Origin of the sequence: Kordia algicida OT-1 (assembly GCF_000154725.1) — a bacterium.
Classification (GTDB): Bacteria; Bacteroidota; Bacteroidia; order Flavobacteriales; family Flavobacteriaceae; genus Kordia; species Kordia algicida.
In genome coordinates this window covers 1,812,345-1,870,015 of sequence record NZ_DS544873.1, presented here as the reverse complement: position 1 = coordinate 1,870,015, position 57,671 = coordinate 1,812,345, and the positions used below count along the sequence as shown (strand labels likewise).

The 57,671-nt window shown below is 33.5% G+C and carries 58 protein-coding genes (2 of these 58 cut by a window edge); 32 read left to right on the top strand and 26 right to left on the bottom strand.

The annotated features are described in order from the left end of the window. The 4 genes from KAOT1_RS07955 to KAOT1_RS07940 all read left to right on the top strand — a co-directional run. Nucleotides 1-471: the 3' portion of a DUF2279 domain-containing protein gene (locus KAOT1_RS07955; RefSeq protein ID WP_007094255.1), read on the top strand. Its footprint begins 438 nt before the window's first position; 471 of the gene's 909 nt are visible here — the last part of the coding sequence; the start codon falls outside the window, past its left edge; the stop codon is at nt 469-471. 109 nt (nt 472-580) lie between these two features. Continuing rightward, nucleotides 581-1,222 carry a hypothetical protein gene (locus tag KAOT1_RS07950; RefSeq protein WP_007094254.1) on the top strand — a complete coding sequence of 214 codons (642 nt, stop codon included), beginning with the start codon at nt 581-583 and terminating at the stop codon, nt 1,220-1,222. Between the two features lie 129 nt (nt 1,223-1,351). Further along, a complete protein-coding gene (locus tag KAOT1_RS23405) occupies nt 1,352-1,738 on the top strand; it encodes a helix-turn-helix domain-containing protein (RefSeq protein WP_007092873.1) in 387 nt (128 codons plus the stop codon). Between the two features lie 5 nt (nt 1,739-1,743). Continuing rightward, nucleotides 1,744-2,643, top strand: a complete 900-nt coding sequence (locus KAOT1_RS07940; protein ID WP_007092993.1) for an IS3 family transposase — start codon at nt 1,744-1,746, stop codon at nt 2,641-2,643. Between the two features lie 169 nt (nt 2,644-2,812). Here KAOT1_RS07940 and KAOT1_RS07935 read toward each other — a convergent pair whose 3' ends face one another. The 4 genes from KAOT1_RS07935 to dnaA all read right to left on the bottom strand — a co-directional run bounded on the left by KAOT1_RS07935 (nt 2,813) and on the right by dnaA (nt 6,911). Then, on the bottom strand, nt 2,813-3,526 hold the full coding sequence (locus KAOT1_RS07935; protein WP_007094253.1) for an SAM-dependent methyltransferase: 714 nt from the start codon (nt 3,524-3,526) through the stop codon (nt 2,813-2,815). A 27-nt stretch (nt 3,527-3,553) separates the two neighbouring features. After that, a complete protein-coding gene (locus tag KAOT1_RS07930; protein ID WP_007094252.1) occupies nt 3,554-4,954 on the bottom strand; it encodes a PQQ-dependent sugar dehydrogenase in 1,401 nt (466 codons plus the stop codon). 63 nt (nt 4,955-5,017) lie between these two features. Further along, nucleotides 5,018-5,473: a low molecular weight protein-tyrosine-phosphatase gene (locus KAOT1_RS07925; protein WP_007094251.1), complete on the bottom strand. Its 456-nt coding sequence runs from the start codon at nt 5,471-5,473 to the stop codon at nt 5,018-5,020. A 10-nt stretch (nt 5,474-5,483) separates the two neighbouring features. After that, nucleotides 5,484-6,911: a chromosomal replication initiator protein DnaA gene (gene dnaA, locus KAOT1_RS07920; RefSeq protein ID WP_007094250.1), complete on the bottom strand. Its 1,428-nt coding sequence runs from the start codon at nt 6,909-6,911 to the stop codon at nt 5,484-5,486. A gap of 204 nt (nt 6,912-7,115) precedes the next feature. On the opposite strand from dnaA, the gene KAOT1_RS07915 reads away from it, so the two are divergent. The 6 genes from KAOT1_RS07915 (at nt 7,116) to KAOT1_RS07890 (ending at nt 11,035) form a co-directional block, all read left to right on the top strand. After that, nucleotides 7,116-7,523 (top strand): acyl-CoA thioesterase, encoded by a 408-nt coding sequence (locus KAOT1_RS07915; RefSeq protein ID WP_007094249.1) that lies wholly within the window; start codon nt 7,116-7,118, stop codon nt 7,521-7,523. Between the two features lie 52 nt (nt 7,524-7,575). After that, on the top strand, nt 7,576-8,067 hold the full coding sequence (locus KAOT1_RS07910) for a glycine-rich domain-containing protein (protein WP_007094248.1): 492 nt from the start codon (nt 7,576-7,578) through the stop codon (nt 8,065-8,067). Next, entirely contained in the window at nt 8,067-8,915 is an 849-nt protein-coding gene (locus tag KAOT1_RS07905) for a hypothetical protein (protein WP_007094247.1), read from the top strand. The genes KAOT1_RS07910 and KAOT1_RS07905 overlap by 1 nt, the downstream gene beginning before the upstream one ends. Before the next feature lie 89 nt (nt 8,916-9,004). Beyond that, nucleotides 9,005-9,472 carry a hypothetical protein gene (locus tag KAOT1_RS07900; RefSeq protein WP_007094246.1) on the top strand — a complete coding sequence of 156 codons (468 nt, stop codon included), beginning with the start codon at nt 9,005-9,007 and terminating at the stop codon, nt 9,470-9,472. Continuing rightward, nucleotides 9,465-10,001 carry a hypothetical protein gene (locus KAOT1_RS07895; protein ID WP_007094245.1) on the top strand — a complete coding sequence of 179 codons (537 nt, stop codon included), beginning with the start codon at nt 9,465-9,467 and terminating at the stop codon, nt 9,999-10,001. The genes KAOT1_RS07900 and KAOT1_RS07895 overlap by 8 nt, the downstream gene beginning before the upstream one ends. A 95-nt stretch (nt 10,002-10,096) precedes the next feature. Next, nucleotides 10,097-11,035, top strand: coding sequence for a hypothetical protein (locus KAOT1_RS07890; protein ID WP_007094244.1), 939 nt, complete (start codon nt 10,097-10,099; stop codon nt 11,033-11,035). A gap of 192 nt (nt 11,036-11,227) precedes the next feature. Here the strand turns inward: KAOT1_RS07890 and KAOT1_RS07885 are convergent, their stop codons facing one another. Genes KAOT1_RS07885 through KAOT1_RS07865 form a run of 5 tightly spaced genes read right to left on the bottom strand, consistent with a single transcriptional unit; the run spans nt 11,228 to nt 14,833 of the window. Then, nucleotides 11,228-11,842: an IMPACT family protein gene (locus tag KAOT1_RS07885; RefSeq protein WP_007094243.1), complete on the bottom strand. Its 615-nt coding sequence runs from the start codon at nt 11,840-11,842 to the stop codon at nt 11,228-11,230. Nucleotides 11,843-11,861: 19 nt separating this feature from the next. Beyond that, on the bottom strand, nt 11,862-12,722 hold the full coding sequence (locus KAOT1_RS07880; RefSeq protein ID WP_007094242.1) for a DMT family transporter: 861 nt from the start codon (nt 12,720-12,722) through the stop codon (nt 11,862-11,864). Continuing rightward, complete coding sequence (locus KAOT1_RS07875; RefSeq protein WP_007094241.1) at nt 12,719-13,333, bottom strand: HAD family hydrolase; 615 nt, start codon at nt 13,331-13,333, stop codon at nt 12,719-12,721. Before KAOT1_RS07875 ends, KAOT1_RS07880 begins: the two co-directional genes overlap by 4 nt. After that, a complete protein-coding gene (gene ribD, locus KAOT1_RS07870; RefSeq protein WP_262494782.1) occupies nt 13,326-14,375 on the bottom strand; it encodes a bifunctional diaminohydroxyphosphoribosylaminopyrimidine deaminase/5-amino-6-(5-phosphoribosylamino)uracil reductase RibD in 1,050 nt (349 codons plus the stop codon). The genes KAOT1_RS07875 and ribD overlap by 8 nt, the downstream gene beginning before the upstream one ends. Further along, nucleotides 14,372-14,833, bottom strand: a complete 462-nt coding sequence (locus KAOT1_RS07865; protein ID WP_007094239.1) for an LEA type 2 family protein — start codon at nt 14,831-14,833, stop codon at nt 14,372-14,374. The genes ribD and KAOT1_RS07865 overlap by 4 nt, the downstream gene beginning before the upstream one ends. A gap of 165 nt (nt 14,834-14,998) precedes the next feature. Here KAOT1_RS07865 and KAOT1_RS07860 point away from each other — a divergent pair, with 165 nt between their 5' ends. The 4 genes from KAOT1_RS07860 to KAOT1_RS07845 all read left to right on the top strand — a co-directional run bounded on the left by KAOT1_RS07860 (nt 14,999) and on the right by KAOT1_RS07845 (nt 18,090). Beyond that, entirely contained in the window at nt 14,999-15,571 is a 573-nt protein-coding gene (locus KAOT1_RS07860; protein WP_007094238.1) for a pentapeptide repeat-containing protein, read from the top strand. Nucleotides 15,572-15,628: 57 nt separating this feature from the next. After that, nucleotides 15,629-16,108: a GNAT family N-acetyltransferase gene (locus tag KAOT1_RS07855; RefSeq protein WP_007094237.1), complete on the top strand. Its 480-nt coding sequence runs from the start codon at nt 15,629-15,631 to the stop codon at nt 16,106-16,108. A gap of 220 nt (nt 16,109-16,328) precedes the next feature. After that, nucleotides 16,329-17,198 carry a peptide chain release factor N(5)-glutamine methyltransferase gene (gene prmC / locus KAOT1_RS07850; protein WP_007094235.1) on the top strand — a complete coding sequence of 290 codons (870 nt, stop codon included), beginning with the start codon at nt 16,329-16,331 and terminating at the stop codon, nt 17,196-17,198. A 319-nt stretch (nt 17,199-17,517) separates the two neighbouring features. Further along, a complete protein-coding gene (locus KAOT1_RS07845; protein ID WP_007094234.1) occupies nt 17,518-18,090 on the top strand; it encodes an LOG family protein in 573 nt (190 codons plus the stop codon). On the opposite strand, the gene KAOT1_RS07840 is transcribed toward KAOT1_RS07845, so the two are convergent. From KAOT1_RS07840 to KAOT1_RS07820, 5 genes are read right to left on the bottom strand one after another with little or no spacing between them, the layout of a single operon-like run. After that, a complete protein-coding gene (locus KAOT1_RS07840; protein WP_007094233.1) occupies nt 18,087-18,596 on the bottom strand; it encodes a hypothetical protein in 510 nt (169 codons plus the stop codon). The genes KAOT1_RS07845 and KAOT1_RS07840 overlap by 4 nt on opposite strands. 60 nt (nt 18,597-18,656) lie before the next feature. After that, entirely contained in the window at nt 18,657-19,172 is a 516-nt protein-coding gene (locus KAOT1_RS07835) for a hypothetical protein (protein ID WP_007094232.1), read from the bottom strand. Nucleotides 19,173-19,178: 6 nt separating this feature from the next. After that, the gene (locus tag KAOT1_RS07830; protein WP_007094231.1) at nt 19,179-19,679 is read right to left on the bottom strand and encodes a hypothetical protein; all 501 of its coding nucleotides are present in this window, start codon (nt 19,677-19,679) and stop codon (nt 19,179-19,181) included. 2 nt (nt 19,680-19,681) lie between these two features. After that, nucleotides 19,682-22,216 (bottom strand): beta-mannosidase, encoded by a 2,535-nt coding sequence (locus tag KAOT1_RS07825; RefSeq protein ID WP_007094230.1) that lies wholly within the window; start codon nt 22,214-22,216, stop codon nt 19,682-19,684. Then, entirely contained in the window at nt 22,213-22,938 is a 726-nt protein-coding gene (locus KAOT1_RS07820; protein WP_007094229.1) for a copper homeostasis protein CutC, read from the bottom strand. The genes KAOT1_RS07825 and KAOT1_RS07820 overlap by 4 nt, the downstream gene beginning before the upstream one ends. 1,174 nt (nt 22,939-24,112) lie before the next feature. On the opposite strand from KAOT1_RS07820, the gene KAOT1_RS07815 reads away from it, so the two are divergent. Next, complete coding sequence (locus KAOT1_RS07815; protein ID WP_007094228.1) at nt 24,113-24,823, top strand: DUF6261 family protein; 711 nt, start codon at nt 24,113-24,115, stop codon at nt 24,821-24,823. Between the two features lie 10 nt (nt 24,824-24,833). Here KAOT1_RS07815 and KAOT1_RS07810 read toward each other — a convergent pair whose 3' ends face one another. The 8 genes from KAOT1_RS07810 to KAOT1_RS07775 form a co-directional block, all read right to left on the bottom strand. Then, on the bottom strand, nt 24,834-25,889 hold the full coding sequence (locus KAOT1_RS07810) for a bifunctional transcriptional activator/DNA repair enzyme AdaA (protein ID WP_007094227.1): 1,056 nt from the start codon (nt 25,887-25,889) through the stop codon (nt 24,834-24,836). A 1-nt stretch (nt 25,890) separates the two neighbouring features. Continuing rightward, nucleotides 25,891-26,646, bottom strand: a complete 756-nt coding sequence (locus tag KAOT1_RS07805; RefSeq protein WP_007094226.1) for an isocitrate lyase/PEP mutase family protein — start codon at nt 26,644-26,646, stop codon at nt 25,891-25,893. Nucleotides 26,647-26,791: 145 nt separating this feature from the next. Beyond that, nucleotides 26,792-28,219 carry an SLC13 family permease gene (locus KAOT1_RS07800; RefSeq protein ID WP_007094225.1) on the bottom strand — a complete coding sequence of 476 codons (1,428 nt, stop codon included), beginning with the start codon at nt 28,217-28,219 and terminating at the stop codon, nt 26,792-26,794. A gap of 173 nt (nt 28,220-28,392) precedes the next feature. Continuing rightward, nucleotides 28,393-29,226 carry a hypothetical protein gene (locus KAOT1_RS07795; protein ID WP_007094224.1) on the bottom strand — a complete coding sequence of 278 codons (834 nt, stop codon included), beginning with the start codon at nt 29,224-29,226 and terminating at the stop codon, nt 28,393-28,395. Between the two features lie 30 nt (nt 29,227-29,256). Further along, entirely contained in the window at nt 29,257-29,814 is a 558-nt protein-coding gene (locus KAOT1_RS07790) for a carboxymuconolactone decarboxylase family protein (RefSeq protein ID WP_007094223.1), read from the bottom strand. A gap of 60 nt (nt 29,815-29,874) precedes the next feature. After that, nucleotides 29,875-30,438, bottom strand: coding sequence for a TetR/AcrR family transcriptional regulator (locus KAOT1_RS07785; protein WP_007094222.1), 564 nt, complete (start codon nt 30,436-30,438; stop codon nt 29,875-29,877). Nucleotides 30,439-30,573: 135 nt separating this feature from the next. Continuing rightward, nucleotides 30,574-31,011, bottom strand: coding sequence for a hypothetical protein (locus KAOT1_RS07780; protein WP_007094221.1), 438 nt, complete (start codon nt 31,009-31,011; stop codon nt 30,574-30,576). A gap of 493 nt (nt 31,012-31,504) precedes the next feature. Then, nucleotides 31,505-32,014: a VOC family protein gene (locus KAOT1_RS07775; RefSeq protein WP_007094219.1), complete on the bottom strand. Its 510-nt coding sequence runs from the start codon at nt 32,012-32,014 to the stop codon at nt 31,505-31,507. Nucleotides 32,015-32,128: 114 nt separating this feature from the next. Here KAOT1_RS07775 and KAOT1_RS07770 point away from each other — a divergent pair, with 114 nt between their 5' ends. Then, nucleotides 32,129-32,455 carry a winged helix-turn-helix transcriptional regulator gene (locus KAOT1_RS07770; protein ID WP_007094218.1) on the top strand — a complete coding sequence of 109 codons (327 nt, stop codon included), beginning with the start codon at nt 32,129-32,131 and terminating at the stop codon, nt 32,453-32,455. Between the two features lie 660 nt (nt 32,456-33,115). Here KAOT1_RS07770 and KAOT1_RS07765 read toward each other — a convergent pair. Then, nucleotides 33,116-35,416, bottom strand: coding sequence for a beta-N-acetylhexosaminidase (locus KAOT1_RS07765; protein WP_007094217.1), 2,301 nt, complete (start codon nt 35,414-35,416; stop codon nt 33,116-33,118). A gap of 40 nt (nt 35,417-35,456) precedes the next feature. Between KAOT1_RS07765 and KAOT1_RS07760 the strand changes: the two genes are divergently transcribed. Together KAOT1_RS07760 and KAOT1_RS07755 are read left to right on the top strand one after the other, a co-directional pair. Further along, nucleotides 35,457-38,429: a GH92 family glycosyl hydrolase gene (locus KAOT1_RS07760; RefSeq protein WP_007094216.1), complete on the top strand. Its 2,973-nt coding sequence runs from the start codon at nt 35,457-35,459 to the stop codon at nt 38,427-38,429. Between the two features lie 97 nt (nt 38,430-38,526). Next, complete coding sequence (locus KAOT1_RS07755) at nt 38,527-39,975, top strand: sigma 54-interacting transcriptional regulator (protein WP_040559952.1); 1,449 nt, start codon at nt 38,527-38,529, stop codon at nt 39,973-39,975. A gap of 106 nt (nt 39,976-40,081) precedes the next feature. Here KAOT1_RS07755 and KAOT1_RS07750 read toward each other — a convergent pair whose 3' ends face one another. Beyond that, nucleotides 40,082-41,365 (bottom strand): lipase family protein, encoded by a 1,284-nt coding sequence (locus KAOT1_RS07750; RefSeq protein ID WP_007094214.1) that lies wholly within the window; start codon nt 41,363-41,365, stop codon nt 40,082-40,084. 200 nt (nt 41,366-41,565) lie between these two features. On the opposite strand from KAOT1_RS07750, the gene KAOT1_RS07745 reads away from it, so the two are divergent. Together KAOT1_RS07745 and KAOT1_RS07740 are read left to right on the top strand one after the other, a co-directional pair. Then, nucleotides 41,566-41,895 (top strand): T9SS type A sorting domain-containing protein, encoded by a 330-nt coding sequence (locus KAOT1_RS07745; protein ID WP_007094213.1) that lies wholly within the window; start codon nt 41,566-41,568, stop codon nt 41,893-41,895. 636 nt (nt 41,896-42,531) lie between these two features. Continuing rightward, nucleotides 42,532-43,287 carry a HesA/MoeB/ThiF family protein gene (locus tag KAOT1_RS07740; protein WP_007094212.1) on the top strand — a complete coding sequence of 252 codons (756 nt, stop codon included), beginning with the start codon at nt 42,532-42,534 and terminating at the stop codon, nt 43,285-43,287. A gap of 74 nt (nt 43,288-43,361) precedes the next feature. Here KAOT1_RS07740 and KAOT1_RS07735 read toward each other — a convergent pair whose 3' ends face one another. After that, nucleotides 43,362-44,120, bottom strand: coding sequence for a response regulator transcription factor (locus KAOT1_RS07735; protein ID WP_007094211.1), 759 nt, complete (start codon nt 44,118-44,120; stop codon nt 43,362-43,364). Nucleotides 44,121-44,276: 156 nt separating this feature from the next. Between KAOT1_RS07735 and KAOT1_RS07730 the strand changes: the two genes are divergently transcribed. The 11 genes from KAOT1_RS07730 to KAOT1_RS07690 all read left to right on the top strand — a co-directional run bounded on the left by KAOT1_RS07730 (nt 44,277) and on the right by KAOT1_RS07690 (nt 56,087). Continuing rightward, entirely contained in the window at nt 44,277-44,963 is a 687-nt protein-coding gene (locus tag KAOT1_RS07730) for a hypothetical protein (protein WP_007094210.1), read from the top strand. Between the two features lie 49 nt (nt 44,964-45,012). Then, complete coding sequence (locus KAOT1_RS07725; protein WP_007094209.1) at nt 45,013-47,403, top strand: TonB-dependent receptor domain-containing protein; 2,391 nt, start codon at nt 45,013-45,015, stop codon at nt 47,401-47,403. A 42-nt stretch (nt 47,404-47,445) separates the two neighbouring features. Next, entirely contained in the window at nt 47,446-48,816 is a 1,371-nt protein-coding gene (locus tag KAOT1_RS07720; RefSeq protein WP_007094208.1) for a DUF6734 family protein, read from the top strand. Nucleotides 48,817-49,087: 271 nt separating this feature from the next. After that, on the top strand, nt 49,088-49,243 hold the full coding sequence (locus KAOT1_RS22835; RefSeq protein ID WP_157560083.1) for a hypothetical protein: 156 nt from the start codon (nt 49,088-49,090) through the stop codon (nt 49,241-49,243). 265 nt (nt 49,244-49,508) lie between these two features. Then, the gene (gwsG, locus tag KAOT1_RS07715; RefSeq protein WP_007094206.1) at nt 49,509-50,516 is read left to right on the top strand and encodes a grasp-with-spasm system ATP-grasp peptide maturase; all 1,008 of its coding nucleotides are present in this window, start codon (nt 49,509-49,511) and stop codon (nt 50,514-50,516) included. After that, a complete protein-coding gene (locus KAOT1_RS07710) occupies nt 50,500-50,727 on the top strand; it encodes a hypothetical protein (RefSeq protein ID WP_007094205.1) in 228 nt (75 codons plus the stop codon). Before gwsG ends, KAOT1_RS07710 begins: the two co-directional genes overlap by 17 nt. Then, complete coding sequence (gwsS, locus tag KAOT1_RS07705) at nt 50,708-51,802, top strand: grasp-with-spasm system SPASM domain peptide maturase (protein ID WP_007094204.1); 1,095 nt, start codon at nt 50,708-50,710, stop codon at nt 51,800-51,802. The genes KAOT1_RS07710 and gwsS overlap by 20 nt, the downstream gene beginning before the upstream one ends. A 1-nt stretch (nt 51,803) precedes the next feature. Further along, nucleotides 51,804-54,035, top strand: a complete 2,232-nt coding sequence (locus KAOT1_RS07700; RefSeq protein WP_007094203.1) for a peptidase domain-containing ABC transporter — start codon at nt 51,804-51,806, stop codon at nt 54,033-54,035. Between the two features lie 2 nt (nt 54,036-54,037). Next, nucleotides 54,038-54,205 (top strand): hypothetical protein, encoded by a 168-nt coding sequence (locus KAOT1_RS22830; RefSeq protein ID WP_157560082.1) that lies wholly within the window; start codon nt 54,038-54,040, stop codon nt 54,203-54,205. A gap of 11 nt (nt 54,206-54,216) precedes the next feature. Further along, complete coding sequence (locus KAOT1_RS07695; RefSeq protein WP_007094202.1) at nt 54,217-55,269, top strand: glycosyltransferase; 1,053 nt, start codon at nt 54,217-54,219, stop codon at nt 55,267-55,269. Continuing rightward, nucleotides 55,263-56,087 (top strand): hypothetical protein, encoded by an 825-nt coding sequence (locus tag KAOT1_RS07690; protein ID WP_007094201.1) that lies wholly within the window; start codon nt 55,263-55,265, stop codon nt 56,085-56,087. Before KAOT1_RS07695 ends, KAOT1_RS07690 begins: the two co-directional genes overlap by 7 nt. 313 nt (nt 56,088-56,400) lie before the next feature. Here KAOT1_RS07690 and KAOT1_RS07685 read toward each other — a convergent pair whose 3' ends face one another. Then, nucleotides 56,401-56,958: an acyl-CoA thioesterase gene (locus KAOT1_RS07685; protein WP_007094200.1), complete on the bottom strand. Its 558-nt coding sequence runs from the start codon at nt 56,956-56,958 to the stop codon at nt 56,401-56,403. Nucleotides 56,959-57,172: 214 nt separating this feature from the next. On the opposite strand from KAOT1_RS07685, the gene KAOT1_RS07680 reads away from it, so the two are divergent. After that, nucleotides 57,173-57,671, top strand: the 5' portion of a protein-coding gene (locus KAOT1_RS07680) for a VIT and vWA domain-containing protein (RefSeq protein WP_007094199.1). Its footprint extends 1,658 nt past the window's final position; only the first 499 of its 2,157 coding nucleotides appear in the window; it begins with the start codon at nt 57,173-57,175; the stop codon falls past the right edge of the window.

The window sequence follows — 57,671 nt, the reverse complement described above, 5'->3', positions numbered from 1 at the left end:
GGACTAGGAACAGGTTTGTATGTCGGACAAGAATTATTGTGGGAAGAACAACGTATCAAATTAAAGTATTCGTTTCATCGAACACGCTTTGCAGCTGTAAGACCAAGTAAATTGGGTGATGGTTTCTTGGAAGAAACGTTAAAAGACTATAACGGTCAAACCTATTGGCTAAGTGCCAATGTGCATTCATTCTTCAAACAAAGCAAAATTCCAAAATGGTTCAATGTTGCTGTAGGCTACGGAGCCGAAGGATTGATAGCTGGAACTCCGCAAACACAACGCGAAATTTCCCCAGAGCTAAAGCGTTTTCGGCAGTTTTATTTAAGTTTTGATATTGATTTAACAAAAATTCAAACAAATTCGAAGTTTCTTAAGAGTCTTTTTAGTGTTGTGAATTTTGTTAAAATTCCTGCTCCAACTTTGGAAATCAATAGTTTAGGTAAAGTGAAGTTTCACCCGATCTACTTTTAAGAAAATTTTAACACTAAAATTTGATTATTGAAAAATATTGCGTATATTTGCACGCTGAAATTTTAAGCTTAATTCATCGAATTAGTCAGTCTTAAAGAAATTAAATTTTATGGGAAAAAGAGCAATAAAATTTTCAATTTTAATAGCTGTTTTAACATTCGTAAGTTTAGGTTTCACTTCAAAAAAAGAAGCCAACGTTCTTAAAAATAACATTGAAATACATAACACGTCATCTAAAGTAGTTACAGTGCTACCTAAAGATGAGATACAGTTAAATTTAGAAGCGCCAATTCCGTTTACAGGAAAAAAATATTTGGGTTTCAAAGAAGCTGTAGCATTTAAAGAATCTCAAGGAAATTATTTTGTGGTAAATACCTTAGGTTATCTTGGAAAATATCAATTTGGAAAAGGAACGCTAGAAATGATCGGAATTTACAATCCGCAAGCATTCTTAAAAAATCCAAAACTACAAGAAAAAGCCTTTGAAGCAAATGCCTCAAGAAATAAGTGGATTCTTAGGAGAGACATTAAACGCTCAGTTGGTAAAAAAATCAACGGTGTGCTAATTACAGAGTCAGGAATTTTGGCTGCTGCGCATTTAGCCGGACCAGGAAGCGTAAAGAAGTATTTAAGAAGTGGCGGAAAACAAGGATTTTCTGACGCTTACGGCTCAACAGTGAGATATTATATGAAGCGATTTGCAGGATATGATGTTTCGTCCATCAAAGCCGACAAAAAAGCAAGAGTATAACGTAATCGTTTGTACTCAAAAGATTTGGTTAACATTATTTTAAAAAGCCTCAGTATAGTAATATGCTGAGGTTTTTTTTTGTATTTATTGTCTCGTCCTGAAATAGCGTTACACTAAATTTTAAGCGTAATGAAAACAAATTATGTAAAACGTACTCAAAAAGATTATTCATTATCTTTTAAACTCCAAGTAGTTCAAGAGATTGAACAGGGCAAACTGACACGCTCACAAGTCTTATCAAAGTATGGTATACAATCTGGATCTACCATCAGAACTTGGTTAAAAAAATATGGTAACTTTGATTGGCATAATCAAACTCCACTTTCTATGACAAAGACTCCAGAACAAAAGATTTTAGAATTAGAAGAAAAAATCAAACTGTTAGAAAAGCAGAAGGCTCGTGCAGAACATCTGGCGGAGCGTGCTGACAAGAAAGCTATTTTGTTTGATATGATGATTGATTTAGCAGAAAAAGAGTTTAATATTCCTATCAGAAAAAACTCCAAACCCAAGTAATCGATATGTTTAGAATACATTACAGAGAAAGTATCTCATCTACTTGTGAGTTACTTGGGGTAAGCAGGCAAGTATATTACCGAGCGATACGTTCAAAAGAGAAACGACAGTGTATTGCTAGTGATGTGATAGAGCTGGTTCAATCTGTTAGAATAGAGCAACCACGCATTGGCACAAGGAAGTTATATCATATTCTACAAGAGTCTTTACGTAGTTTAGGTGTCGGCAGAGATCGTTTATTTGCTATTTTAAAGGCAAATCATATGTTGATTAAACCCAAGCGGAGCTATCATATCACTACTAACTCTCATCATCGGTTTAGAAAACATAACAATGTAATAGAGAATTTAGATGTAAACAGACCAGAACAAGTTTGGGTAGCAGATATTACCTATGTAGGTAATCGAGCTAATCCCATGTATTTATCGCTTATTACAGATGCATATTCTAAGATGATCGTTGGGTATTATCTATCCAATACCTTAGCAGTAGATAGTTCTATAAAAGCATTAAAGCAAGCTGTTAAAAACAGAAAATATCCCAAGGAAAGGCTAATACATCATTCTGATAGAGGTTTACAATATTGTAGTAATCAATATCAAAGAATATTAACTAAGAGTCATATTAAATGTAGTATGACAGAATCCTATGATCCATATCAAAATGCAGTAGCAGAGCGAATCAACGGAATCTTGAAACAAGAGTTTTTAATGGGCACCTCTAAAATAGACATCAAACTAATGAAGAAAATAGTACAACAGAGTATTAAAGTTTATAATACCAAAAGACCGCATTTATCATGTCAAATGCTAACTCCAGAACAGATGCACAAACAAAATAAAGTCAACATAAAAACCTATAAAAGAAAAAACACAGATAAGACAGCTGTCTTATCTGTGTTTTAACTATTTTTAATCCTAAATAACTGTAACGGTTTTTTAGGACGGGTCATATGATTGAAAGATTGAATAATTGAAAGACTAAAAGATTTTTTTCAAACAACAAACAACCCGCACTAGAACAAGTCTAAAAGCAAAGCGTTCTAACAGCGAAGCGGTCTAATATCTAACAGCATTAGCGGTCTATCACAAACATCGTTGGTCGTTTATGTAAATTAACGGACGTCTTTTTCCATTCGTTAATGGTCATTGTTCGAATGTATTCTGTAGAAAGCGTAATATCACACGCAACACACAATCGAGTATTTCCAGAAAGTGTCGAAATCAAATCGGCTAATAACTTATCATTTCGATACGGAGTTTCAATAAATGCTTGCGATTGGTTTAAATCTCCAGCACGTTTCTCCAGTTGTTTAATCGCGCGTTTGCGTTCGTGACTGTCAATCGGTAAATAACCGTTAAAAGCAAAATTCTGTCCGTTCATTCCAGAAGCCATCATTGCCATTAAAATTGATGAAGGACCAACGAGCGGAACAACACGAATTCCTTTTTCATGTGCAATTTTTACAATTTCAGCTCCAGGATCGGCAACGCCAGGACAACCAGCTTCTGAGAGCAATCCAACGTTTTTTCCTTGAAAACTTGCTTCTAAAAATGCAGGTAATTCCTGATCTTGTGTATACTTATTCAACACATACAATTGCAAAGATGGTTGCGACTTTTTTGGCGTAATTTTTTTAATAAAACGGCGCGCAGTCTTTTCATTCTCTACAATAAAATGATTTGTCGTTTCTATAATTTTCTTAACAGATAATGGCAACACCTCTAAAGGTTCATTATCGCCCAAAGTAGTAGGAATTAAATATAAAATTCCGTTTGATGCATGCATAGGTCAGGAGTTTGATTACAAATAAAACTAATTTTTAATTAATTTATGATATGAAATTGCGTCATTATTTGAAGTTACTTGCACAATATAAATTCCTTGTGGCAACTGATTTGTGCTAATTTTTTGATTTTCAGTAGTAATATTCGTTATTGAGATTAATTTTCCACTGAATGAAAAAATGACAACTTCTTTTATTTGTAAAACTTCATTTTGATTGCTAATCTGAAAACTATCTTTTGTTGGGTTTGGATATAATTGATAGTTTGTTGCAAGTGAATTTTCATCAACACTCAAAGTTGTATCAAAAATTTTATAAATAATTCCGTCAGAAACACCTGCAATGTATAATTCTCCATTTGAATCTTCACCAAAAGTTGAGAAATTTCCAAAAGTTCCAGAAAAAGGTCCGTTAAAAGTCATCGTCCATGAACCGCCAGAAGGTGTCAATGTGCCAATCTCGCTAGTGCAATAATCAGCAAAAAAGTACCATCCTTGAAAATTTGGGTACATGGAACCTCTGTAACGATAACCGCCTGTTATGGAGCATTTAAAAGGACTTCCACCATGATTGTATTCGCCAACAGGAAATGTAAGTGTTGATATTGCAGGACATCCTCCAGAAGTGTCAAACGTACTATTTCCTTCGTAGCATCTCCAACCAAAATTATAGCCAGCATCTACGATAGGAACGTTGTTAATTTCTTCGACAATATTTTGTCCAACATCACCAATCCATAATTCGCCATTGTCGCTATCAAAAGACATTTTCCATGGATTTCGAAGTCCGTACGACCAAATTTCGTCCAAACCCACGGGATTTCCAACAAACGGATTTGTGGCAGGAACTGTATAACCTGTGGCGCCACTGACATCAATTCGGAGTATTTTACCCAAGTACGATTGTAAATTTTGTGCATTATTTTGTGTATCTCCAGCGCCTCCGCCATCGCCCAAAGCAATGTATAAATAATTGTCATTTCCAAATGCTAAAGAACCGCCATTGTGATTGCTCGCAGGTTGTAAAATTGTTAGTAAAATTTCTTCCGAGCTAGCATCAGCAATGTCTGGGTTTGATGAAGTTGTAAATCGAGCAATTACAGTATTTCCGCTATTGTTGATGTAGTTTACGTAAAATCGATTGTTAGTTGCATAATTTGGATCAAATGCTAAACCGAGCAAGCCTTGTTCGTTACCACTAGATTGTACACGTGCATCAATATCTAAAAAAGGGATTGCATTTGTGTTTCCTTGATTATCTAGAATTTTTATCACGCCATCTTTTTCCACAACAAATAAGCGAGAATCATTGGCATGTTTGATGTCTACAGGTTCTGAAAATCCTGTGGCAAATTGTTGTATGTCGATATTTTGTGAGCATAATAAAAAAGGAAATAGGAGTGCTAAAAGTAGGTAATTTGAAGTTTTCATAAGTAGGTAGCTTTTTTTAGAAAGATACAAAAAATAGCGAATACCTTTCTAGAAACTAATACTTTAAGAAATTCTCTCAGCAAAAATGCTACAAGCTTTATCTAACATTTGGTACACGTTTTCAAAACCTTGATCGCCTCCATAATACGGATCCGGAACTTCGGCATTGGAGTTTGGAGAAATTTGGTTTAAAATTAAGTGAACTTTCGCACGATCTTCTGCTGTTTCCGCCAAAGCGAGAATATTATCATAATTTGATTTATCCATTGCAAAAATGTAATCAAACGTTTGAAAATCGTTTTTAGTGAATTTTCTCGATCGTTGGTAGCTAATGTCAAGTCCGTGTTGTTTTGCCGTCGCAATAGATCTTCTGTCTGGAAGCTCACCAACATGATAACCTGCAGTTCCTGCGGAATCGACTTCAAATTTTGTGGGATCGAGTTTGGATGCTAAAATTCCTTCCGCTAAAGGAGAACGACAAATATTTCCTAAGCAAACCATTAAAATTTTAGTCTTCATGTGAAAAAAATTACAACGAGAGTTTCTTTGTTAAATCTTCAACGTATTTGCGGAATTGTTTATCTGTAGATGATAAATTATCAACTGTTTTGCAAGCGTGTAATACCGTTGCGTGATCGCGTTTTCCAATTTGTGAACCAATACTTGCTAAAGAAGCTTTGGTAAATTTTTTCGCAAAAAACATCGCTAACTGTCTTGCTTGCACAATGTGACGTTTTCGTGTTTTTGATTGTAGCGTAGAAACGTCCATCTGAAAATAGTCTGAAACTACTTTTTGGATATAATCGATGGAAACTTCGCGTTTGGTATTCTTTACAAATTTTTCAACAACTTGTTTTGCTAGCTCAATCGTAACTTCTTTTTTATTGAAAGATGATTGTGCGATTAGCGAAATAATAGCACCTTCCAGTTCACGCACATTCGATTTGATATTTTTCGCAACATATTCTACAATATCATTTGGCATTTCAACACCATCACGATATAATTTATTTTTTACGATAGAAACACGTGTTTCAAAATCGGGTGTTTGCAATTCGGCAGAAAGTCCCCATTTAAAACGAGATAACAAGCGTTGCTCAATATCTTGCATGTCTACAGGCGCTTTGTCTGACGTTAAAATAACTTGCTTTCCGTTTTGGTGTAAGTGATTGAAAATATGGAAGAATACATCTTGTGTTCCTGATTTTCCAGAGAAGAATTGTACGTCGTCAATAATTAACACATCAATTAGCTGATAAAAGTGTATAAAATCGTTACGAGTATTCTTCTTTACAGATTCGATATATTGCTGTGTAAATTTTTCAGCAGAAATATACAACACTGTTTTTTCAGGATATTTATCTTTAATTTCCACACCAATTGCGTGTGCAATGTGTGTTTTTCCCAATCCAACACCACCAAAAATTAATAGAGGGTTAAAAGACGTTCCTCCAGGTTTGTTGGCAACAGCCATTCCTGCAGATCGTGCCAAACGATTTGAATCACCTTCAAGGAAATTATCGAAATTATAATTTGGATTTAACTGCGATTCTATCTTTACATTTCTAATACCTGGAATGATAAACGGATTCTTCAGTTCGGGACTTTTATTTTTGATGGGAACATCAATTTCTTGCGCTTTTACATTACTGCGGTTGGCACTTGGAATTTTTTCCGTAAATGGCTTTTTATTTCCATACGTATTTTCCATTTTGATGATGTATACTAAACGAGCAGTATTTCCTAACTCTTTTACTAGAGCAACCTTTAATAACTTTACGTAATGTTCTTCCAACCATTCATAAAAAAACTTACTTGGAACTTGAATGCTTAACGCTTTATTTGTTAACTTTACAGGCTTTATAGGCTCAAACCAAGTCTTATATGCTTGTGGTTGAATGTTGTCCTTTATGAAAGACAGACAATTATCCCATACTGATTGCGCAGTTACACTCATTTATTACTGTTAAATTGTTATTTTTTAGGTTAGGAAAAAAAGAAAATTCGGGGTTTTCTCCTTTTATTTTTTAGCGTGAACAAATATGTGAAAAAAAAAGGGAAAAAAAAATTTGAACGCTATTGAATTTGTTAAATTTTTTTCGCATGCTTGGAAACAATTTCTTTACAATTCGGTAACATAAATAAATATATAAAAAATACTTTGAGAAGTCACGAAATAAAAACAAGAATTCGCTATGCCGAAACCGACCAAATGGGTGTTGTATATCACGGCAATTACGTACAGTTTATAGAAATGGGGCGTACTGAGTGGTTACGCGCTTTGGGAATTTCCTATAAAGAAATGGAAGCAATGGGCGTGATGTTGCCTGTAATTTCTATTCAAATTAATTATAAAAAATCGGCATATTATGATGATGTGCTGACAGTTAAAACAACCCTAAAAAAATTACCTTCTGTTAAGATTGAATTTGAGTATGAAATTTTGAACGAAAGTAAGGAAATTATTACACAAGGAAACACGGTTTTAGCATTCATTAATATGGAGACCAAAAGACCTATGAAATGTCCTGCGCATTTGATCGAAAAATTATCGGTGATTGACTTTTAATTTGTAACATTTTTCAAAAGATTCACTCATATAATTGTGATAAATTTGATGCATGACTGAAACTCAAAAACGCTTATGGGATAAAATTAGAAGTTTTGAAATAGATGATGCACATTCTTCTTTTACATTTACAGATAGACTTGCTAGAGAAAATAATTGGACTTTAGCTTATACTTTAAGAGCAGTTTTAGAATACAAGAAGTTTCTCTTTTTGATTGCAATTTCAGATGTTCCACAAACGCCATCCGATCAAATAGATCAGGTTTGGCATCTTCATTTATTATATACACAATCGTATTGGATAGATTTTTGTCAAAATACAATCAATAAACAAATTCATCACGGACCGACTAAAGGTTCTGAAGAAAAACAATTGTTTAAAGAACAATACACTAAAACATTAGAACTTTACGAATCAGTGTTTTTAAAAAAACCACCAAAAGATATTTGGGTTGATGTTGATACTAGATTTAAAGAAATACACTTTACGCGTGTCAACAGACATCGAAACTGGATTATTCCAAAATTTTTATTTAAAAAATAATGAAACTACTCTCTACAATAGCGCCCGCAGAAACAATTTTGATACAGCAAGGAAGTGCTGCACAACTCAAAAACTTGCTGAAATTTACTTTTATGGATTTACTTCTAAAAAAAGTATTAAAAATTGTAGAAGTAGAGAAGCAGCCACATCCAAGAGATGAAGTTCGTGTATATACATATGTTGAAACTGGTAAAAATTTTGAAAAGTATACAGCAAAAAATCACGAACTCATCTTTCTAAGACCTTTCAAGGAAGAAGCATCTATTCAAATACTATTCAAACATTACGTGAAAATTATTTACGAAGCTTCAAACGGTAAAAAAGGGTATAGAGAAAGCATTAGAAGTAGTAAGGAATTGCAACCTTATTTCAGTCAGACATTTTTTATCTCGTTATTTCGAGTTATTAAATTGACTAATGAAGGAAAAAATGTTCAACAAGAAGTCGTCAGTTATTTACAGGAAGTTAATTTACAGATCAATGATTTATTGGAAAACAATCAGAAGAAAGCCTTAGAACTTTTAATCGCTATTGGTGGAAATATATTTTTATTACAGAATTTAGATTTTGATCTTCTCAGAAAAATTGACAAGGAACTTATCAAACAACAAAAAACATTACATGCTAACGTTGATTCTTATGATGACAGTTGGATATTTTATGTAGATTTTTATGATGACAACTATTTATTTGACTATAGTTTTGATGAAAATAATTCTTTCGACACTTTCTTCAATGATACTATGGATTCGTTCGATTCTGAATTTGATGCATCAAGCTGTTCTTCTTGGGATAGTGGCTGTAATAGCGGATGCAGTAGTTGTGGTGGTTGTGGCGGATGTGATTAATACAAGTTTTTATCTGGCAAAACTTTACAAAATTGTAAACTATTTTAAAATGAATTACAAAATTCGGAAACAAATTTGTATCTTTAAACATGATAATCATTGAAAAGGCAACAGGAAATTCACATCCAATAGAAATAGTTCCTGTTGAAATTACTGATTATAAACATTTAACTAAAAAGCGGTATTTCTTTCATTGGAAAGATGAGAAAAAATTTGAAGTATATAAACTCAGGATCATCAATTCAACAGATATTTTGGGATTGATTTCTTTAGAGCGAATTCCAAATGAATGGCGTGTGCACATACGATTACTTACGGTTTCTGTTGAAAATAAAGGAACACATAAAACCTTTGACAACATTGCGGGAAACTTAATAACTTTTGCCGCAAAAATTGCCATCTTGGAATATGCAGAAATGGCATGTGTTTCGCTTCGACCCAAAACAGAAATTGCCAAACATTACATTGAAAAGTACCAAATGACAGCTACAGGAATTACGCTGAGTATTGAAATGCCAGAAATTTTACATTTAATAAATCGATTTGACCATGACTAAAGATAAAAATATAGCTCCCGAATTTGGTGTAGATAGTAGATATACTTCAAAAAAAGAATATCAATCGGAAGCAACAGCTTTGATGGAAGCGCGTTTGCAACGTATGAAAGGCGTATCAAAAGATGATATCATTCGAGCAAAACTTTTACAATTAAAGTTGCAAATGCAGGAATTTATCAAACAAACTACACATCAAAAGAAACATTATTTTTCGGAGTTTTTACAACAATATATAGATAGTATTTACTCAAAAAGAGCTGTTTTTGCCAAAGATATTGGCATTACGCCTGTACAATTGAGTCAAATAATAAACAATCATCGTGCGCCACAAGATGATTTTATGCTAAAGCTCATGATTCATTCTGAAATGATTTACAAAAACGTTTGTACGTTTCAAAAAGAACTTTGGTATCAAGTCTATTTTCATGAAAAGTTATGCAATACGATGGCTACACAACAAGAATGGCAATCTAAGCTTGAAAAAGATGTTGTTGTGAGTGAGCCTATTTTGAAGTATGGGAAGAAATAGGGGGTAACTTTGCTGAATTTGCAATGAAATGCTTTAAGCTTTTGCTTGAAAAAGCATCGTCAATTTACTCTTAAATTTAAAATAAAATTATAGTTATGAATAAATTTTCACATGGATTTTATCGCTTCATTAATAAAAAAAAAGAAAGTGAATTTGAACCAATATTTAAGGAATTCAAAGATCAAATTAATATCTATCAAAGACAATTAGATTTGACTCTCAAATCGTACGTAGATGAATGGAATGAAGAAATAAATAAGAATGATGAAAATTATAAAGCTTTGATGGATGGAGCAGAAAAGATTTATAATGATATAATTAAAGGTAGCGATTCGGATGAAAATTCTCATAGCTATGCTTCACATGCAGCTGGATTCGATAGTATAGAATACGAGCATAGTACTGTAAAAGAAGATATTGACAAAGAATATATAGGTTTTTTAGATTTGTATAGTAAATCTGTATTAATCGCTCTTTATTCGCTAAATGAAAGTAAATTGAATCAAATCATTGAGTCTTCTTCAGTAATTTTTGATAAAAAAATAAAACCGTCACATTTAGATAGTAGAGATTATCTTAATTCTTCTATCATTTATTTAAATCTTGTGTTAGATATTGAAACTAAAACCATTGAGAGTTATTTAACTAAATTGAAAGATATTCAGTTTTTAAGAAATAGTATTATTCATAATAATTCGATTTTTATTGAAAAAGAAAAAGTTACATATATTATCGATAAACATAAGGGTGAACTGAAACTTGATGATAATGGATTTTTAATGATTATAAGAGGAAGCTTTATTCGAGAGTTTTTTTTAATACTTAAAAGTTTTTACGAAGAATTATTTTGGCTTATTGATATTAAACAAGAATTAAAAACAATAAAAAATGGATTAGTTTTTTGGTTAGGAATAATTGATAAAAAAATACAAATAGAGAAACTTAATTTAGAAAAAAAGACTGATAAAGAAAAAAAATATATTTTAAAGTTGTCTTCGAAGATAAGAGTATTAAAGATTTTGAATGCAAAATAATATTAAAAAAATCAGAAAACGATAAGTTTGAATATACCAATCAAATAAGTAATGAAAAAATAACTGATCTTTTGGAATATGAAAAAACAGTTAGTGGTTACCATCTTAAAAATGTATTTGAGCCTTTTAATATAACTTCAAGTCCTTATGACATGAAAATTATAGTTTACTAATTTTTTAACTAAGGATAATTTACTCCACTTCCGCAATCGAAATCTCATACAAATTTTCAAACAACTCAAAAATCTGTTGTGCATCTTTCTGACGAACAGAAATGGTAATACGACAATCCATTTCTAGTTTCTGTGTGATAATATTGAGGTTTCGTTCTTTGATAACACGCATCACTTTGTTCATATTCTTATAATCAAACACGAGTAAATAATCAACATTAATTGTTTTTTCAAGGATTTCAGAAGCTTCTAGCGCTAGTTGTGCGCCTGTACGATATGCGTTAATCAATCCGCCAACTCCTAATTTCGTTCCTCCAAAATAACGTACCACGACAATCAGAATATTTGTGACATCAAACGACTGAATCTGTCCATAAATCGGCATTCCTGCACTGTTAGAAGGTTCGCCATCGTCATTGGCACGAAAGCGAAACGGTTCACTTTTGCCCAATTGCCAAGCATAACACCAATGTCGAGCCGAATGATGACTTTTTTTTAAAGCTTCCAAATGTTGCTTAATATCGTCTTCATTCATCACAGGAAATGCGTAGCCAAAAAACTTACTATTTCGATCTTTAAACAATACTTCTTCCGAAGGTGTATCAATGGTTTTATACGTGTCTTTTGTTTCCAAATATAAAGTTATTTAATATTTACGCCGAAACCGCAATCATTGCAATACTCACAATTGCAATGGCAATTCCAATCCAGTTTTTTGTGATTAATTTTTCTTTAAACAAGATAATTCCAAAGATAGTGGATAACATTACAATCGCTACATTATTAATAGGGAAAACCGTTGAACTATCACCCAAATTCTCAGGACGCAACGCTTTTAATAAAAAGACAATAGAGTAGAAGTTGGGAATTCCAAGTGCGATTCCACCCAAAATCGTTTTTCCTGTAATTTTTAAATCACCACGAATAATCGCAACAACCAAACCAATAATAAAAGCACAAGCAAAAATCGCAGCCGAAAATACAGGTGTTTCTCCATCTGCAACATATTTGGTTTCCATATATTTTATAGTCGTATCAATAACTCCTGATCCTAAAAATAGCAACACAGGAAAAAGTAATTTTTTACGATCAAACGAACCGCCATCTTTTTTCACTGTCGTTAAATACACTGCCAATAACGCTAAAATGATTCCAGCAACTTTTAGTAAACTCAACTGTTCTTTATAGACAACAACCGCAAAAATTACGGGAATTACGACCGACATTTTACTAGCCACAGAAGCCACTGAAAGTCCGTTGCGTTGCGCTGTTGTTGCCATCACCATAAAAATTGCAATAAATAAAAAACCCAAAGCAACTGCGCCAATCATAAACGGACGTTGTACAATTTCGGGAATAGTGATTCCGTTTCCATAAAAGAAAAACCCGCAACTAAAAGCTGTCAAATAATTGATAACAATCGCTTGGAATGTATTTACTTGAAACTTGTCAAACAGTTTAAAAATGACAAATAAAAAGCTAGAAACTAAGACACTTAAGATGAGATAAATCAAAATAATTCCTTTTTATGAGTGAACAAATCTACGACATCTTCTTTGCCTGGCATCAAATTCCATACATGAATCCCAAGTGTTTTTGCAGCATCTGTGTTTTCGGCAGTATCATCAATAAATAAAGTTTCAGCAGCTTTTAAATTGTTTTCTTGCAAGACAAATTCATAAATATTGGTATCAGGTTTTCGCATGTGAATTTCATGCGATAAATAAAATTGTTCAAAATTTACTTTAAAATCGTCATACAATTCCATTCCCCAATCTTTCTGAATCCACGAAATATGCAAATCATTGGTATTGCTCAACAAAAACAAACGATATTTTTTGTCTTTTGCAAGTTGTTTGATGAAGTCTAATCGATGTTTCGGACAATCTAATAGAATAGCATTCCAAGCGTCAATCAAAGCTTTTTTTGTCGTATTTGGAAATTCTTGATGGTAAAAATCAACAAAGCTTTCTGTCGAAATTAATCCTTTTTCATACGCTTGATTTTTTGCGACCATTTCAGGTGTAAAATCGTCAATACCCAACTTGTGCAATTCGCGCGCAGTCGCTGGTTTATCTAAGTTGATAAAAATATCGCCGTAATCGAAAATGATGTTTTTAATCATTATAAAAAATGTGTAATGAATTGTCTAAAATAATTTTTTCTGATGAAGAATTTCCTGTGAGTTTTGGCGCTTTAATTCCTTGTTGAAACAATATATTTCCTTTAAAAACGCGCGCTTCATCCCAAAGATTAGCATCCATAAAGGTCTGTAAAGTTTGTTTTCCACCTTCAATAATAACCGATTGTAATTCGTGTTGAAACAAAACGTTACAAATTTGTTGTGCTAAATTCTCTGAGAAATCAATCGTTTCAAAGATGAGGTTTTCCGTAGAAGCTTTCTCAACTTCTGTCAATACAATCGTTTTAATCGTTTGATCGAAAAGTGAATAATTTTCTGGAATTCGCAAACTTCTATCCAACACAATTCGCACAGGATTTTTTCCGTGCCAATCGCGTGTATTCAATTTCGGATTGTCTGTAATTGCCGTATTCGTTCCGACTAAAATTGCAGTTTCTTCACTGCGCCATTTATGAACGAGTTGTCGTGAAAATTTATTCGTAATCCAATTGGGTTGCACAGGATCATTTTCTTGACGAATTTTATCAATAAAACCATCTTGCGTCTCTGCCCATTTCAAAATCACATACGGGCGTTTGTGCTGATGAAAGGTAAAAAATCGTTTGTTGGAAGCGATACATTCGTCTTTCAATACATTCAAAATGACTTCACAACCGGCATTTTGAAGTTTTTCAATACCTTTTCCAGCCACTTTTGCAAATGGATCAATCGTTCCAATAACCACTTTTGGAATCTGATGTTTGATGATTAAATCGCTACACGGCGGCGTTTTTCCAAAATGACTACACGGTTCTAAAGAAACATACATAGTAGCTTCTTTTAACAACGATTTGTCTTTTACAGAATGAACCGCGTTCACTTCCGCGTGATTTCCGCCATAAGCGCTCGTATAACCTTCGCCAATAATCATGTCATTATGCACAATTATAGCGCCAACCGACGGATTTGGCATCGCAGTTGGCAAACCATTTGCAGCCAATTGCAAACAGCGTTTCATGTATATTTCGTGTGTGTCTGACACTATATTTTTATTTTAACTTCTTGGGTTCTATCGACTTCGTAATCGTATGAAAAACCAAATTTTGTATACGTAATCGTACCTTTATATTGAACGTTCATTTTTTTATTCACCAAACTATTCAGAATTCCGCCAAGCAATCCGCCTTTATTCTTTTCAAAAACTTCTTTTGTCGGAACAACGACTTTTAGCGGAATCGTAAATTCATCGCGAGCGGGAACGTCAAACACTTTCGAGCTCATTTTTGCGACAGGAATTCCATCAATAATCACATCAATATTTTTACTTTCCAAGCTTCCACCAACATCATTCTGATTTAAAAAATAAGCATCTGCCGTAAGCACAATACTGTCCAAACTTGATGAAACTACTTGCATATTATCAACCTTTACAAACAATGGTTTTTCTTTAACAACACAGCTTACAAGAAGCAATAGCAAGGGAATGATGATGAGTTTTTTCATTTTAAATATTAGATTTTATCCTATGGTGATGAAAAACTAAATAAAGTTTCGTTTAGCGAAATTTGTTTTTATAAAAACGATCAACACAACGCGCAACAACCAACCAAATTTAGTATCTTCACAGTCTCGCAAAACTACATAAATTCTATTTGAAGCAGACACAAAATGAGTCAAGAATTCTATCACGATCAAACTTTTACACAAATTGATTACACAAAAGAAACTTTCCCGAAAGGCGAATATGACAATTGTACGTTTGTCAACTGTAAGTTTGAAGACGTTTATTTGGCAACCGTAACGTTTATGGAATGTACGTTTGATACGTGCGATATGACGAATGCAAAAGTGAAAAGTACGTCGTTTAACGAAGTCAATTTTATAAATTGTAAGTTGTTAGGAATCGATTTTAGTTTGTGCAATGATTTTATGTTTTCAGTCAATTTTCAAGATTGTAATTTGGAATTGACCGCTTTCGCGGAATTGACAATGAAACAAACAATTTTTAAAACGTCTAACTTACAAAAAGCAGATTTCACAGGGACAAATTTAGAAAGTGCCGTATTTGATGATTGCGATTTAAAAAATGCTATTTTTGAACAGACAAATTTAGAAAAAGCAGATGTACGTTTTGCCAGAAACTACACAATTGATCCAACACAAAATCGGTTGAAAAAGGCAAAATTCTCACGATCGGAAATTCATGGTTTGTTGCGCAATTATGATATTGATATAAGTTAGAACTTTGCGATGGATGCGTAAAATTTTTAAATCTTTGAATCATTCAATAATAAAAAAATGACAATAAGAAAAATACAACCACATGACAATGCAGCGATAGCAGCGTGCATTCGGTTGGCAATTCCTGAGTTTGGAATGCCAAAAGTTGGTACAGCGTATGAAGATGCTGAAACAGATGCAATGTTTGAAGCCTACCAAGGCGAACGCGAAGTGTATTATGTAATTGAGGAAGATGGCGAAGTTGTTGGTGGTGCAGGAATCAAAGGATTGCGTGACAATACTACGAATGTTTGTGAACTGCAAAAAATGTATTTTTTAAAGAAAACTCGTGGAAAAGGCTACGGAAAGTTGCTATTTGAAAAGTGTTTACAAACCGCAAAAGAATTTGGATATGCGCAATGTTACTTAGAATCATCCCCAAAATTTAAAGCAGCCATTCATATTTACGAACTGTTCGGATTCAAACATTTAGACAAACCTTTGGGAAAAACAGGTCATTATTCTTGTGATGTTTGGATGTTGAAGGAATTGGAGTAGGATTTGAAATTGCTTTGCTTTCTAGGTATTAATTAGGGAATAGGAATTTGGTATTAGGGATTAGTGTTGTTTCAAATGTCATATTGAACATAGTCGAGATAGCTTTGAAATCAAAACAGATTAGAATTAATATAGTTTAAATGCTAAATGTTGAATTTTTAATTACTTTCGAAGCGAAATTGTACTTCCTTGAAATCAAAAAAAAAAAACCTGAAACCCCTTGAAATTAAAAGACATACAACACATATTTCATCAAGAATTAGATGATACATTCGGAAAGAACGAAGTAGATAGTTTCTTCTTTATGCTTACAGAAGCATATTTTAATTTGGAACGTTTTACCTTGGCGTTAGATCCTGAGTTTACGATTTCGAAAGAACAAGAAACACCAATGTTTCAAGCGTTAAGCGAATTAAAACTCGAAAAACCAATTCAGCATATTCTTGGGAAAGCACATTTTTTTGGTTTAGATTTTATTGTGAACGAACACACTTTAATTCCACGACCTGAAACAGAGGAATTGGTAGCGTTAATTTTAGAAAATATAAAGTATAGTTCCAAAAGTAAAAATCTCCGAATTTTAGATATTGGTACGGGAAGCGGCTGCATTCCAATTGCATTGAAAAAAAATCTTCCTGATGCTAACATTTTTGCTATTGATATTTCTGCGGAAGCGTTAAAAGTTGCACGTAAAAACGCAGAAAACAATGATGTTTCTGTCGAATTTGTAAAGGCTGATGTATTGTCTTTGGAAGATTTAAATATATTTAGCGAGAAAAAATATTTTGACATTATTGTGTCCAATCCGCCGTATGTGCGAAATTTAGAAAAAGCAGCGATGCGTAAAAATGTTTTAGACTACGAACCTGAAACTGCATTATTTGTCGAAGATAAAAATCCGTTGATTTTTTATGATAAAATTGCCGATCTTGCAAAAGCACATTTGGTGAAAAACGGAAGTCTGTATTTTGAAATCAATCAATATTTAGGAAAGGAAATGATGGAATTAATGGAAGAAAAAGATTTCTCAACTATCGAATTACATGGAGATACTTTTGGTGTTGACCGAATGATTGCGTGTATGTTGTAGTAGTTTTGAGATATTAGTTTTGAGGTATTAGTATTGAGTATTGAGAAGTTTCGAAGTATATTTTGAGTTAATTTAATGTAAAGTGTAAACAGATTAACTTTAAAGAATATCAGAAACGTCACTACGAGGAGTTTACGACGTGGTAGTCTGTTTATCATAGTAAATAATTTCTATTTGAAGCCAAAGATTGCCACGATTTTATCTCGCAAAGACAAATCATAGTGTTTATTAAAAAGTAAGTAGTTTTACAAACAAAAAACAAAAAAAACTGTCCCATCGAGCGCAGTCGAGATGAAAACACAAAACACAACCAAACAAAATGAAAACCATCGCCGTATATTGTGGAAGTAGTTTAGGAAACGATCCGAAAATCGTTAAAGATGCTTTTGAGCTTGGAAAGGCTTTCGCAGCTCAAAACATAACCTTAGTTTATGGCGGATCGCAAATAGGAATTATGGGAACGGTTGCAAATGCAGTATTGGAACATGGCGGAAACGTCATTGGCGTGATTCCGCAGTTTTTAAAACGAAAAGAAATTGAACATACAGGACTTACAAAGTTGTATACCACGCAAACCATGGTGGAACGTAAGATGAAAATGATTGAACTCTCAGAAGGTTTTATTGCACTTCCTGGCGGATTCGGCACTTTAGAAGAACTTTTTGAAGTGACTACCGCTTTACAATTGGCACAAATAGCACATCCTGTAGCAATTTTAAACAGCAACGGTTATTACGATGAACTCATTGCTATGATGCAAACCATGATGCAAAAAGGACTGCTCAAAGAACAAAATTTCGAACTGTTGATTATTGAAAAAGACATTCAAAAGTTGTTGGAACGCATGCGAAATTTTGTTCCAAAAACAACGCCAAAATGGATTACAAATTAGTTCTCTCGAAATCCGCTCATTCCGATAAGTTTGTAACTTTTGTCTTTCATAATTAGGGCAGATAATCTAATCGTATACGGTTTGTCGTCATGTTTGAAGCTTAATGTACCTCTCGTACCTTTAATATTGTCTTGCTCACGTTCTTCAAAAGTGTAATCTTCATAAGTAATATCTTTCCAAACAATCCCATATTTATCAGCAGATTCTTTTAGTTTATTAAAAGTTCTTTCCATGTTAGCATTGTATTTTTCTGGAGTTAAATCTTCAATTTCTTTTAATCCTCTTTCACTGATTTTATCGGCATTTTCTTTTCCAAACGCTTTTACATCTTCAAGCGTAAAAAGTGCTTTTATATATTCTTCTTTAGATAGTTTGTCCATTTTTTTTAAAATGGTCATGGCATGTTTTCCGACATCTTCAGGTTTTTTAATAGTAGTCGAATTTTCACAGGAAATAAATAATACAGAAACAATTAAAAGAGTAAAGATGTGATGTGCTTTTTTCATGGATTTGGTTTTGATAAGTGCTTAAAGATATAACAATTCACGAAAGAATCGGTACGGGATTCACTCAAATGTTCGTTCTTCTTCACGTTTGAGTCTTCCCAAACCTAATAAACCAAACGCATCATCAAATTCCATCGAATAGACTTTTATTCTGTATGTTTGATTGTTTGCTTTAAAATATAAAGTTCCTGTATATCCAATCATGGAATTATTTTGAGTGGCTTTGTATTCGTAATCAAGGTATTCAATTTGACTTAAATGCACATAATTATCAATCGCTTCTTGTGTAATATCATGGTAAATTCTGTCAATATCCTTGTTGTATGTATCAACGTCCATTGTTGAAGCTTTATCTCTAAATTCATCACTAACTGCTACTTCTTCAAGCACATTTTTAATTTCATCCAAGGTTATAAAATGTGTGCGAAATGCTTCTTTATCAAGCGTATCTAACGTCGTTAGAATGTCGAATACATGTTTGCCAACGTATTTTTGTGGAATGTTTTTAGGCGACTCGCAAGCACTGAAGGAAAACCACAAGATGAAAGCAATAAGTAAGAAGCTGATTTTTTTCATGTTGATTTACTTTCTAACAGGTTCAAAATTTGCCAAACTATACAAGCGTTGTTTATCATTAACTGCAAACGAAATTATTTTTGCCACATACTCTTTTTCGTTATTTACAAAAACCACATAACCATCATGAAACAGAATGCCGCTGTCGGCGCGTGTTTGATACACATATTCTTTAAATGTGATTGTTTTCCAATCAATAGTATGACGCTCGCCCGATTCTTTAATCATTTCATAGGCTTGTTGTAATTTTTTATCGTGTGTTTCTTGAGAAACTTTTGTGACAGCATTTCGAAACGTTTCTTTGATTGCAGTATCTTTTGCAAACACGCGCAATTCTTCAAGCGAAATAAAGTGTTTATTAAAATCGGCTTGTGAAATGGTTTGCATTTTTTGTAGCAATTCAAACGTATGTTTTCCAACTAGTTCTGCTGGTTTTGGTTGCGAAGAAGTACAACTAATGATTGTTGAAACCACAACGAAAGCTAGAATATAGATTGATTTTTTCATGTTTATAAAGATAGTTTTTCTTGAATTCCATTCAGCGTTTTTATTGCTAAATCATCAATAGCAGATGCTTCGGTTTTAAAAGTAATGGTAATCGTTTGATTTGGCAAAATATCAAAGAAATTATCTGAAAAATGTCCTTTGGCTTTTGTGTAAAGGAAAACGTCTTTTTGCAAGGTTTTGGCAGAAAGTTCAATGGTAAATCCTGTTTCGGTTTTTGTCACTTCCGTGGAAACGTCTTGCGGCGATAATTTTAAATCTTTTGGTCGAGTCACATAGAATAGGGAAGAAGTTGTGTTTGAAATTGAATCTGAACTTGAACTTGAATTTGACGTGAATGTTCCGCGCATCACATAGGCACTTGGAGCTATTTTGATGTGTGCTACAGGAGTTCGCGCTACCAATTGACTCGTATTTGGCGCAATGGTTAATCGTTGTTGTACATTGTGAATGTTTTTTCCGTTAAAATCTACAAAGTCCAAAAAGAAATCACCTTTTAATGGCGCTAGTTTATCAGAAACGATATAGGTTTTTATGGTATCATTTTCCACTACAGAAGAAATCAAGACATCTTCAAAAGATTTTTTAGCTTTATAATGCAAGGCTTTCCAATTTCCTATAAAATCTATGCTCGACCATGAAACAACAGGCCAGCAATCGTTCAACTGCCAATACAAACTTCCCATACAATACGGCATGGCGCGGCGTTGTGCTTCCATTCCTAAAGTCATTCCTTTGGCTTGCGTTAATTGACTCATATATACATAATCGTCTCCCGAAGTCGGCACAGGATAATCACGTTCCATATATTCCCGAATCAGCTTGAAACCTCTCGGATGTTTTTGATGTGTTATGTAACTATCGTGATTGATACTGATACTATCTTCTTGTGTAAACATGCGAATAGCTTCATACGATGGAAATGACTGAAAACCGAATTCGCTCATAAAACGCGGTACTTTTTCTTCAAAACGTTCAAATGGATATGCATCGTGCCAAACGCCCCAATCGTGTGCATCACCTTCAAATTGAAATCTTTTGTCTCCACGTCCGTAGCTCGGCGAACTTTCCCAATAATCAATCTCAGGATTTAGTTTTGCCACAGTTTTTGGCAAAATACGATCAAAAACCGCCAAATAACTATTCCAGATTTCTTCTTTTTGTGCTTCCGTTTTATCCGCTTGCCAGCCCCAACGATGCCAAGCTTCATTGTTTTCATTGTTTCCGCACCACAACGCAATTGAAGCATGATTGCGAAGTCGTTTTACTTGATCGATTGCTTCTTGCTCTATGTTTTTTAAAAATGCCTTGTCTCCAGGATACATCGCGCAAGCAAACATAAAATCTTGCCACACCAATATTCCTTTTTCATCACATAATTCGTAAAAAATATCGTTTTCATAAATACCGCCGCCCCAAACGCGCAACATGTTCATATTGGCGTCTACAACATCGTTTAAGAGCTTTTCGTAATGCGCATCTGTTACTTTGTCTTGCATGCTGTGTTGCGGAATGTAATTGGCACCTTTCATAAACACAGGAATGCCATTGAGTTTAAAATAGAATGTTTCTCCTTTTTCGTCTTTTTCTCGAATGAGTTTGATGGTTCGCAATCCAATTTTTGCTGTTTGCTGTGCTTTTAAATGTTTTCCTTCTTTTAATGTAATGTCAAAATTATACAAATACGGTTCGCCCAAATTATGTGTCCACCAGCGTTGCGGATTTTTTATTTGAAGATTGGTCGCATACGTATGTGTTCCTTTTTTAACAGGCGATTTTACCGTATGTGTGGTATTGTCATATTTTATTTCAAAGCTTGTTTCTTCTACTGCTTCATCTGACGAAATCGTATATAAAACGCTGAGTTGAGCGAGCGAATCTGTAAGTGTTTCTTGTTTAAAATGCACATCTTGCAATCGCATATTGTTCCATGAAGTAATTTTGATTGGTTTCCAAATTCCTGAGGTATTAATAATTGGTCCCCAATCCCAACCGTATTGAAATTGTGCTTTTCTAGTAAAAACTCGTGCGCCAGGTGGCAATACATAATCGAGTTTAGCCGCTTCTTTTTCTTCGTGAGTACTGGTTTTTTGGAATTCAATTCGCAATGAATTGTTGGCTTTTGCTAGGTTTTTAATGTTAAATTTCCAAGTTCGGAAGGCATTGTCTGTTTTTCCTAGTAATGAATCGTTGAGGTAAATGGTTGCGTAGGTATCCAAACCTTCAAACGTAAGTTCGATATGTGATTTTTCTAAAGTTTTTTCATCAAGATTTAATGTAGTTTGGTATTCCCAATTTTTCGTAGGAACCCATTGTACATTGAGTTCGTTTGAACCTATAAACGGATCTGGAATTTTATTATGAGCTAATAAATCAGAGTATACATTCCCGGGAACGGTTGCTGAATTCCAAGTTGTATCGGTTTGTTGTTTAAATTCCCAGCCTTGATGAATGTTTACTACCGTTGGTCGGTCGTCTTTTGCGCAACTATTAAAGAGTATGGCGATTGCCAGAAGTATGTAAAAGTGTTTTAGGTTCATGAATTGATGCGTTCTAAAATTTGTTGAATTTTTTCTTTGTTGGAAGTCGCAATACGCGTTTCATTAAACAGTTTGGTACTGTTCATGCTAATTTTTGGAATGTTGATGGATTGATGAATGCTTGTTGCAGAAGCGTGAATTTCCTGAAAACCACTTTCTTTAAAGAGATAGGCATTGCTCGGATTGATTCCGCCACCAGGCATAATAATGAATTCATTTTCAGTGAGTTCTTGTAATTCTTGTAAAAGTAAAATACCTTTTTCGGCACTTTCTGCTTGTCCAGAAGTCAACACGCGATCTACGCCCAAAACTGCCAATTCTAATATCGCTTCTAGCGGATTTGGAACCCAATCAAAACCACGATGAAAGGTGAATGTCATCGGTTTGGCAAGTTCCATAAGTTCTTTTGTACGTTCCGTATCAATCGTTTGGTCTTGTTGTAAAATTCCTGAAACGATTCCGGCGCAGCCTAATTCTTTACACAAGAGAATATTCTCCTTCATAATGTCAAATTCACTACGAGAATAGGTAAAATCGCCACTTCTTGGGCGAATTAATACATGCACAGGAATTTTTACATCGCTCATTACTTTTTTGAGCAATCCGTAAGAAGGTGTAATGCCGCCAACTGCCAATTCGGAACACAATTCAATGCGATGTGCGCCCGCTTTTTGGGCATTGATAGCAGATTCATAAGAGTTAGCGCAGATTTCTAGGAGCATGTTTTTTTTAATTAAGAATTATGAATTAAGAATTATGAATTAAGAGTTATGAGTTATGAATTATGAATTATGATGGTTGATTTCGACAAGCTTTTTGTAAACAGCTTTGGTTTTGTATACTGAACTTGCTAAAGTATCAAATATATCATTTAAAAATGTTTTTTGTTTAGTGTAATATATCATTTGTTGATACGAAATTGATTCAATGTAGCTATTCGTATTTATGAATGGTAGTGTACAAGTAAATTTGTAAGTACTGTTTTGTTTTTTGAATAAAACCTTTTTAGATTAGAATTCGCTTGTTTGGGAAATCACAATACTTATGATACAACTAAAGTGATTGAAAATTATAGACAAAAAAAACGCCATCATACTCATGGCGCTTAAAAAATAATTGCTTAAATCTAAATTACCCCCATAATCTAGTCAAACTAATTTTTATTGTATATACTTTCTATTTTTTTGAATCGTTTCTGTATCCTATTTTGGGTTATTGATTGTAGGTTTTACTTTTAATTTTAGTACAGCTATCAAACTGAGTATTATTGAGATTATGGTAAACTTTTAAAATGTGCTCAAAGTAACGAGGACTAATTTTAATTCATTTTATGCTTCCATGAATTAATTATTATTCATTTGTTAAGTCCGTTTGTGGTTGTTTTTTGAATTGGATTGCTGCTAAAATTTGAAGAATTTCTATATCGCACTAATGTATTTGGATATTTTGAGCGGTGGCATTTTAGAAAATTTAAAAAGAGGGTTCAAAATACTTGCAAATGATAATACAATTAAAAATAATTATTTTATAAACTTAGAAGCTTGGAATTTACAGTAAGGTTTCAGGTGAGTTTCCTAAATTGTGGGAAGTTTGCTGCATTCTTACTTAATGATTTCCTATCTTCGGGGAAGTTAAAAACATTGCTGTAAAATATTTCCCCGACGTAGGGGAAACTAAAAACATTGCTGTAAAATGTTTCCCCGCTGTAGGGGAAACTAAAAACATTAATGTAAAATGTTTCCCTGTTGTAGGGGAATTAAAAAACATTGATGTAAAATGTTTCCCGCATATAGGGGAATTAAAAAACATTGATGTAAATTTATTCCCGTGTCATATTTATTGATAAAAATGTAATGAAATGACAGAATATGATTAAAAAAATGATAAATATGTAATATGGATACAATTAAGCAACCTATGTTTAGATACTATCGTAATAGTGAGTTTTTGCAATACATGAAAGATGTACTGGCAATAGTAAACAGCGTTGACGTGTTATCGTTGCAACTTACCGAGCAAGTACAATTGTTGACGATGCATACCAATAAATTATTGGAAGTATTTGAACAGGAGAAGCAACAAAAAATCACAGAAGCTTTGCTGGTATTGGATGCCAAACGTGATAGTTTGTTTATAGGAATAAAGCGTTTGTTGGAAGGAAATACACATCATTTTGATTTTATAAAACAAGCAGCCGCCAAGCGATTGTTGTCACATTTGGAGAGTTATGGAAAGGATATTACTCGAATGAGTTACCAAGCAGAAACAGCCGTGATTGATAGTATGTTATCAGAATGGCATGCGGAAGCCAATTTGCAGGAAGCTATTGTTTTACTTGAACTTACTGAATGGACGGAAGCGCTACAAGACAGCAATACACAATTTGGAGAACTTTATGTAACTAGAATTGCGGAAACTGCCGCTACTAAAAAACCTAGTTTTTCTAGCTTGCGTACGGATGCAAAAAAGGCATACCGTGCATTTATACATCGTATAGAAGCCTTTGTTGTACTAAATATAAATGAAGCATATACACAGTTGCAACGTGAGATTTATGAGTTGACAAAACAATATAATCAACTGGTAAAGGCACGTAAGAATACTTGAACATGAAAAGTTACGTATTGTTATTTTCTTCATGCTGAATTAGCCATTTTTTTCGCTCAATTCCGCCGCCATAGCCAATCATTTTTCCATCTTTTCCAATGACTCTGTGACAAGGTATGATGATGGAAATTCTGTTATGACCATTTGCGGAAGCTACTGCTCTTATTGCTTTTGGATTATTTATTTTTTCAGCTTGTTTTTGATAGGTTGTAGTTGTTCCATATGCGATGTCTTGCAAACAGTTCCAAACGGAGTTTTGAAAAGCTGTACCTGGAGTATCAAGTGTTACTTGAAATGTTTTTCTGGCTCCTTTAAAGTATTCTTCAATCTCTTTTTTAGCTTGTTTGATGTGTTCATTTTCGCCCGAAATGATGTTTGCTTTTAATAGTTTTTGTAAGTCTTTAAATTCTGTTTCAAGCTTTCTTCTGTCTACAAATTCTAGCAAACAGATTCCGTTATCAGTTGCGCAAACAAACATGGGACCTAATGGAGTTGTGAGTCGGTTGATAAGAATTATATTTTTGTTTTTGCTGTGTTTGGGAGATTTGCCCACAAGTTTTTTAAAGGTATACCCAAAACCGCTCAAGGATTCGTAGCCTGTATCAAAAGCAGTGTGTGTAGCGTTTTTCCCTTTTTTTAATTCTTGAAAGGCATTGTTTATTCGATACATTCTTTGGTAAGCTTGAAACGTTATGCCGTAATTTTTTTTAAACCATCTGCGCACAACTTCTGGACTGATTCCTTTTTGTCTTAGTTGAACGTCTGTGAGTTTCTCTTTTGGATTTTCTTTGACTAATGTGATGGCATTTTCTACTTGTTCAGGAGCTTGATTTGCATTTTCAGTAGGTTTACAAATTTTACAAGGTCGGTATCCGTTGTCTAAAGCTTCTTTGAATGAAGTGTAAAATACTACGTTTTTTAGTTTTGGTTTTCTTGCTCTACATGTTGCAATGCAAAATACACCAGTTGTTTTTACACCTACAAAAAAAATCCCCACAAAGCGTTGTTCTCTGTCTAATAGTGCTTGATAATACGTTTCTATTTTGTCGTGGTCAGTAATGAGCATTTTAGAAGATTGTTTTAAATGCGTGTTGGTTTAAAATTGTTTGTACTGTTTCTTCAAATGTACCATACATTTTATCGAAAAGAAAATTCCCCATACTGATACGTTTTACTCCTAGTTTTGTTAATGTTTCAAAGTCTGGAAGATTGGGCATACACATTACATTAATGGGCAAATGAGTAGCTGCAACAATAGTTTTAATGTCATCTTCTTTTTCAATACAAGGAGTAAAAATTGCATCTGCTCCAGCATTTTGATATAGTTGAATTCTTTTTTTTGTTTCTTCAATGATGTTTTCTTTGAGCAGTATAAAGGTATCTGTCCGAACGTTTATAAAAATATCAATTGCTTCTTTTTGTAGTTGTTCTTTTATGGTTTTAAGTGTTTTTGCAAAGTCATGTGCGGGCACTAAAGTTCGCGTTTCAGTTACCACACTATCTTCAATATTGATTCCGACGACGCCTAATGCTGCGAGTCTTTTGATATGATTGATAATTTGTGTTGGATTGCGACTGTAACCAGATTCCAAATCAACAGATAGTGGTAGCGTTGTGTGAAGTGCAATTCGCTTAATAATATATTCTAACTCAGAAAACTCCATTTCTTCTCCATCATTATACCCTAAAAGACTAGCAATTGCAGCACTAGAAGTCCCAATTGCTTGAAAGTTTAGTTTTTCGGCAGTTTTTGCGCTTGGTACATCCCAAACATTTGCAATGAGTAACGGTTTTTCTTGTTGGTGTAAATTTTTAAATTCCATTTGTTAACTTTTGATGCAAAGTACGTATGACGAAATTTGGTAGGCAACCGAAAATTGGACATGTATTTTTTATGTATGAGTTTATAAAATTTTACTGCTCAATGTTGAAGATATAGCGAAAAGTGTTTTACTGTAGTTGAATTCGCTATTGAAAACTAAATACTAACGGAATGATAAACTGAAAAAATAATATTAAGAATGCAATCGAAATGATATTAAGTAAAAATCCTGCGCGTGCCATTTGTGCTACTTTTACATGACCGCTTGCAAATACAATAGCGTTTGGCGGTGTAGACATTGGCAGCATGAAGGCGCAACTAGACGCCATTGTTACAGGAATGAGAATGTGTAAGAGATCAATTTTTAATCCGATAGCCACACCAGCTACCATAGGCGCAAAAATAGCGATCAACGCAACATTACTCATCAATTCTGTCATAAATAGCATGACAGCGATTAGAATACTGCAAATGACTAAGATGCTTAGCGTGGTATTGTTGCTTACCGCAGTTCCGATCAAATCAATGATTCCGACGTTTGAGAGACTGCTTGCTAGTGCCAATCCGCCGCCGAATAAGAGGAGAATTCCCCAAGGAAGTCGTTGGGTATCTTCCCAAGCTAGAATGTTCTTGTGTTGGTGTGTTGCTGTAAAACAAGCAAACGCGGCAACAAGACTGATGGTGGTGTCTGATAATGCTAAGTTTGGAAATAGACTGTTGAGGTAGTTTTTTCCAATCCAAAATATGATAGCAGTGATAAAAATAACCATTACGATGATTTCTGAACGGCTAATTTTTCCGAGCTTTTCCATTTCACGATCAATGATTTCTTTTGATGCTTCAAAGGAAGCTAACTTGTTCGGATACATTACTTTTGTCAGTACATAATAGATGAAAAATAGCATGATAATCGCAAACGGAATGCCTATTAGCATCCACTTTACAAAGGAAATGCTGTAACCGTATTCACTTTCCATAAAACCTGCCAAGACAATGTTTGGTGGTGTTCCAATTAAGGTAGCAATACCGCCAACATTGGCTGCATAGGCAATTCCCAACATGATACTCAGCGCGAAGTTTCTATCTTTTTTGGTGAAACCATCTGCATCATTAATTAATAATTCGATCACAGAATAGGCGATAGGAAGCATGACTACGGTAGTTGCCGTGTTGCTAATCCACATGCTTAGAAAAGCAGTTGCCAACATAAAGCCTAAGATGATTTTGTTTGGACTCGTGCCTGTAAGTTTGATAATTCCCAAAGCGACACGTCGGTGCAGATTTACTTTTTCTAACGCAAGTGCCAAGACAAATCCGCCAAAGAATAGGAAAATAATTGGATGTCCGTAGTTGACCGCAACTTCTTTGATCGGCATAATGCCCAAAAGTGGATAAAATGTAAGCGGAATTAATGCGGTGATGGAAATAGAAACTGTTTCGGTAATCCACCATAAAATCATCCACAATGCAACGCCAATTACTTTGTCTGCTTCCGGGCTGATAAGTTCAAAAGGTGCAAAAAAGAACAGTAAACATAATGCGGGACCTAAAAAGAGAATTATTTTTTTCTTCATGAGTGTGTTGAAAATATTGCTATTCTTTCGGAATGATTATAGTTGCAAAATATGAAATAAATTTTATGTCTATACTTTTTACTTTGAAATACTCTTATAATGAGTAATATATAGAAAAAGAGCCATACATTTTCGTATGGCTCTTTTTTGATGTTCTCTGAAGTTTATTTTAATTATTTTAGAAACTCTTTTTTAGTTAAATTGTTGTCAAATTTAATATCAGACCAATTAACTGTAATCCAAGGAGCATCAGTGACATCGGCTTGCCAAGTAGATTTTTTGTATTTACGTTTGGTAGGTATTAAGAAACCATCTATTTTTTCATAATCTATCTGCATAAGTAATGGCTCTTTGACGACACCAAAATCGACAACCGTAAATAAGAATTGATCTACCAAACCTGTTTCTTTGTTGATGTATAGTTGATAGATATCAGTTGGGATATCATTTTTAGACTCGAAAGATACTTTTACGATATCATATTTCTTCGAATCGATTTCTTTTTCGCCAATATATTCGTAGTTCAATCCTGGATCTAATAGTTTTTGGAACATAGTAAACCAATAAAAGTTGGTTGGTCTGTTAAACATTACTCTTTTTAGCGCAGTTGTATCGTTTATAAGTTTTTTATCAACCTTTAGCCAATATTCTTTGCCGTCATACCCTTGTTCTAAGGTACCTTTTAGTTGTGGTAATGTACGCTCATGTTGTATGTATTTACCATAAGATAGTTCATTTTCAAAGATGTATTTTTCGGTTGACTTATCAGATTTACCGTCTGGAGTAGTGTAGGTGTAAGTATATACTACATCTTTTTTAGCTCTTAGTGTTTCATAGTTTCCAACTTTTTGAACTAGCTTATAAATTAGTTCGTGTCCTTTGTTCTGAAAATCAATACTTACGTTTTCTTTTATAGCGATCTTTGTTTCTTCTTTTTTAGAAGTTTCTTTACAGCTTACAGCAATTATGAGTGTGGCGTATAGTATTGCAATTGTTTTTAAATTCATTTTGTTGATTTAGTATAAGTTATAACTAGGTTAAAGTGTTTTAGCTTCCCAAGCAAATTTTTGAAAAGGAGTATCTATAGGTGTATTTGCAATATGATTGGTATAGTTGCTGATTGTTTTTTGTGCAAGTCCTAAAATAATTTCTAACACTTGTTGTTCTCCATAACCAGCCTCATAGAATGCTTGTAAATCTTGTGCTGTAACATGACCTCGATTGTGAAGAATTTTTAAGGTCATTTCTTGTAATGCTTGTAATTTTGAATTATTAAGTTTAGAACCATTCCTTAATGCTTCAGTCAATTCAGGATCTACTTTCATCATGTTAGCAATAGCTGTATGTGCAGGAACACAGTAGTGGCATTTATTTTCTACATTAATCGTTTGCCATACTACGGTAAGTTCTTCAGCGTTAAAAGATGTATTAGAAAATAAGCTATGTAAATTTTTATATGCTTCAAGTGTTTCTGGAGACGATGCTAAAACACCGTGCAAGCCAGGAAGCATTCCGAAGCTTTTTACAGATGCTTCTAGTTGTTCTTTACTACCTTCGGGAGCAGTTTCGATTGTGTGTACTTTTAATGTTGTCATAGTTTTTTTGTTTTATTATTTAATAACTAAACGATCATTTAGTATTGGTGAAAAAAAATATTATATATTTTGAAAAATCATTTCAATGTAGTCTGTTATTTCATCTTGTGTGTTTACTTTAGATGCGGCAGCCAAACCATGTTTAGCAAGAAGTAAGAAATTGGCTTGTTTCAATATAAGATCGGCATTTTTAGTTTTATCCATCTTTAATTTTTCAATGAATAATTCTTTAAGATTGTCCATAAATGAATTCATCTGTTTTTGAATGAACTCATCATTACTTTTAGCAAATTCGTTGTATGTATTTGTCACAAAACAGCCTTTTTCATTTCCTTCAACGTTGCATATATTGACAGAATCATAGAAAAAAGTTTTTATGTCTGAGATCCCATTATTGGAATTTTTAAATTCTTCGAAGATAAAATTTACTTTTTTATGGTAATTTTCTAAGCTTTTAAGAAATAGTCCACGTTTATTGCCAAAACTTGAATATATAGAAAACTTGTTGATGCCCATTTCTTTTTCAAGCATTTGCATAGTAGTGCTTTCATACCCATTTCGCCAAAAAAGCCTCATGGCTTTATCAACTACCAAATCTTCATCATATTCTTTTTTTCTTGCCATTATCTAAATTCATCAACAAAACTAAACAATCGGTTAGAAATAAAAAAAAGTTTAACTTTTATTTTTGATTATCTTGATAATCAATTGTAATGTGCGTATAGAATTTGTGTTGTTTTTAACTTATTAGTGAATGTTTCAAGTAGATTTTTGAAGTTTTTTTACTTTAAAAACGTCTTTATTAAAAACAAATATTCGATACATTCGATCTCCAATTTTACTGTAACTTGGAATGTCGTTTTGCCAGAATTCGATATTGTTTTCGGTTAATAACACTTTTATGTCTGCTACTTTTTGTTTAGAACGTGTGGCAAGTACCAAATGTTGATGTTTGATGCCGTATACATGATTTTTGTAGAATTCGATGGCTTCCTGTTTGTTTGGTGAAGCAAATAAAATTTTTCCTTTTTGTCCTCTTTCTATATAAAATACTTCCCAAATTCCATGATTAAAACTTAAGACTTCAACATCGTCAGATTTTGGTGTGCCGATACCATCAATGTAGAATCTGTGGAATCCTTCTGCGATGAAGGTATCGTGTAATTGTTTTAGTTCTTTGTCTGTTTGAGGATTCATTAGTGGTGGTTTGAGGTTTTTTGGTATTTAAAACTTATTTAAATTGCTTTATCAAAATGCTTTCTTATAAATTTCGTCTTTGTGTTGTTAAGAACATTTACTCTGCAATTGCAAAAGTATAGCAAGGTTTATTTTTATGCTCTATCTATTTTTTCCAGTTTTCTGCTAGGTTTGGATCGTGAATAATGATTCTATCAACAGGCGATATTATAAATTGAGTAAACCATTTTTGAGGATTTTCTCCGTTCTAAGATATTGAATAATTGTGTCTCCTAGAATATGCAAGGCAAGAAAATCTACCAAGAAAAAATTTTCAATCATTTTCAAAATAAAGTCACTATTTGGCAATGATATCTTGATTGTAAACGGAGTTAATTTTAGAACTCTATAACAAGAATAAAAAGAAAAGCACTCTTAAAAGTGCTAAGAATGCCTTGTTTTTTGAAGTTATGGGCTTTTGCAACGGTTACCGTTGTTGCCAACTGATTTATTATTATGAATATGCGCCAGAAGAATAAGTCAATTCATAACTATGGGTATAAATTTCAAAAACAATTCCGAATGGATCTTCTACATAGCACATTTTATAAGGCTTATCATTTGGATAGTATTCTCTAATTGGCATTCTTTGTTTTCCACCATAAGACAAAATTCTCTCAATCAGTTCTTCAATATTTGGGTCTTGCACACAAAAATGAAAAAGTCCTGTATTGAAAGGATTGAATTCAGGTGCTTCTTTTATTCCGTGTGGGAAAGAGAAAAGTTCAATTCCGATTCCGTCAGAAGTCGCTAAATGAGCAATTTCGAATTCAGACCAGTCGTCTCCAAAAACGTCAATACACATTTGTCCAATAGCAGTTTCCTTTTCTTTTTGAACCTTTGAGGGCTTCATAATTACATACCATCCCATTACTTCTGAATAAAATTTCACTGCTTCATCTATATCAGGAACCGTTATGCCAATGTGTGAAAATGATTTTGGGTAATTTTTATTATTTATCATAATTTATATTTAGATTCCAAAATTAATCTATATTTACCTAATCTACAATAACTTACTATAAAGTGGTATAGTTACTGAAACGAGTAAAATAATGAAAATCAATATTTTAAAATTATGTTTTTAAATAAAGAAAATGTTTGCCCCTTAAATTATACGATTAATTTAATAGGTACAAAATGGAAACCTTTAGTTTTATTCCATTTACTAGAAGGTGGTTTGCGTTCAGGAGTATTACAGAAGAAAATTCCAGAAATTTCAAATAAAATGTTTACCCAAACAGTACGAGATTTAGAAAAAGACGGACTGATATCCAGAAAAGTTTTTCCTGTAGTTCCTCCAAAAGTGGAATATAGTTTAACTGACAGAGGTAAATCACTTGAGGATATTTTAATAAGTTTGGATAAATGGGGTTTGGAAGATTGTCAAAATTCATCGAATTGACTCGATTTCAAACTTGTTGCCAAAGTACGTATATACCAAATTCAGTATATCATACCAATATTAAATAACGTCAGTTCGATATAAATCATTCAATTTATATTTATAGTAATTTTAGAAATAATTCCGCTATATAATTCATTTTTAAGGTTTTATTTTCGTTTTCTTTGCTTACCCAAAGAAAAGAAACAAAAGAAAGGGAACTTTTCCAGAGGTATTTTTAGTTTTTCTTTTAGAGAAAAACTAAAACCGCATGAGTTTTTCTAAATTTTCTCCAAGGTTTCGAAAATTTTTAACGAAAAACTCCTGCTATACTGCGGAAAAGAAAAGTTTCAAACTAAAATTCTTACGTCGAACTCACGTTAAATAATAACAGAAACCAATTCCAAATCAATTTCCCATTATGCTCCATAAAAGTAAACCAAATACCATACATACACAAAGTGGTTTTCCGTAAAATTGTAAAAAAATAAGTGAAGTCTAAAAAAAGATTCATCAAAGAAACAAATTACCATAAGTTTTAAATTTCCACTTTACACCATATAAAAATATTCGCAATAACAAATCATATTTTTATTCTGGAAACATAATCATTCTATGAAGTATTTTTTGAACATTGAACACCAAACACCCAAAACCCAGTAGGCTGAGAGAAGCCGAAGCCTACTTCACCACAATCTCATCTAAAAAAGTCCACGCTTTGTTTCCTGCGCCTTGCATTCCATCGGGAATAGTCCCGTAATTCGGAATGTGGATTTCGATATGTTGTGTCACTATTTCTTCAATTTGAAAGGCATGCGGAACAAGCGTTGCATCCGTTTGCGGAATTTGATTGATTTGATGCAATGTTCTGCCATCTTGCTCATTTACATAACTGATACCGATTTCCTTTGGCGCATAAATCCATTGACCGTTGGCGTTGTAAAATCGTGTAGAGACTGAACTAATTTTAGTTGGTTTTTCCAAATCAATAGTAATTGTTACGTCTTTTCCCCAGAAACCAAGCCATTCCTTGTCGCCATAACGTGTATCACTTCCTGAAACACCATTTACCAATCCAGCTTTTCCGCTTCCTGCATACACTTTGTGCGCTTTTGGTTCAAGTGTAATTGATGCGCCAACCGCTTTATGATTTTTATACACAATGGTAAAATCGCGCCCTAACTTTTCGTTGTCATCAAAAACTGCCGCTTTTAAAACCGTTGAACCTTCAATTGGTAAGTAACCTGTATATTTCTCCGATTGTAAAGTTGGCGAAGTTTCATCTGTAGTGTAGCGAATGGTTTTATTGCGAATCACGGTTTGTAAATCAAACACCATGATGTTGTCATTTCGTTTGGTAACTTCACCTTCAATCTCGTACAAATGATTGGCATAATTCACGTTCTGTGCATCCAAACGTTTGTGAAAATGTGAGAGGCGATACGTAAAATCCTCATAATCTTTTTTCCTCGGATTTGACCAGTTCACTTCCGCCATCGCAATAACTCTTGGAAACGCCATATATTCCACTTTTTCAGCAGTCGGAATATATTCTGTCCATACATTTCCTTGCGCGCCCAATACAAATTTGGCTTCGCTTTCGGTTAATTCTTTTGGAATCGGATTAAAATAATACACTTTTTTCAACGGTAAAAAACCACCAATTGCCAACGGTTCGTCTTCATTATCCGATTGATAATAATCAAAATACGCATGCGATGTTGGTGTCATAATCACGTTATGTCCAGATTTTGCTGCTTCAATCGCACCGTTCATACCGCGCCAAGACATTACAGTTGCATTTGGCGCCAATCCACCTTCTAGAATCTCATCCCAACCAATAATACTTTTCCCTTTACTATTAATATATTTTTCCATGCGCGCAATAAAATAACTTTGCAAACCATGTTCATCTTTTAAATCTTCTCTTTTAATAAGTTCCTGACAATATTCACAGGCTTTCCAACGTGTTTTTGGCGCTTCATCACCACCAATATGAATGTATTTTCCTGGGAATAATGGCATGACTTCATCCAAAACATTTTCAAGGAAAGTAAAGGTTTCTTCTTTCGGACAGTATATATCTTCAAAAACGCCCCATTTTGTAGCAACTTTTACATTTTTGCCAGTACAACCCAAATTCGGATACGCAGCAATTGCAGCTTGTGCATGTCCAGGCATTTCTATTTCAGGAATTACGGTAATAAATCGTTTAGAAGCATAAGCAACAACTTTTTTTACTTCTTCCTGCGTGTAAAATCCGCCATAGGATTTTCCATCAAACTTTTGAGGCGTATCGTTATAATGTCCGATGAGTGTTTCATCGCGAAAAGCAGCAACTTCCTGTAATTTTGGATATTGCTTAATTTCAATTCGCCAACCTTGGTCGTCGGTTAAATGCCAATGAAACGTATTCATCTTTAATTGCGACAACAAATCAATATATTTTTTGATGAAATCAACCGAAAACATGTGACGTGAAACATCTAAGTGCATGCCGCGATACGAAAAACGTGGCGCATCTTTTATTTCTATATTTTGAATGGCAATTTTGTCGTGATTGAAGGTGTTATTTTCCAATGCTGGCGGTAACAATTGACGTAACGTCTGAAAACCATAAAAAGCGCCTTTTGCTGTTTTTGCTTTGATGATAATTTGAGAAGTATCAACCGTTAACGCATAACCTTCGTCATTTTCAATGGTAGGATCAAGCGTAAATCTGATGGTTTTCTTAGCATTTGAATCTTCTGTTAAAAGTGTGTAGCCTAATTTTTCATTTAAATAATCATTGAAAAATTCCGCCACAGCGACATGTTTTGCATCCGCGAGAAGCGACACATTTTCATCCAACAGAAAAACACCTTCTTGCATCGTTAATTCATTCGGAATCGGGATGATATACGGTTTTACGGGCGGTTGTGGTTTTGTACAACTTATAAAACAAAGGAAAATAACAAATTTGAAAAAAATATTGGCGTTCATTTTAGTATCTTAGATGCCATAAATTTAGGAATCTATTTTAATGAAACTTCAACACATCACACTTTTTATTGTCATTTCGTTATTTTTTAGTTGTTCGAATGATGAAAAAATACAAATTGCACAAAAAGATACTGACTTAATTGACTACGTAAATCCATTTATAGGAACTGGCGGACACGGACATACCTATCCTGGCGCAACCATGCCGTTTGGAATGATGCAACTCAGTCCAGATACACGGTTGGATGGTTGGGACGGTTGTTCTGGCTATCACTATTCAGACGAATATATTTATGGTTTTTCACACACGCACTTAAGCGGAACAGGAGTTTCTGATTATGGCGATATTTTGCTAATGCCAACTAATGAAATTAATTTTAATAACGGTTCGGATACTTCGGCAAACTCGGCAACGAAAAAGGGCTATCGCGCACATTTTTCGCATGACAATGAAGTAGCGGAAGCAGGTTATTATAAAGTGCTATTAGATAGTACAAATATTGAGGTAGAATTAACAGTTTCCGAACGAAGCGGAATACACAAATACAGTTTTCCTTCTGCGGAAAATCAAGTGGTCATGTTAGATTTGGTACATCGTGATAAAGTGTTGGACGCAAAAATTGAAAAAGTGTCTGATACAGAAATTGTAGGATATCGTTTTTCGGAAGCTTGGGCAAGCGATCAACGGTTGTTTTACGTACTAAAAACATCGCATCCATTTGAAGATATGCTACAATCGCCACCAAAAACTGGAATGCCAGGCGGAAGACGATCTGCGTTAACTTTTAAGAATCCAAACAACGAACCTATTATCATTAAAGTCGGAATTTCGGCAGTTGATATAGAAGGCGCACGAAAAAATTTAGAACAAGAAATAGGAACTAAATCTTTTGAAGAAGTAAAGAAAATAGCGCAAGAAACTTGGGAGAAACAACTAGAAAAGATTGTGATTGAGAGTGAAGATGTCGATTATAAAACAAATTTTTATACCGCGTTGTATCATACGATGATTGCGCCAAATATCTATCAAGATGTAGACGGACGTTATCGTGATATGGATATGAAAATTCATCAATCTGACGACCATACACATTATACCGTTTTTTCTTTGTGGGACACGTATCGCGCGGCACATCCGTTGTATACGATTATTGAACAAGAACGCACAAACGATTTTATCAAAACCTTTATTAAGAAATACGAATCTGGCGGAATTATGCCTATTTGGGATTTATCAGCGAATTATACAGGTTGTATGATTGGCTATCACGCAGTTCCTGTAATTTCAGATGCGTATATGAAAGGCATTCGCGATTATGATGTAGAAAAAGCGTTTGAAGCAATGAAACACAGTGCTACACGTGATAAATTGGGCTTGAAATATTACAAAACACTTGGGTACATTCCTGTAGAAATGGAATCGGAGTCGGTTTCGAAAACTTTAGAATATGCGTATGACGATTGGACAATTGCGGAAATGGCAAAAGCCATGGGAAAAACCGCAGATTATGAGGAATTCATTAAGCGAGCGCAATACTATAAAAATATTTATGACCCAGAAACAAAGTTTATGCGCGGACGTTTTAGAAACACTTGGTTTTCTCCTTTTGATCCGTATGAAGTCAACTTTAATTACACGGAAGCCAACTCGTGGCAATACAGTTTTTATGTGCCGCAAGATGTTTCAGGCTTTATTGATTTGTTAGGCGGAAAAGACAAGTTAGAAGCACAATTGGACAAATTATTTACGGCAAATCAAGAAACTTCTGGGCGCAATCAGGCAGATATTACAGGATTGATTGGTCAATATGCACATGGAAACGAGCCGAGTCATCATATGGCATATTTGTATAATTTCATCAATAAACCATCAAAAACACAGGAATATGTGCATCAAATTTTAACAACGTTGTACAAAAATGAACCTGATGGAGTTTCTGGAAATGAAGATTGCGGACAAATGAGTGCTTGGTATGTATTGAGCAGTTTAGGTTTCTATTCTGTAACGCCAGGAACCAACGAATATATCATCGGAACGCCATTATTTGACAAGGCAACCATCAATCTAGAAAATGGAAAAACCTTTACGATTATCGCAAATAATAGCTCGAAAGAAAATATATATATCAAATCGGCAATGCTGAACGGAAAGAATCATCCAAAAACATATCTCAATCACGCAGATATAATGAATGGTGGCACTTTAGTTTTCGAAATGACCAACACACCAACCGATTGGGGAACGAAAGATGAGCACATTCCGGTAACGGAAATTAAAGAACATAAAATTGTGCCGCCACCATTTATTGCGAAAGGCGATATTGCGTTTAAAGGCTCAACAGAAGTTGTGTTAGAAACTGTAGACAAAAAATCAACGATTTATTACAGAATGATGAATGTGTATCAATCATTTAAGCCAGACTTTGTAGTATATGACAAACCTATCAAAATTGAAAATAAGAGTTTCTTGGAAGTGTACGCGCAGCGTGGTGAAGAAAAAAGTGCCATAATAACTACAGATTTCTTTAAAATAGATCCAAACCTAAAAATAAAGCTAGAAACGGAATATGCCAATCAATACAATGCAGGCGGACAAAATGCACTAATTGATGGAATTTTTGGAACCGAAGATTTCCGCACAGGAACATGGCAAGGATATTTTGATACAGATGTGATCGCAACCGTTGATTTAGGAAAAGTAAAACCTATACATACGATTCAAGTAAACTTTTTGGAAGATCAAAAAAGTTGGATCTTTTTACCGACAGAAGTTGAATGTTATGTGAGTGACAATCCAAACCGATTTTACAAATCATTGCCAACACAAACGTTTGAAGTTACAAAACCCAAAGAAGGTGCACATATTAAAAACGTAAGTTTTGATATGAAAGGTTATAGTGGACGTTATGTGAAAATTGTTGCCAAAAAACTAGGAGAGCTTCCTGAATGGCATTTAGGATACAAACACAACGGACGCAGTTGGTTATTCGTAGACGAAATAGAAGTAAAGTAATAACAGCATGCTGAGCGGAATCGAAGTATGGTTATTTGTAGATGAAATAGAAGTGAAGTAATAAAAAATGTTAATTGAAAAAGAACATCAAAGACGAATGAAAAAAGAAATCACGTTTAAAGAATTAAAAGATTCAGGATATTTACACAAAACAATCAATGAAGAATTACAAGAAAATTTAATTGCACGAATCAAAGCAAATGAACCTGTTTTTGAAGGTTTGTTAGGGTACGAAGACACGGTAATTCCGCAATTAAAAAAAGCAATTTTAGCAGGACATCATATCAATCTTTTAGGATTACGCGGACAGGCAAAAACACGAATTGCCAGAAGTATGGTCGATTTACTTGATGAATATATACCCATTGTAAAAGGTTCTGAAATTAACGACAGTCCGTTTTTACCAATTTCTAAGTTTGCGAAAGATTTACTAGCCGAACACGGAGATGAAACACCAATTTCGTGGGTGCATCGTTCAGATCGTTTTTATGAAAAATTAGCTACACCAGACGTAAATGTATCTGATTTAATTGGTGATATTGATCCGATAAAAGCGGCGACTTTAAAATTGCCATATTCTGATGAACGCGTCTTACATTACGGAATGATTCCGCGTGCAAACAGATCAATATTTGTCATCAACGAATTACCAGATTTACAAGCGCGAATTCAAGTGTCTTTATTTAATATTCTACAAGAAGGTGATGTGCAAATTCGTGGTTTTCAGCTTAGAATGCCGTTGGATATTCAGTTTGTATTTACAGCAAACCCAGAAGATTACACTAATAGAGGAAGCATTGTAACACCTTTAAAAGATAGAATTGGTTCACAAATCTTTACGCATTATCCAAAATCAATAGCGTTGGCGCGTGAAATTACAGAGCAGGAAGCTTCTATTTCTTCGGAAGATAAAGCAGCAATAAAAGTTCCGAATCTGGCAAAAAACTTGTTGGAGCAAGTAGCTTTTGTAGCGCGAAATAGTGAATATGTTGATGCAAAAAGTGGCGTTAGTGCGCGTTTAACGATCAGTGCGATGGAAAATTTGATGGCTGCAGCCAAATTACGTCTAATAGAAACAGGCGAGAAGCAAACCACGATTCGATTGGTAGATTTCATGTCAATCATTCCTTCCATCACAGGAAAAATTGAATTGGTATATGAAGGCGAACAAGAAGGCGCTGATGAAGTCGCAAGATTTTTGATTGATGATGCAGTCATGGAACAATTTGAAGATTTATTTCCACGTGTGCCAAAACTAGAAAAAGAAGGTGTAAAAACAACGTATACAGATGTAATTGCATGGTTTGAAGACAATTTTATCGAACTAAATTACACAGCAACCGATGACGAATTTTACGCAAGTATCAATGCGGTTACACCATTAGATACTATCATAAAAGAATATGCTTCTGAATATAGCAAAGAAGATCAAATTTTTTGCAAAGAGCTTATTTTGTGGGCATTGACGATTAATCACAAATTAGATAAATCTGAAAATAATACGGCTTTCACTATTGATTCTTTAGGCTTTGGAAGGCATTTTTAAGAAAGAACAATACATAAAAAATGTTTCCTTAGCATCTTTGCGATCTTCGGGAAACATTTTTGGTCATTAAAAATAAAAGGATAGGTTAGTCACTATTCTAAAAAGTCTAGTGATTCTCTTTAGCCAATTGTATAGCTGCTTCATCAATTTTTTGCAAATCGATTTTTGCAATTTCTTTTACAGCTTGTTCGTAGGGTTCTTTTTTCTCTTGATCTTTCGGTTTATTTGCTTTTAAAATCACTTCATACGCAGTCATAAAGGTTTTAATATCAAGTAATGTATGATATGCTGATGTATGTTGAACGGCTGCTTGCGCCGCAAAACGCGCTAAGTTTCGCAAGTATACAGCATACTTTCCTAAAGCAAGTGGAAGTACAAGTTCAATATATTTTAATTTATCCGAAATTTTATTGTCAATATCTGTGTTGAAAGTTCCCTCTAAAACGGTTGCAGGAGATATCTGTTGATATCGATTTACAGGAACTCCAATAATGTTTTTGGTAGATAACGCGTTCAACGCTGCAGCACTGGCCAACGTTCCTGTTAAGGTTTCTGACGGATTTGCATCACTTGGCGGAATAATATACGCATCATAAATGGTTGGAATTTTTGCCAAATCATCTTTTTGCCAAGCATGTGGCACAACGTCAATTCCGTTATGTTGACTTAAGTAATATATGTTGTCTGCTGCAATTTGTTTCTCATAATACGCAGCAAAAGCTTCATCACCAGGCGTTGGTCCAGCCGTAGGAAAAGTGCCAAGTGAAGTTTGTCCGTTTACATCCCAATCTTTTTTCGTATCTAATAAATACAAAGCTAATGTAGGAGACAATGCGCCACCCAAACTATGTCCTGCAACTGCTATTTGTATGTTAGTCAAACTTTCATTTTTATGTAGAAAACTTTGTAATGCTTCTATGAGTGTTTCTTCGCCTTTATTCTTCATTCCCAATAAAATATTGAGTCCAATATGTGTTCCATTCGAAATATTTCCCGAATTAGGAACGCCAGTTACTAATTCCCAAGAAACGGTTTTATTAACAGAGAAATCTTCCACCAACCAACCAAATGGCGAGTTTACATTAGTTCCAGCAATGGCAATCACAATGGTGTTTTCACTTTCGTTATAATACATTCCCATCGTATTATCAGCATGTACCGAATTTGAAGTTGCGTCATTTGCATATACAATTGGTCCCCAAATTGCGCTCCAATCACCAATAATTTCTTTCGTATCTTTTAGTACATCATGCGCGACTTTGGTCACATAGGTTTGCATGGCTGTCATTCCGCTTTTACAATCGGTCTGACTCCAAGAGAGTCCAGAAGCAGAATTCACGGAAAATGACAAACTGTAGATTTGTTTAAGTAATTGGTTTGATGGTTTCATAGCTTTTTTTCAATTGTGTGTTAATACTTACAATACAAATTAACAGCTAAATAAAAAATACTAATAGAAGACTTTTACTCGAAAATAGAACCACGTAGTTATACTGATAAAAATTAAAAAATTGTATATAGAATGTTAAAAAAAGGTCATTATTGTAAATAATTATTACATTTGTAATAAATGTACCAAATCGAACACGAGTGAAGCAAAAAATACTTTTAATTATCTTATTACTATCATTCAGTACAGCAGCTTTTGCCCAAAGCAGTGTTCGTACCCAACTTGTTGCTACTACAGAAACAGTTTTCAATATTTCTCCAAATCCAGGAATTAATGAATTAAACATCCGATTGACGCAAAAGACAGATGCGGCAGTTGAGGTTTATAATCTTTTGGGAAGAAAAATCTACACTGGAAAACTGACAACAATGCACAATGCTATCGATATTTCTTCATGGAAATCTGGAATTTATTTGGTAAAAGTAATTACAGACAAAAAATCGATTACAAAGCGTTTTGTGAAAAAGTAAACTTTTTTTGTATTAGGTATTTGGTGTTAGTGAGTTTCCAAATATCATTTGAAATTCCTAGAACGAATCCACAGAAAACGAATAAACAAGTATGTAGTTTATGCGTTTATAAGGTTAACAGTTTATGCTTTGAAATACACTGGAAGTAAGTATCTTAACTCACAACTTTTGATCTATTTAAAAAAATTAACCGGAAGTTACAAAAAAGTATCTTTTTGCCTGTTTTAAGAGTCAAAAATTTAAAGTTCTTTAACAGCTCTATTGATTATTCTCTCATCGATATAATGTCTTTTTTATGATCTCATCAGAGGTATGAAAGGAGAAAGATTTTGTATCTCCGCTTAGGGACGAGTTTAGATAACTAAGGTATATTTTTCTCAGGCACTTCATTTACACTGTTCAATTTAGTCCGACATGGGTGGCTCACTTTACCCTAATTTCCCAATCTTGATACCGATGAAAATAAAAAATCAATATGTAGCATGGGGATATCCTTTAGGGCGACGACCAAACATAAATCCTTTTTTGTGAATTATTTATAAATTTAGTTTCAAGTTCATGTGAAGTTTAAAACTACTCTTTAGGTTAAAATTTTTTGTGATGACATGTAGTATCTTTGAATCAAAATTCAATATAATGAAAACACGTTACAGCAGAAACAGAATTTACATAACGGAAGCTGAGCAACAAATTATTAAAAAAACCCCCGTAATTCTAGGAGGTTCTGGTATTGGAAGTAATATAGCTGAATGTGCTTTGCGTTTAGGATTTGAAAATATTACAATTATTGATGGCGATCAGGTAGAAGATTCTAATTTAAACCGACAAAATTATACGGAAGCTGATATTGCAACAGACAAAACTTTGGCGATTAAAAGCAGACTCGAAGCAATAAATTCGAATGCAAATATTGTGGTTCATAATTGTTTTTTGACTCACGAAAATCTTGAAGAATTCATCAAAGGACACAAAATAGCAATCAACGCACTAGATTTTACTTCAGATGTACCATTGATATTTGATAAACTTTGTCAATCGCAAAATATTTCCGTTTTGCATCCGTATAACTTAGGTTGGGGCGGATTACTCACGGTGATTACGCCAGATAGTCTCACACTAGAAACATTAAATAAACAGCCTGAAAATATCAGCGAAGTGAATATGGTAGAATATGCTTCAAACTATTTGAAATTTTGGGGAACTCCGCATTTATGGATAGACGATATCTTGGAAAGCTATAAAAATGAAGAAGGGAATTTGCCACCACCACAATTAGCTATAGCTTCATGGATTGTAGCTGCTATGTGTACACACGTACTTTTTAAAATAGCTACCGGAAAAGAATTTAAAAAATTCCCTGAGTTTTACTTATCTACATTGATGAATGATTAAATAAACTCGTTGCTAATTTTAGTGTCTTAAAATCACTCAAAAAGATATGTTTGATTAAAAAACCATAAACAGGTTTAAATAAGTTTATTATTAGTCGCATATGCGATTGCTTCAGAAATATTTGCCACTTCCAATTTGTCAAACAATTTTCTACGGTGAAACTTTACAGTATCAGGTGAAACAAAAATAGTCTTTGCAATTTCGTTAATAGTATAACCACGAGTTGAATATTGAAGAATTTCTTTCTCTCTACTCGTGAGCTTTATTTTCTCTTGAGTCTTCCAGAAACCGCCTTCCAAATCATATTTAAAAACTTTATTATCTCCTTTTTTGTAAACTTTTATGTTTCCTGATTTTTGTTCTGCAGACAATGAAATGATGCATAAGGCTTTCCATATTTTCCCTTCATTAGTCAAAAATATGGGAGTTAATTTCTGATTGATTAAAATTACTTTTCCTTCATTATTTTTTAAATGATAATCATACGAAATTGTGTGATTTTTTCTATCTTCTAAAGGAATTTTCTCATAAAACTCAAAGCCAGCTGTATTGATGGTCAATAATAAATCTAGATCGGGTTTTATAACATATTTAAAATAAAAAGCATACCCCATTTCCTTTACTTCATCAGCAGTATGACCACACAAAAACAAAGGATTATCTGAAACATACTCAAACCCTTTTGCTTGGTAATCTATTACATAAATACTTTTGTAAGTAGTGCGAGCAAAAGCACTTATAGGTTCTAAATAATTGGCAGTTTGCTTTTGGTCATCATCAGAAATATTATCTACTGAATTCCGAAAAGAGAAAAAATCATTTACATCTGGCATAGCATTTTCATATGAAAGTTAAAGATAGTCTTATTTATTAAAAAAAGAAACCTCTTACACACTTTTGTGTAGTTTTTTATAGCGCTTCGGATAACTACTATTTAGTGTAATACAAACCCTACTGACTCTGTATAGATTTGATGGAAAATAACCATTATGATACTAACAGACAACCATTTAGAAAGACTTCAGAAAAATCAAATTTTAGACATTGCTAAATTTGTAGTAAAGGAAAATTTTAAACATCACGCTAATAATATCTTACCTAGTGACTACGAAAAAGATGTAGCGTATATTAAAAACGAAGAACAGAAATTCTATAAAGATTCTGAAATCTATGCAGCCAAAGATAGAATGGGAAGTATTTTGGGAGCAATTCGTGTACTAAAATGGAACTATAAAGATAAGTTACCATTAGAAAAAATCTTCGGAATCAATCCTTTAATGGCAACTCAAAAAACAAAAATCAATAGCATATTCCATATTGGTCGTTTTGCTATCAAGAAGAATGTACGGAATGTAAATTTATTCAAAAAGTTAATGGTTTGTGCTATAAAACCAATCTGCCAGCACAAAGATAATATTGCTTTCGCTGAAATTGATAGTAAATTATTGCGAGTTTTATCTTTACTAGGAATTAAAACAGAAATTATTGGGAAATCTATCAATTATTTAGGATCTGAAACAATTCCTATTTCTATGACGTATGAAGGACTGATTGATTTTTATAATAAGAATAAGGTATTAGTTGCGTCAGAAACATTCAACAAACCACTTCAAACTCAGCAACTACCTTTAAGTGTAGTTTTACACAACAAATCATTGAACTACTCTTTTGTGTAATAAACCGTAAATGAATACCTCGTAGATTTGAAGTATACAAATAAAGAAAATGAAAAATACAATTACATATATATTAATCTTCTTAGCATGTCAATTCTTAGTAGCTCAGACTTATACAGGTTCTGTAAAAGATGCACAAGGAAATGAAGTTGCTTTTGCAAATGTAATCGTAAAGAGTACAACTGACGGAAAATTGATTACAGGTGTAATAACTGATGAAGCTGGAAAATTTGAAATTACTGTCACAACATCAGAAGCTTTCCAGCTTATTGTAAGTTTTGTTGGATATAAAAACTGGGAAAAAATAATAACGCCTAATTCACCAACAGCAATAGGAATCATTACTTTATTAGAAAGTGAAAATCAACTCAAAGAAGTCGTAATTACTGCCAAAAAACCCATTATTCAGCGGAAAGCAGGAAAACTCATCTTTAATATAAAAAATAGTGTAGCGTCTAACGGATTTAATGCTATGGAAGCGTTAAAATTTGCACCAAAAATAGATCCAACAAGCGATGGAATTAAAATGATTGGAAAAAGTAAACTTGCAGTCATGGTGAACGATCGTTTGTTGAATTTAGACGGACAAAGCTTGGATTCATACCTAAAATCGTTACGCTCAGAAAATATAGAGAAAATTGAGATCATTACAAACCCTCCAGCACGGTTTGATGCTTCTGGAAACAGCGGATTGATTAATATTATCCTAAAAAAGAACACTAATATTGGTTTTGACGGTTCTGTAACAGCAACTTACGTACAACGCTCATATCCAGGGTTTATGCCTTCCACATACTTAAAATACTCAACAGATAGAATGTTGATCGCATTCAACCTATTTGCAGATAATGAAGCAAAACGATCAGAATCTAGCAATGAGTTTTTATATCCAACACTAAGGCGAAACGGATCTACACGAACCAAACAGGAAATTGATGGATTGTCTAGCGGATTAAATTTCGAATACAAATTTAGTGACAATCACAAAGCAGGAATCATCTTAAATAGCGATATCTGGAAAACAGAAGGAGCATTACAAAATAATACCATCTTTAGATCGCTAAGTTCGCAACAAATTGATTCTGCTTTAATTGCACCATCTAATAATACAAACAAATACGATTATCTATCGGCTTCTGCCTATTACGATATCAAGTTAGATACGATAGGAAGTACATTACAATTCAACTACAATCATTTAAAGAAAAACAACGAGGACGATCGCTCACTATTTTTATCTAGATACGAAGGAGATTTGAACAACCTCACAGGAACAAATTCGGCACTCAATATTTCAGAAGCTGACTATCAAGTAAATTCATTAAATGTAGATGTAGAATTGCCAATAAAAGATAGTAAATTAGGTTTTGGAGGAAAACTTACATTCCTTAAAAACGATAGTGACATTCAGTTTTTTGACACTACATCAGGAACTTCAATACTAGACGCAAATCAAAGCAACGTATTTGCATATGATGAAGAGGTGTACGCTTTATATACTTCATATCAAAGACCTTTAGGAGAAGCGTTTTATCTCATTTTAGGATTGCGCTATGAGCACACGCAAACCAGAGGAAATTCTATCACAACAGGAATTGTAACTGAAAACAACTTCAATAACATATTTCCATCGCTTACATTGGCATATGATCCAAGTGATAAACATTCGTTCTCAGTTGGTTATTCCAAAAGAATTGACAGACCAGGTTTCTCAGATATCAATCCATTTAGAAGTTACACAGATTTCTTCTCATTCAACGAAGGAAACCCATTACTAATACCATCAATAACGCATAATATTGATTTCTCATACATCTTTAACAACGATTTGGAAATAAGTGTATATCATACTATTTTAAAAGATGCAGTAGATTTCATCACGCTTACAACAGCAGACACAAACACGGTTATTTCACGACCTGAAAACTTTTACGATCAATCAACATTTGGTTTGGATATTTATTACAACTTCAACCCGACAAGTTGGTTTAACAGTAACAACGGATTTAGCGCGTATTACAACAGTTCAGAATCAAAAATACCAACCGTGACATTGGCAGATTTATCAGGATCAGGATTCTACATATCCACACGCAATACATTCACGCTCAACAAGGAAAAAGGAAATACAGTATATGTGAATTTTTTCCAAAACTTTCCGGAAACCAATGGCTTTCTCAAAACATTCAACAGAGCAAACTTGCAAATAGGAGGAAAGTTCACATTCATGGACAAGCGATTAACCCTAAATGCTTCGGTAAGCGATATCTTTAGACAAAATCGAAATAGAAACAGAGAAATTTACCAAAACTATACATTCAACTCCAGGATATACAATGACATCCGACGCCTCAATGTTGCGTTGACATACACCTTTGGAAACAATAAATCTAAATCGTCTCGAAGAAAAGCAGACGACTCTGATAAGAGCAGATTATAAATCATCACATCACTTAAAAACGAACCCACAAAAGTCATAACTATGAAAATTATACAAAGTTTTTGGACAGGAAACAGTGAAGTCATTCCAAGTTGCGGATGGTTCTCTGAAAAGTACCACTTATTGGGTTGGATTTTAAGCGTGAATCAACTCTGCAAATATTACGATGAGGTAGAATTGGTAACAGACACATACGGTTACGAATTACTGATTGAAAAATTGCAATTACCATACACTAAAGTACATGTGGTTTTGGACGAACTCAACAAATATCCGTCAGACCTTTGGGCATTGGCAAAAATAAAAACCTATCAAATTCAAAAAACACCTTTTTTACATGTAGATGGCGATGTATTTATCTGGGAAAAATTTAGTGACGAATTAATGTCCTCGAACCTAATTGCTCAAAATATCGAAACTACTTCGGAATATTACCGAACTATGTGGGCAGACATTCGACCGCATTTAACGCACTTGCCAACATCTATGGAGTTGTTTGACCAATCGGTGCACAACAAAGCTTATAACATGGGAATCTTTGGCGGTAACAACATGGATTTCATGCAAAAATACTGTGAAGCATCGTTTTCATTTGTAGATAAAAACAAAGAAAATTTAACAAAAGTAAACCAATTCAATTTCAACATATTCTTTGAGCAAGTATTGTTTTTTGAGATGACTAAGATTGAAAAACAAGAAGTTTCAACTTATATAAAAGAAGACATTGGCGACAACCAATATACAAATTTCGGAAACTTTGAAGATGTACCACACAAAAGAACCTACTTACATTTATTAGGTGATTTTAAACGACAATTAGTTGTCTGTAAAAAAATGGAAAGTTATGTGATGAAAAACTATCCAGCATATTACAAACGTTTGGAAATACTACTCAACAAGCCAAAATTGAGTTCGTATATTCCGTATGACTATACCAAAGCGACAAATGAAGCCATCATAAAAGAATTTCCGAACACATTTTTAAAATCAGCAAAAATGCATGACAAACCTAGCTTTCTCATTGCACGCGATTTATACATGAGTGGGCAAGTTGCCAACTTTTGGAAGCTAAAAAAAGCAGCTGAAAATTTCAAATTGATGGTTTTGCCGAGTGTTGATATCATTGAAGATGTAGAAGATGGAAATTATATCTCTGTCCAGGAATTAGATGGAAATAATATAGAAGAAGAAATGATTGCTATAGATCAAATCATCTTTAACGAACTCAAGAAACCGTGCGATAGCGAACTATTTAAAGTCAATGTATTAAACTATCTAAGCGATGACTTTCCAGAAACAGAAAAGCAAGAATTTGTAAACACTATCTGGATGCGAATAGCACATTTTATTTCCTTAAAAATTGTAGTGGCTTTTTCGTATGCATTGGAAGAAACACAAATTCAAGAATCATAAAAGAACCACAATCACTATGAAAAAATAAATTTAAATGAACGATTAAATACTAGCGGAGGAAGTGGTTCAACTCGAACTAAATATAGAGTAACATTATGTGCTCATGCAGATGCTGACCCTAGAAGAACAGATTCTAACTAAAAATATATAATAAATCATTGGCCAATGAGTGTAGTTTATGTCTTTACTACTCAAACAAAAGACGCAGGAGAAAATCACGCCTACACAGAAAGAGGATCATATTTATTTATTAACATTAATTCTTTAAACCATGAAGAAAATTAATTTAGCAGAGTTTCAAACTTCAAAGTTGACTCTAAACGAAAGATTAAACACAAAAGGAGGGAGCGGATCAACGACTTCACGTAGAACACACACATCTTGTACTGGAAGTGACTCTGATTCAAGAAGAACTGACTCTGACTAGAAATAAATAACTAGTCAATCATAAGCATAGTGCGGCAGGCAACAGCTGTCTGTCGCACATGTTTAAAAAAATTACCAACTACCTTTTCCATACATTTTTTTGTAAAATAAAAGCATTCCTCAATGGCATATCAATATGTTGATTGTGAAAGGAATAAGGAGAAATATATCCTAAAGATAGTGTGAATTTTATCGCTAAAATATTCAGAAACAACTGTTTTAGGAAAACCAAGAATCAAACCATACCAAATTTTAAATCTAATACTATGATCATCATATTTTCAACAGAAAATGAAATCTCTACAAGTGACGTCATTTACAGACTCAAGCATCATGGAGAAGAAGTGATCAGAATAAATTCTGATGACGATACCTTCAAATTTTCGCTCATCAACAAAGAAGGTATTTACTTTAAAAATACCCGAACAAACAAAACATATAACCTGTTAGAAGCCAAAAGTTGTTGGTGGCGACGTACAGGAATAAGCATGAAAAACTTCATATTAGATACGCCAAAAGAAGATTTCATCGCAAATGAATTAGATTTATCAGTCTTAATAAAAGGACGCAAAAGCCTACTAAGATCAGAAACTGCTGACCTGAAAGAATACATACTAAGACGCATATACGAAAACTGTAAAATAAATATTGGAAGTCCTTGGCGATACGGACTGAATAAGTTAGAAGTTTTAGACATAGCACAACAACACGGATTGCAAACTCCTGATTATGAAATTATTTCAAATCTAAATCAAATAGCGCCAAGCGGCATAAAAAACGAGTTTGTAACCAAATCAATAGCAGAAGGCATCTACGAAGTTATTGGCAACAATAGTTTCTACACATATACAGAATTACACAAAAAAGAAGATTTTGCAGGAAATGATGTCAACGTTTTTCCATCGATGATTATGAATATTATTGACAAAAAAATGGAGATTCGTACATTTTACCTCGACGGACATTTCTACTCAATGGCAATCATGTCGCAATCACTTAATCAGACAAAAGTTGACTTCCGAAAATACTCCGACAGCAAGCCAAACAAATGCGAAACATACAAGCTCCCAAAAAGTGTTGAAGACAAGTTGGAAAACGTCTTCAAACACTTACAACTCAACTGCGGCTCCGTAGATTTGATTGTCAACGAAAACAACGAATATGTATTTCTAGAAATCAATCCTGTTGGGCAATATGCCATGACAAATTTGCCGTGTAACTATAATTTAGATGAAGTAATCGCAAAATATCTCATACATGGAATCATTGAATAAAATAGAACTTGAAACAGAAGAACTTGCAGGTTTACCACTCTTTTTTAAAAGAATATTTTACAACCAAGTTACCAATATTGAAGACGAATTGGCATTGTACAAATACAATGAAGCTACGCAAAGTATTGAAATGCGTGGTTACTATCCAAACCGAATAATCTGTAAAAAATACGAACCTAAAACCACTGAAAATGAAGTATTCAAAAAATGATGTATTCTTTGTATCATCTAGTTGCAAGCTGGTAAAAGGTGCAAAAAGAAGTATAATTATTGATTATTCTCGTGGCGATGTGCAAATTATCCCAAATGAATATTACGATTTGGTACAAGATATCAACCGAAAAAAAATAACAGAAATCATTGCACATATTGATGAAGATTCAAAAAACTCATTCTTCAGCTTTATAGAATATATGCTTGTGCATGAATTTGGTTTTTTAACGGAAGAAATTGAAAAGTTTCCTGAAGTTTCAACGGCTTACGATGACGATCATGTCATTCTAAAAGATGCTATTCTAGAAGTTGATGAAACTGTTTTTAATGAAGAAGATTTTTCATCACTCATCTTTCAAATTAACGAACTGCATTGCAACGATTTGCAAATTAGAATTTCATCAAAAACCAACTTTTCATTCATTGACAAAGTACTTTCCATCATTGACCAAGCAAACATGTTATATGTAGAATTATATCTAAAAAATGAAGGAGAAATTACTAACGATCAGTGGCATTACTTACTCAAAACATATGCGCCATTGAGTCATGTGCATGTATACAACGCCAAGACTGAAAAAGCGGTAGATTATTACATAGAACGCGAAACGTATTTCCCAATCGAAATTGGAAAAGTAAGCCATCATACATTAGATTTTGAAAAAGGTTGCTGTGGAACAATTTCATTCGATCACTTGAATTTTAGTGACATGGGAACACATCACTTTCATCAAAAACACAATGGTTGTCTCTTTAAAAAATTGACAATTGATACGACAGGAAACATTAAAAACTGTCCGAAAATGACCAAAACTTACGGAAACTTTAAAGAAAAACGTATTGAAGACGTCATTCAAGAAAAATCATACCAATCACTTTGGAATGTCAAAAAAGATGACATTGCTATTTGTCGCGACTGCGAATTTAGATACAACTGTTCCGATTGTAGAGCTTTTACACAACAAACAGATGACGAATACAGCAAACCATTACGATGCGGATACAATCCTTATACCAATGTATGGGAAGATTGGAGCATCAATCCATTAAAACTATTAGTTACAGAACATTAATATGCTACAACAATTACGAAACAGCTTAAAGCCATTTGAATTTGTCTATCAACACGACGTGATGGACTGCGGACCAGCATGTTTGGTAATGATAGCACGTTATCACGGAAAAAAATATTACATACGTCAAGTACGCGACGAATGTTTTTTAGGTAAAGATGGTTCTAACTTGTTGGGAATTGAAGAAGGTGCCATAAAAATGGGTTTTGAAACTATGCCTGTAAAAATTACCATTGATGAACTCATTCAAAAAGCACCATTACCATGTATTCTGTTTTGGGATAATGGACATTATGTAGTACTATACAAAGTAAAAAAGCATCCAATAACCAACAAAGTAAGCTTCAAAATTGCTGATCCGTCACACGGAAAAATTACGATCGATCAAGTAAACTTTGAAAAAATGTGGTTACAACAAGACAAAGGAATTGCATTATTTTTAAATCCTACCGAAGCATTTCACGACAAAGAAATCATCAAAGAAAAAGCGTTCAGTTTTGCATTCATTTACAAGTTTTTAAAACCTTACAAGCGTGAAATTAGCATTCTTGGTTTGGGTTTGGGAGTTACAAGTTTCTTTACACTCATCTTTCCATTTTTAACCAAAGCACTAATTGACATTGGAGTAGAATCTAAAAACTTAAACTTTGTCTTCATCATTTTATTGGCACAAGTTTTTCTGTTTTTAAGTTCCACTCTTGTTGAAATAGTTAAAAGTTGGGTGTTGGTTTATATCAACTCAAAAATCAACATTACAATTGTTTCCGACTTTTTAAACAAAATCATACTCTTACCATTTTCTTTCTTTGATTCTAGGCAATTGGGCGATTTTTCACAACGAATTCAAGATCACGAACGTATAGAAGAATTTCTTACTTCACAAAGTCTTATGGTGATTTTTTCGTCACTCAACTTTTTGGTATTCTTCTTTGTATTAACCTATTACGATTTTAAAATCTTGGTGATCTATTCATCTCTAACACTTCTTGCTATCATTTGGTCATTAGTGTTTTTAAAGAAACTTGAAAAAATTGATTATTATCGGTTCAACTATAAAAGTGAAAGTCAGCAATCGGTTTTCGAATTAATCAACGGAATAGAAGAAGTTAAGCTCAATAATATGGAGCGTTACAGAATTTCTCGTTGGAAAAAATCGCAAATAAAGCTTTTCAAAATAAACTTAAGAGCTTTAAAATTAGATCAAATTCAGTTGATGGGTTATGACTTTATCAATCAGCTCAAAAACATCGTGGTCATCTTTATCGCTGCGCGCGAAGTAATTTTGGGAAACATCACTTTAGGAGCTTTATTGAGTATTTCTTACATCATCGGGCAAATGAATTCGCCAATTAATCAACTTATTGAATTCTTCCGATCGTGGCAATTTGCTAAGCTCAGTTTGGAACGTTTATACGAAGTGCAAAATATTGAAAATGAAGTGCAAAATCATCATGTGTTATTATATGAAAATAACAATCATACAACGACAACACCAAAAGGAATTGCCGTTAATAACGTTTCATTTCAATATTCTGGTCCGCGATCTCCGTATGTATTAGAAAACATAGATTTCAACATTCCAAAAGGAAAAACAACAGCAATTGTTGGTGAAAGTGGAAGTGGAAAAACAACGTTAATGAAATTGTTATTAAAATTCTACAATCCCATTGAAGGCACAATAAAATATGATAACGACAATTTGGTAGATATATCTGCGAAAGATTTACGAAAAAACTGTGGAATTGTACTGCAAGATGGTTTCTTATTCTCAGATACTTTAGAACGAAATATTGTAACGGGCGATGCTGAGGTTGATCCAAAACAATTACAAAAAGCATTGCATATTGCCAACCTAGAAGAATTTGTTTCTACATTGCCTTCAGGACTACAAACAATGGTAGGAAGTAACGGAAATGGACTTTCTGGCGGACAAAGACAACGTGTATTCATTGCACGCGCTGTATACAAGAATCCACATTTTATTTTTTTTGATGAAGCAACTTCTGCACTTGATGCGGAAAACGAAAAAATAATTTATGAGCATCTAGATTCCTTTTTTAAAGGGAAAACAGTGGTGAAAATTGCACACAGACTTTCCACCGTAAAAAATGCAGATCAAATAATCGTATTAAAAAAAGGACACATTGTAGAGCGCGGAACGCATACAGAATTGGTAAAAACCAAAGGATATTACTTCAATTTAGTGAAAAATCAACTTGAATTAAGCGCGTAAATATGGAAGACGATTTAGAAAAAATAATGAACCGAGATAACTATTTCTTAGTGAAACGCGGAATGTTGCTAATTATCATCATTTTTATCGTTACACTGCTAACAATGAGCTTTTTAATAATAGAAGGAAAATCGATATTGAAGTTAGTTGTAGAATATTATGTACGTTAAAAACAAACACCATGAAATTGAAAAATAAAATATCTTTTTGTACGGTTTCTATGAATCGATTGTATCACTTAAAAGAAACATTAGTACGTAATATAGAAGACAATATAGATTATGAAAATATCGAATTCGTGCTTTTGGATTACAACTCTAACGACGATATAAAATCGTGGGTTACAAACGATTTAAAAGTGTATCTCGATATGGGAATTTTGAAGTTTTACAGTACCAACATTCCCGAAACATTTCACCGATCGCATTCTCGAAACGTAGTGATGAAACTTGCAACAGGAGATATAATTTGCAACTTAGATGCCGATAATTACTTAGGAAAAGATTTTGCGTACTTTATAAATTACCAATTTAGTTTTAGCGGAAACATATTTCTAACATCAGCTTTTGCGGATGGCTCTACAGGACGTGTTTGCGTAAAAAAAGATGATTTTTTAGCCGTAAAAGGATATGACGAACGCATGTCAGGTTGGGGATTTGAAGATGATGACTTATACAACAGGTTAACGATGTCTGGATTAAAAAATGTAAAATTTAACAATTCTGAATTTGTAGAATTCATTTGGCATGATGTTGAAGAAAGTTTTGAAAACGACATAAACGTAACAGGCGTTTCTGCAATGTATATTCAACACAAAAGTAGTTTTCAATCAACACTTTTATTTCTATTTCAAGATGGAAAATTCAAATATGGAAATATTGAAAAGCCAAAAGCAGAAGAAGATGCTGTAAATACAGAATTGGTTGAAGATACTTGGCAAACAGGCACTTTTACAAAACAAAATAATGCTCATATTAGTTTAACATTTACCAATGATATTACAAAAAAGATTCACATCGCAACTACTGAAGCGACAAAAAATACTGTAACGCAAGATGCATTTATTCGTGTGACCGATTCCATATTCAAAGGAAGATTACTATTATTATTAACATCGCTTGAAAACAAAAAACTATACAAAAATAAATTTGCTTCACTGCAAACCGCTCCAAACCCAGAAAATTGGGGAGAAACTATCATACAAAATCTTTCTAAAAGCTTGCAATCATGTTAGAACTTATATTTTTTATACCAAAAGAAGCTCAGAAAAAAATGATGCTAGAATTTATAAAACCCACATTCTCAGAATTGTTAAATACTGGCGAAATTAGTTCATTTGTATACACGAGTTATCCCAAACGTTTAATCTTGGAAGTATTTACAACGGAAGAAAATCAAGTGTTCAACGAACAAATTTCAACAAAATGGAAACAATATCTTCAATCTGAATATGAATACTTTGCAGCGTTCAAAATGACCGAAGTTCAAACATTATTTCGTGAATTTCCGCAAGACTATATTAAAATTTTAGAGCATGAACATGTAGATGAATCAGATCCGTTTTACACAAAAGATACTTCACTATTAAACTTAGAAATTTTAGAATGTTTGGTTGAAAACGAATATGACTTCGAATATTCATTGTGTTTGGTTTTTACATACTTATACTGTCTTGGCGGTTATGCTCCAAAAATTTATTTAGAACAATCTAAAGAGTTACTAAATACGATAGAATTTTTTCCAAGTACCAAGGAAAAATTAAACGCAGAAGTGACTTCAATTTTAAATGAAAACGAAAAAGAAATAAAAGAACGATTGGACGAATTATTCATAGAATTAAATGCCTTTCATGAGTTAGAATCGGCTCCAACAACATTTTCAAAATGGAAATTATCCTATGGAATGTTAACGAACAATACGGAAATTATAGATATAACATTGCTATTTGAAAAATTCAGAAATCAGCTATTCTTTTCTGATGCTGAAATTTATATGATTTCAACAATTATTATTAACTATTTTGAAGAAAAATATTGTTATAATTTTGTGTAAATTTTCAACTCTAGGCAAACTTAAACTTAAAGTGATGTAAACTTTTTGAAAAGATAAAAAATGGACTGTCGATATTTGAGTAGTGAATCGTAAATAATAGAAAAACAACCCATGATGTATTTTTGTTTAATATGGAACTTTAAAATATAAAATAAAAAGTATCTTTTTGAAGTATGGTTTTGCATAGAAATGACATAGTTTTGTAAACCTATAAAATTTTAAAACGCTGATTTTCATTAATTTTAAAAAAAATAGCTTTTTGGCTCAAAACCCAAAACCCAAAACTCACAACCCAAAAACCAAAACCCACACCTCACAACTCATCCGTACAAGTCACCTTAACTTTATAGTTTTCTAAATCAGAAAGGTAATCTTCTGGAACAAAATCTTCGCGATCAAATTCCTCACGTCGTTTGCGTTTCATTTCAATACGTTTTACAGCTTTTAAAAAACGTTTGATCTCTGTCGTATTTTCCAATAACAAACCGTCTACTTCAATGCCTTTTCCTTCGTCATCACGAGCAACCATAGTGAAATAGGAAGAATTACAATGCTTAACAATACCCGTTTGAATATTTTCTGCTTCTACGCGAATGCCAACAACCATCGAAGTTCGTCCAACATAATTAATAGAAGCGCGCATCGTTACCAATTCGCCAACTTCAATCGGGTTCAAAAAATCAACGGTATCTACAGAAGCTGTTACACAATACGCGCGTGAATGCTTGGAAGCGCATGCAAACGCAATTTGATCTAACAAAGAAAGCACATAACCTCCATGAATTTTTCCACTGAAATTTGAGTGTGAAGGCAACATCAATTCAGAAATAACGACTCTCGATTCCTCTGCAGATTTGTAACGTAGCGACATAATAAATGTTTAGATTTTACCATAAAAATACGGCTAATTTCTGTAAGATGAGACAACTTATAGCTCCTAATTTTTTCACTTTCGTGAGATAGTTCTCGTTGCAAAACGAATTCTAGATAAGACACAACGAATACTAAAACAACACAAATTTTAGGCGATTTTGATATGATATTTGAAGCAACAAACAAATAAAAACGATCAAAAATCCAATACTATGAAACATATTTTTATCATCTTCATTACGCTCATTTCCAGTTTTGGATTTGCGCAAAAAACAGAAAGTCCGTACTTAGAAATATTGACGCCAAATGCGGTAATTCCGTTGAAATCGACCAAAGCAAATGTGAAAATTTCCGGAAACATCGCACATGTACACATTGCACAAACCTATCAAAACACAGGAAACATTCCGATTGAGGCAAAATATGTATTTCCACTTTCCACACAAGCTGCGGTTCACAAAATGCAAATGACGATTGGCGATCGTACGATCAACGCAAAAATCTTCGAAAAACAAGAAGCGCAACGTGTGTATGACAAAGCTCTAAAAGAAGGAAAACGTGCCGCAAAACTCGATCAGCATCGTCCGAATGTATTTCAAATGAACGTTGGAAACATCATGAAAAATGATCTTGTCACTATTGATATTTACTACACAGAAATGCTCGTACCGTTAGCAGGAAATTATGAATTCGTATTTCCTGGCGTTGTTG

What these genes read in the sequence shown, in the direction of transcription:
- KAOT1_RS07950 (WP_007094254.1), top strand. Translation starts at nt 581, where the DNA reads ATGGGAAAAAGAGCAATAAAATTTTCAATTTTAATAGCTGTTTTAACA.
- KAOT1_RS23405 (WP_007092873.1), top strand. Translation starts at nt 1,352, where the DNA reads ATGAAAACAAATTATGTAAAACGTACTCAAAAAGATTATTCATTATCT.
- KAOT1_RS07940 (WP_007092993.1), top strand. Translation starts at nt 1,744, where the DNA reads ATGTTTAGAATACATTACAGAGAAAGTATCTCATCTACTTGTGAGTTA.
- KAOT1_RS07935 (WP_007094253.1), bottom strand. Translation starts at nt 3,526, where the DNA reads ATGCATGCATCAAACGGAATTTTATATTTAATTCCTACTACTTTGGGC.
- KAOT1_RS07930 (WP_007094252.1), bottom strand. Translation starts at nt 4,954, where the DNA reads ATGAAAACTTCAAATTACCTACTTTTAGCACTCCTATTTCCTTTTTTA.
- KAOT1_RS07925 (WP_007094251.1), bottom strand. Translation starts at nt 5,473, where the DNA reads ATGAAGACTAAAATTTTAATGGTTTGCTTAGGAAATATTTGTCGTTCT.
- dnaA (WP_007094250.1), bottom strand. Translation starts at nt 6,911, where the DNA reads ATGAGTGTAACTGCGCAATCAGTATGGGATAATTGTCTGTCTTTCATA.
- KAOT1_RS07910 (WP_007094248.1), top strand. Translation starts at nt 7,576, where the DNA reads ATGACTGAAACTCAAAAACGCTTATGGGATAAAATTAGAAGTTTTGAA.
- KAOT1_RS07905 (WP_007094247.1), top strand. Translation starts at nt 8,067, where the DNA reads ATGAAACTACTCTCTACAATAGCGCCCGCAGAAACAATTTTGATACAG.
- KAOT1_RS07900 (WP_007094246.1), top strand. Translation starts at nt 9,005, where the DNA reads ATGATAATCATTGAAAAGGCAACAGGAAATTCACATCCAATAGAAATA.
- KAOT1_RS07895 (WP_007094245.1), top strand. Translation starts at nt 9,465, where the DNA reads ATGACTAAAGATAAAAATATAGCTCCCGAATTTGGTGTAGATAGTAGA.
- KAOT1_RS07890 (WP_007094244.1), top strand. Translation starts at nt 10,097, where the DNA reads ATGAATAAATTTTCACATGGATTTTATCGCTTCATTAATAAAAAAAAA.
- KAOT1_RS07875 (WP_007094241.1), bottom strand. Translation starts at nt 13,333, where the DNA reads ATGATTAAAAACATCATTTTCGATTACGGCGATATTTTTATCAACTTA.
- KAOT1_RS07865 (WP_007094239.1), bottom strand. Translation starts at nt 14,833, where the DNA reads ATGAAAAAACTCATCATCATTCCCTTGCTATTGCTTCTTGTAAGCTGT.
- KAOT1_RS07860 (WP_007094238.1), top strand. Translation starts at nt 14,999, where the DNA reads ATGAGTCAAGAATTCTATCACGATCAAACTTTTACACAAATTGATTAC.
- KAOT1_RS07855 (WP_007094237.1), top strand. Translation starts at nt 15,629, where the DNA reads ATGACAATAAGAAAAATACAACCACATGACAATGCAGCGATAGCAGCG.
- KAOT1_RS07845 (WP_007094234.1), top strand. Translation starts at nt 17,518, where the DNA reads ATGAAAACCATCGCCGTATATTGTGGAAGTAGTTTAGGAAACGATCCG.
- KAOT1_RS07840 (WP_007094233.1), bottom strand. Translation starts at nt 18,596, where the DNA reads ATGAAAAAAGCACATCACATCTTTACTCTTTTAATTGTTTCTGTATTA.
- KAOT1_RS07835 (WP_007094232.1), bottom strand. Translation starts at nt 19,172, where the DNA reads ATGAAAAAAATCAGCTTCTTACTTATTGCTTTCATCTTGTGGTTTTCC.
- KAOT1_RS07830 (WP_007094231.1), bottom strand. Translation starts at nt 19,679, where the DNA reads ATGAAAAAATCAATCTATATTCTAGCTTTCGTTGTGGTTTCAACAATC.
- KAOT1_RS07825 (WP_007094230.1), bottom strand. Translation starts at nt 22,216, where the DNA reads ATGAACCTAAAACACTTTTACATACTTCTGGCAATCGCCATACTCTTT.
- KAOT1_RS07820 (WP_007094229.1), bottom strand. Translation starts at nt 22,938, where the DNA reads ATGCTCCTAGAAATCTGCGCTAACTCTTATGAATCTGCTATCAATGCC.
- KAOT1_RS07815 (WP_007094228.1), top strand. Translation starts at nt 24,113, where the DNA reads ATGGATACAATTAAGCAACCTATGTTTAGATACTATCGTAATAGTGAG.
- KAOT1_RS07810 (WP_007094227.1), bottom strand. Translation starts at nt 25,889, where the DNA reads ATGCTCATTACTGACCACGACAAAATAGAAACGTATTATCAAGCACTA.
- KAOT1_RS07805 (WP_007094226.1), bottom strand. Translation starts at nt 26,646, where the DNA reads ATGGAATTTAAAAATTTACACCAACAAGAAAAACCGTTACTCATTGCA.
- KAOT1_RS07800 (WP_007094225.1), bottom strand. Translation starts at nt 28,219, where the DNA reads ATGAAGAAAAAAATAATTCTCTTTTTAGGTCCCGCATTATGTTTACTG.
- KAOT1_RS07795 (WP_007094224.1), bottom strand. Translation starts at nt 29,226, where the DNA reads ATGAATTTAAAAACAATTGCAATACTATACGCCACACTCATAATTGCT.
- KAOT1_RS07790 (WP_007094223.1), bottom strand. Translation starts at nt 29,814, where the DNA reads ATGACAACATTAAAAGTACACACAATCGAAACTGCTCCCGAAGGTAGT.
- KAOT1_RS07785 (WP_007094222.1), bottom strand. Translation starts at nt 30,438, where the DNA reads ATGGCAAGAAAAAAAGAATATGATGAAGATTTGGTAGTTGATAAAGCC.
- KAOT1_RS07780 (WP_007094221.1), bottom strand. Translation starts at nt 31,011, where the DNA reads ATGAATCCTCAAACAGACAAAGAACTAAAACAATTACACGATACCTTC.
- KAOT1_RS07775 (WP_007094219.1), bottom strand. Translation starts at nt 32,014, where the DNA reads ATGATAAATAATAAAAATTACCCAAAATCATTTTCACACATTGGCATA.
- KAOT1_RS07770 (WP_007094218.1), top strand. Translation starts at nt 32,129, where the DNA reads ATGTTTTTAAATAAAGAAAATGTTTGCCCCTTAAATTATACGATTAAT.
- KAOT1_RS07765 (WP_007094217.1), bottom strand. Translation starts at nt 35,416, where the DNA reads ATGAACGCCAATATTTTTTTCAAATTTGTTATTTTCCTTTGTTTTATA.
- KAOT1_RS07760 (WP_007094216.1), top strand. Translation starts at nt 35,457, where the DNA reads ATGAAACTTCAACACATCACACTTTTTATTGTCATTTCGTTATTTTTT.
- KAOT1_RS07755 (WP_040559952.1), top strand. Translation starts at nt 38,527, where the DNA reads ATGAAAAAAGAAATCACGTTTAAAGAATTAAAAGATTCAGGATATTTA.
- KAOT1_RS07750 (WP_007094214.1), bottom strand. Translation starts at nt 41,365, where the DNA reads ATGAAACCATCAAACCAATTACTTAAACAAATCTACAGTTTGTCATTT.
- KAOT1_RS07740 (WP_007094212.1), top strand. Translation starts at nt 42,532, where the DNA reads ATGAAAACACGTTACAGCAGAAACAGAATTTACATAACGGAAGCTGAG.
- KAOT1_RS07735 (WP_007094211.1), bottom strand. Translation starts at nt 44,120, where the DNA reads ATGCCAGATGTAAATGATTTTTTCTCTTTTCGGAATTCAGTAGATAAT.
- KAOT1_RS07730 (WP_007094210.1), top strand. Translation starts at nt 44,277, where the DNA reads ATGATACTAACAGACAACCATTTAGAAAGACTTCAGAAAAATCAAATT.
- KAOT1_RS07725 (WP_007094209.1), top strand. Translation starts at nt 45,013, where the DNA reads ATGAAAAATACAATTACATATATATTAATCTTCTTAGCATGTCAATTC.
- KAOT1_RS07720 (WP_007094208.1), top strand. Translation starts at nt 47,446, where the DNA reads ATGAAAATTATACAAAGTTTTTGGACAGGAAACAGTGAAGTCATTCCA.
- KAOT1_RS22835 (WP_157560083.1), top strand. Translation starts at nt 49,088, where the DNA reads ATGAAGAAAATTAATTTAGCAGAGTTTCAAACTTCAAAGTTGACTCTA.
- gwsG (WP_007094206.1), top strand. Translation starts at nt 49,509, where the DNA reads ATGATCATCATATTTTCAACAGAAAATGAAATCTCTACAAGTGACGTC.
- KAOT1_RS07710 (WP_007094205.1), top strand. Translation starts at nt 50,500, where the DNA reads ATGGAATCATTGAATAAAATAGAACTTGAAACAGAAGAACTTGCAGGT.
- gwsS (WP_007094204.1), top strand. Translation starts at nt 50,708, where the DNA reads ATGAAGTATTCAAAAAATGATGTATTCTTTGTATCATCTAGTTGCAAG.
- KAOT1_RS07700 (WP_007094203.1), top strand. Translation starts at nt 51,804, where the DNA reads ATGCTACAACAATTACGAAACAGCTTAAAGCCATTTGAATTTGTCTAT.
- KAOT1_RS22830 (WP_157560082.1), top strand. Translation starts at nt 54,038, where the DNA reads ATGGAAGACGATTTAGAAAAAATAATGAACCGAGATAACTATTTCTTA.
- KAOT1_RS07695 (WP_007094202.1), top strand. Translation starts at nt 54,217, where the DNA reads ATGAAATTGAAAAATAAAATATCTTTTTGTACGGTTTCTATGAATCGA.
- KAOT1_RS07690 (WP_007094201.1), top strand. Translation starts at nt 55,263, where the DNA reads ATGTTAGAACTTATATTTTTTATACCAAAAGAAGCTCAGAAAAAAATG.
- KAOT1_RS07685 (WP_007094200.1), bottom strand. Translation starts at nt 56,958, where the DNA reads ATGTCGCTACGTTACAAATCTGCAGAGGAATCGAGAGTCGTTATTTCT.